Here is a 45,026-nt window from a genome sequence, read left to right as displayed (position 1 = left end):
AAGTGCGTTAACACTGAATCTGGACTACACTATTCCAGCAGCAAAATCATCATCTTCTGATATTTTAGGTAAGCCAGCGGGAACTTATACGCAAACAGTAACTTATACCGCGACTGCTTTATAATAAAAAACACATCAATTTTATAATAAAAAAACACATCTATATATATGCCCTCAGTACCTGAAAAGTACCGAGGGTTTTTCTGTTTATTATGTGAATAAACTGTGTAGTGATTTTACTACATGTACTTCCGTTTTCCACTACAAAGAAACTTTTATGACCGCTGTAGATTTGTAATGTTCAAAAGAGAACAGGTAAACAAGATTAACAATTAAATAATATTATCATGACAAAACAAATTGCAATCACAGCCTTAACTTTTGGAGCGATCATATTAGGAACTAATAATGTTCAGGCTCAAAATACTACTGCAACCACAGTTGTAAAAATTATCCTGAATGATGTCATCTCTATCGACGCAGGAAGTACTGCCATTGGTGGTATAGTTGCCTTTAACTATGCTACTGCAGCAGACTACAACTCTGATCAGACCATTACTAAAGCCAACTCTTTAAAAGTTACTTCCACGAAGAACTTTAATGTAAAGGTAAAAGCAGGGGGACCGAATTTCGTCAATGGTTCAAACTCGATCCCAGTGGATGTTTTGACAATCAAAGCTGCAGAAGCTCCCGGAAGTATGGGCGGAGCAAAAAACGAAGTGGTTTTATCCCCAGGAGAAAGAACCTTAGTATCCAATGCTCCTCTCGGAAGTGCATTAACACTGAATCTGGACTACACCATTCCAGCAGAGAAATCATCATCTTCGGATATTTTAGGTAAGCCAGCGGGAACTTATACGCAAACAGTAACTTATACGGCGACTGCTTTATAATAAAATTTTTAGTTTGTAAAGGCTTATTTTGCTACGTTTTCAGTAGTTTTGAGAATCTTTATTATTAAACTATTTACACCATGAACAAGTTTATTCACCTTTTCATTTTCTTTATTCTTACAGGATCTTCTTCACTTTTGGCACAAAGTATTTCTATGTCGCCTACAAGATTGTTTTTCACAGGTAATCCAGGAGAAAAAGTAACAAAGACAGTCACGCTTCAAAACAGCTCGGATAAAGATTATGTTTTTAATCTCAACTATAAAGATTGGGTTAGAGAAGAAGACGGAAATAAGGTTTATCTTGAAGCAGGCAGTTCAAAAACTTCCAATGCCTCCTGGGTGTCTACCTTAGAAAACACTGTAACAGTTCCTGCGAAAAGTACAAAGGAGATTGTAGTAACCATGCAAATTCCGGTAAACGCATCACAGTCTGTCGTTACAAACAGCATGCTGTTTTTCACACAGCTTCCTCAGCAGGCAGATAAGGCACGTATTCAGAATGGTATTGGTATTATCACCTTATTTGAGGTAGGACTTCACATCTTTTACACTCCACCGGGAAACCATGTGAAAAGTCTGGATATCACCAATATTTCAGAAGTGAAAAATGAGAATGCTGCGAATAGAAAAGTTGCTGTAAGCATCCATAATGATGGAAACACCATCAATGATGCCACCGTTGAGTTTGAACTCACCAATACAGACAGTGGTAAGGAAATAAAATTACCCGCAATTTCCATCTCTATGTTTCCGGATACCAATCAGGTTGTTCAGTTTTCTTTACCAGAGAACATTTCAGGGAACTTCCTTGGCGTGGTTATCGTCAAAATGGCCGAATCTAATGATTTACGTGTAGGAGAAAAAAACTTTAAATTTTAAAATTAAGCTTTGAAACCACAGAATGGAATATCAGTATCAGTACTAAGAAGAACAATCTTATTTTTTATATTTGTTCTTCTGAACTTTTCGTGGGCCTTTGCACAGGAAAAGAAGGATATACAAATCCATTTTGAAAATGACAGTGTAACTGTTGAAAAGGGTTCTACTTTTACTAATTTCCTGATCATTGAGAATAAAAGTTCTGAAGAGATGATGATTCAGAATATCAGCCCTCAGGAACAGTATCCGGGATTGCTTTTCTATCCCAAAACTGACTTTACCCTAGGCCCGGGTCAGTCTAAAAATCTTCCTGTGAAGCTGATCGCCAACGTGGATTTTATGAAGCTGAGATCCAATAAGATCCAATTTCAGGTTTCGTATGCCACTTCAAAGGTCACCAGAACTGAAAACGCCTCATTCTTCGCCGCTAAAGGTGAGAACAAAAACATCGCGATTTATACGGCTACCTACGAAAATTTTATTAACCCTGCTTTGCCCCAATCCTCAATTCTGCTGACAGTAGAAAATCAGGGGTATAGTAAACGTACCGTTAAGATTGATTTGCAGTCAATTCCGGATGGTCTGGAAATTTTGCCAAAACAGCAAACCTTATCTCTGGAAGGTTTAGAAAAACAAACGCTTGAAATTAAAATTGCCGTCAGAAAACAGAATACACTTTACCCGGAGTTTAATATTAATGCAATTGTCACAGATCTGCTTGATAATAAAATTGTGGGAAGCAACACGCTCTACTTGGTAATTTTATCGCACAACAGACAAATTGCCCGTGGAAACGAAGCGGCGAGTGGAAGTAACTTTGCGGAAATGAGCTATAATGAAAACAGTTCAGGGTTCAATTTTCTTCAATTGAGGGGAAACACAGCATTCCGTATGTCTGAGAATTTAAAATCACGCTTCAATATCGGTGCAGATTACTATTTTGAAGACGGCCTTTATAATGTGTATGATACCTGGCTGGAACTGGAGAGAAAATATACGGTTTTACGCTTGGGAAATGTTAATAGCAGCGATTACGACTACCCGGTTTTCGGAAGGGGAGGAAAAGTTTCTACCAGATTTGGTAACAGTAATCAGATTGAAGTTCTTGCGCTGGAAAGTAATTATAATCTGTATGGTACTTATTTCCAGCAAACAGAAGGATCTACCATGGTAGGTGCAAAATATGCTTTTGGAAATGCTAAATCTTTCAATGGAAAAATATCCTATATATTCGACCATGATCCACGCTTTAACGTAGATACACAGGTAGCGAACGCGGTAACATCATTGTTAATTAACGAAAAACATATCATCCGCACGGAGGTGGGAGTGAGCAACGAAAAAGGCCTTTTGAATAAAGACGAAAACACAGGAGCTTCCATGGGAGCCAATTACGAAGGAAAAATAGGGAAATGGGATATACAATCTTTCAATTCCTTTGCCACCAAAAGTTATGCAGGGATTAAACGGGGATCTTTTTTCTCAAATCAGAGGATCGGCCGCCAATTTTCTGCTGCTCAGCGTGCTTTTATACAATATCAGAATTCGCAGGTAGAACCCGAGTTCCTGAGTTTCCAGAGTGAACCTATCCAACCTGGGAATACCTCTAATTTGCGTTATTATTTCAACAGCACGGAAGCTTTGGGACTAGGGTATCAGTTTTCTTTAAAGAAGTGGAATTTCCTACTTTATCCAAAGGTTGAAAAACAAAAAACAGCTAATTTTTACACATCACAGGAACTTTTTTCTTACCGGTTGGAAGCCAATATCAGTACTACATTAGGTGCTCACGGATTGAACCTGACGGCGGAATATTCTTATTCAAAAGAGAATGATAATCCAGAATGGTTCAACAGTTTGAAAACGACTTTATCTTACAGATATAAATCATTCTCCCTCAATGGAACAGCCCAATGGAACGCGATCAGTGTCTTTGATTTAAATTCTTATTATGATGGAAACCATAATTTCGCCAACTATAATGTGTATGCCTCCTATAATTTCCAGATGTTTAATCATAATCTGACCGGATCTTTTTCAGCCGGGACTTTCTATTCGGAACTTTATAAAAATTTAAACAGCAATATCACCGGTAATCTGGAGTATAAGATTTCGCCTTCCTGGTCTACCACAGGGTATTTTAATCTTTCCGGTTATAAATCTACAGCTGAATATGCAACCAGTGGAAGCTATTACCAGTTTAGAGTGGGGATTAAAAAATATTTTACCACAGCAACAACTCTCGGAAATCATAAAGTGGCTTTCCAGTTCTTTGAAGATAAAAATTTTAATGGACTTCTGGAATCCGGCGAATCGGTACTTGCTAATGAAATTGTAAAACTGGACAATTATGTAGCGATAACAGATAAGAATGGAAAAGTAGTTTTTCAGAATGTCCCAGAAGGAACTTATACACTAAAAATGAACGAAAGTGCAGGTGCCCGATTGATGATGGATCCAGTCATTATGGTGCATGCCAATATTAACCGTAAAGTAGGCTTGGTAAAAAACATCAGGGTAAGTGGAAAATTAACAGAGATCAGACAAGCTTATGATGTTCTGGAAACGGATGTAACCGGAATCGTGGTATATGCAAAAAGTGAAGAGGGTATGATCTATACTGCTGTGGTTAACCAAAAAAATGAGTTTGAATTTTTCCTGAAAGATGGAAAATACACGCTCTATATTGAAAATGACAAATACAGCTATACGCAACCCAGCCAAACTATTCAGGTGACAAAAGAAGGTTATTCAAAAACTGTGGTTTTTGAATATAAGAAGAAAGACACCACCATTAAGGTGAAAAAATTTTAAATTTAAAAGTATGAAAAAGATGAGGTCTTTTCTAATAGGAATTTTTACCGTATTGTTCGGGGCTGCGGTTACGAAAGCTCAGGATGTATATCTGTCGGTTCCTGAAAATAATATTTTTAACAGGAGCGAATTTACTTCAGTACCTACAAGAGTAATGACGAACGCCAACAGAACCAACTGGGATTATGCCTTTTTGGGATTACTCCCAACAGCTCCTACATTTACCTCTGTTTCCGGGCCCAATTTTACTCACTCTTCTTCCTCACTTACTTTACCCGGTTCCGCGCTTCTGTGGCAGTTGGAAAGTATGGGAGGACAGATGCCTTCTACTGGATTTTCAGGTTATTTACCAGGTTTTCAGTCTTTCAGTACAAGTGCTGTAAGATGGTTTGAACCACCATCCATCAGTCTGGGAGGAGGATTCAACCGGGGAAATATCAATTTTATCTTTAAAATTCCTGCCTCACAATTTAGTGCCAATGCCTTCCGGGCCGGGAATTACTCCATGGATATCACTCAGAATTATAATGACTTCACACCACGTAATTTTAAAACAATTTTAGTCATTCCTTCAGCTATAAAATGGGTTGCAAACTCTTTAACAAAATACATAGAAATATCTTCTTTGAATGACTACCGCAGTACAAGCACGCGAGTGTGGGATTTGGGGAATACAGAAATTGCAAATACGGTTGATTTTAATTTTTGGGCGAAAGCTGCTGCCACAAACATTCAGTTCACGTCCTCTAAAGGTGTTCCGGGAACCAGAAATATAGCAAACATTAAATTGGGTAGTAACGGATCTTCACTCACAACCAAAGCCTTATCTTCCGATTTTCAGAATTTTTCCGCGGCTAATTTCAGTGTAGTAGCAGGAAACAGAAACAACTTCATTCCACAGCTTTATGTGTCTGCGGAAGATTTTAAAAACTTCTTTTTTGAAGCCGGAACTTATACGTTTGATTTAAACTTCAATGCCAGCAGTACAGATAACTCCATTAACAGTTTGCAAAATACGGCTGTTCAGTTAAAGGTACTTCCTCTGTCGGAGATCACCATCCCCAGTTCTGGACGCAATGTAAACTTCAATTTTAATACCGCTGCCCATTACACCGATGGCCAGACACAAATGATTCCCAACCAAATCATGTTGTCCAATAATGAAAATTTTGAGCTCTATGTAAAATCGGACGAAAATTATTTTAAGAAAGGTGGTTTACAGACCAACATCAATTCAAATATTTTACAAATCGGCATAGATGGGAGTTCTGTAAATGTTCCTTTATCCAAAACTCCTCAGAAAATACTCTTTAACGGAGCTCCGGTTTTAGACCGGGGATTGAACGTAAGATATACCATATCACCTACGAATGCCCAAAGTTTGGTAGGGAAGGAAAATACTACTTACTCTATCAATGTTTATTATAGCTTTACGGCAATTTAACAATACTTTTTGAAATCAATCCTCTTATTTGCTGATGAAAAATTTCTCCATCAGTATAAATAAGGTGTATGTCTTCCAATAATTCGTTTTCTGAGTGCATTTTTTTACAGCATTTTATAGCTGTGGTTTCATCATGCAATTGGCAGAAAATACAAAACTGCCCAAAAATTTTCTGAAGTATCGCTATAGATACGTTTTCTTATTTTGATGATTTTTCTTTCATCAATCCGCTTCAATATCTGTAGATGTATTTTGGTAGTCCGGCTATCAATAATTGTCACTTCAGGATGCCATTTTTTATCTTGCATCATTCAGCTGATTGTGATCAGTAATCTATGATACTGTTCTATATTTCACTTTTCTCTATTTTCGATAATACCGGTAAACAGTCTGCCAGAGTCAAAATTCTCCTGGAATCTGATACAGCCATTTTGTGAGATAAACAGAACCTGTATTATTTCAGGTAAATCCCATTTGATTTTTTTTTAACCAATATGATATTTTTTTTAACTTGCTACCTTCTGGAAGAAAGGTCTGAACTATATGTTTTTAGTTACATTGAAGCAATATAACTCTTTCTGCCTTCTTTCAAAAAAATAACTCAAACAGCTTCTAAAACCATGATACTTAATTTATGAATGATTTAATCAACGAACTCCAATTAAAAATTGAAAGACTGGAAAACGAAATCAATTTCAAGAACGGATTGATCTCGATTTTGTCTCATGACTCAAAAGAACTGTTGGGAACCTTTCTGTGGCTTACAGAAGAGCTGGAGCAAAATACTATCAATGAGGAAGATTTTTTTAAGTTGTTGCCGCAGGTAAAACGAGATGCTCAGAAAAATCTGCAAACTATACAGGACACCATTGCCTGGCTAAAAACACAATACGGGGAATTTAAGATTAAACCCGTTAAAATCATGGTGATAGATCTTTTTCACTATTTGGAAGAAAAATATGCTGCTCGATTAAAAGAAAAAAAGATTAAGTTTTATTTTAAAGGAGATCACAATGCATTTCTTACAGGCGATCGCATGTTGCTCGAATATGTTTTAGACAAAATTTTCAACAACGCGGTAAAATATTCATTGCCAGGTCAAGATATTTATTTACAGGAAGTTACAGAAGGTGGTCAGGTTGAGCTTTCTATAATTGATTCCGGAACAGGCATCAATGAAAAGTATTTACCTGGGATCTATACTTATGGTAATCCTGTATTTCTGGGAACTGCGGGCGAGAAAGGAGTTGGATTAAGTTTGAAAATTGTAAAAAATTTTATATCCTTGCTTAATGGAAACATCCAAATCATTTCCACTGAAAATAAAGGCACCACAGTTTCCCTTTTTTTACGTAAATTTATAGAGTAATGGGTTTAAAAGTAAACATTCGCATTGTTGTAGCAGACGATCATGGTATCGTTCGGATGGGTTTGATACAGACAATTAAACGATTCAGACCCGATGCTATCATTTCAGAAGTAGAGGATTATAAATCGCTGTACAATTTAATTCTGAAAGAAGAATTTGATCTGGCCATTATGGACGTTAATATGCCTAATGGTACTGTTCAGGAAGCAATAGATTACATAAAAATTCACCAACCTGCATTAAAGACTTTGATATTTTCTTCCCAGGATGAAGAATTGTATGGAATGCGTTATCTGAAAATGGGTGCTGGTGGTTATCTAAGCAAGCTAAGCTCCACCGATGTAATTGAGACTGCTTTAACAGCGATGCTTAATAAAGGCCGATATGTCAGTGAGAATATAAAAGAAGCGATTTTTTTAGAATCACTAAACGGCTCTGTAAAAACTTCTCCCTTTGAAGCTCTATCAGACCGCGAATTGCAAATTGCCAATAAGCTTGCAGAAGGTCTTCCCCTCAAAGAAATTTCTAATCAGCTGAATCTCCATTCATCAACGATCAGTACATACAAAATCAGGTTGTTTGAGAAGCTTAAAATACGATCCATACCCGAATTGGTAGAGATTCTCAGGTTGTATAATCAGTAAATATTCTATCACAAAAATCTGATTGTGATTCAATCTCTGCTCCTTTGTACAAAGTTATTTTCAGAAACCCAATAGTTCAGTGGAAAATACAATTGAACAAGATAGGTATAAATCTATTTAACAAAAAAGTAATGAATGAATTTATAATCCTAAAGTCAAGTTGGGGAATAGCTATCTTTTATGAGATAAAAGAAATCATAAATCATAATCAAAATGATGAGAATGTATATGAAATAACTCCTTCTGTTTTTATAAAGTTAAAGAGTGATTTATTGGATATTATTTCGTTAGAATATTTAAAGAAAGGAATACAGAGTATAATACAATTTATCAAAGAATTTCCAGTCTGCTTTTCTATAGAAAAATTGGAATATAATATTTGTGATTATCAACCTGAGGGTATGTATTATATGTTCAGGAAATGGTTTTTTGAAAGTCATAATATGGAGATTCCTCCTATGAATATTTATTATGATAAGGAGACAAATAAATACGTTTTTCCTGATTTAATTGATATTGGAGAATTATCTTAATTCATACATGTTATATGGATTAATTATAACAGAAAATACCGAATTTACTTATTGGGATAATTTTGACTATCAAATAAATGATAGTATACTTGTTTCTAATAATGCTAAAAAGTATAGGTCTTCTGATGAGCTATTGAAAATATGTCGTCCTGTTTTTACTATACATTATAAGAAAGGAATCTTTATGCTCGATTATCTGTTTTGGATAGACAATATTAATATTTGTGATATAGATTATAAAGTAAAAAACAATACATTCCAGGATATAGATTTTGAAAGGTCTGTTAAAACCTATTTTGTAGATCATTTAAGATGTTTTACCTGTGGGAAGGTATATAAAGGTGCTTTATCTGTTGATCCAGCGATGGTATACCCTAATAATTTTGGATTAAGAGATAAGAAATTAAAAATGATTAATGAGGAAGATAAAACTATTCGTTGTCATCAATGTGGAAATAGTTTTACAAGCAAGGTTTTGCACGTATTTTAGAGATTTTCCTACAAATTGAGATAGTGAGAGTAAGCAGTGAAAGCTTAAGAAAATGATTTTCATGAAATGACAATATGAGGAATCCTCAATATAATAGAACTTTAAATAATATGATGAAAATTAAAGATGTATTACAATCAAAACCGGATAGCGAATTTTTATACGAAGAATTAATCGAGTTAAATGAAGGCTGGAGTTTTTACACCTTACTAAAATTGAATTCATCTATTCTCATAGGATGGTTAAAAAATGATGATCTTTTAATTATAAATGGTAATGGTATTTTTTTATATGATATAGAAAATAAAAATATTACTATGGAAGATTATGAGTCAGATTTTAAAAAATATCTTTCCGCAGATAATTTAAAGTATTCGTTAAAAGAAAGAAATGAGATTGTAGATGTTTTTGGATTAAGAGGTGGTGGAGGAAATTTATTAACTTCAGATAATGAATGGAAATTAGAAATAAATAATATCCATAATAATTTCAAGATACCTAGATTAATGAATTATAAAACAAGAAAATCATGTTTTTTTAAGCTTCATGGGATGAGTTACGAAGGATATATGTATTGTGGATTTTCAAAAACACAGAAATATTTTTTAATTATGGGAGATCAGGGAATAAATATTTATAAAAAGGATTTTTAAGAATAAAATTGATTTGATGTTTTGAAACGATAGTATTTGATTTTAGTTATTTACAAAATGAAAATTGTTTTTTATAAATTCTCGTTTCACTATTACCTAAAAATATAATATGAATTACTTATCATGGAATTATAGAGGAATTTCTTTCTTTAAAGAAGAGATTATTCATTGTAAGGGTGAGAATAATAGTGAATTACCATCAATAAAAGACTTTCAACAAAATGGAATCTATCCATCAGAAATTAGAAAGAAATTGTGTGATTATTTAGAGAATTGTCCGGAAATTGTTTCCACTTCTTATAGGCGGTTAAATGCTTATACTCTTGAGCCGATATTTTCTTTAACGTATTTTACAGATGGAGATTTTATTTTCACTAATTTGTTTCGGGAATATATCTATTATAATAATTTTGTTTTACCTCAAAAATGGTATGAATTGATTAAAACCCGAAATTATATCAATGACGATTTTGAATTAAACTATGAAAAAATTTCATCAGGAGAAATTGATGTATTTCGTAATTTTGAAAGAAGTTTTGAAGATAATAGTATTATTAATGATGCAATTTTATAAATAATAAAGATGTAGGCTGGGAATATAAGCCTTCAGAATATATAGCTCATGTCAGTAGACAAAAGATAACACCACTGCAGTTGCGGTGGTGTTATTTTTTATTTAAATATTTCTACATTTTTTATTGGATTTTGAACTGAACGCAATGAAAATAAATTTATAATAATGATGTTTTAGTGTCATGTCTCAGAACCTCAAAGAAGCTAATGTTTGGTACTCTAAAAACAAAATAAAATTCAGTTGGTGCCTTTTGATGAACCAAGATGAGCGTATCTTCAAACACGTTTATTGATGATTGGGTTCGATTGAGTCAGTTAAAATGGAATTCCTAAATCCGTTAATAAGATTTGAAGTACGTTTTATTGAAAAAATTCTGATATCTGATTGATGTCGGAATTCTTATAATCAACATAAATATGATAATGAAATTCATTAAGTTTTTTCAAAATCCTAAGAAATTCATTCTTCTCAACTTTATTAAGCTTTCCGGATAAAATTTTTGAAATTAAGTTGACATTAGAAACAGATGCGTGGAAAATTTCTTCGCCTTTTTTAGTCAAATTTAATCGCTTGCTGCGCTTATCATCTTTATCATTTTTCTCTTCCAAAAATCCTGCTTCCAAAAGTCTTTTGATGATTTGAGTTCCGGTTTGTTTCTCGTGACCGTTTTTTTCGATCAATTGAATTTTCGTTAAAAAAGGTTCGTCTTTTAAGCGGTACAGGTAGGTAAATTCTTCATTCGCTAATTCAGGGAAATCTCCCAACCCTTTTCTGATCAGTAATTTAGAATATCGTCCTAATAAGAGAACCTGTTTGCAAATTTCATTTTCGGTAAATGAAACCTGATGATTCTCATTTTTAAAAAGCTTGGTAGGGCTTTCATCAGCATATTTTTTATCATTCATCCACACGCGGAAATCATCAACGGTGGAGTTGGATTTGCAGGCGTCAGAATGTTCAAATTCTTTCACTTGATGGAGTAGGTCTATGAAAAAGTCGGTTTGCATAATAATTTTGGTAAAGATATTAGTTTTTGGGAATGATTACAATTTGATGTTACTCATTCCTCCGTCAATCCCAATGATCTGTCCCGTGATCCACGCTGAATGATCAGATAGTAGAAACGCAACCATTCTTGCGATTTCGTCGGCTCTTCCGACTCTTTGCAATGGATGTCTTCTTCCTGAAGCTTCCCGTTTTTCAGGTGTTGAAAGAAGTGGTGAAGCTAAATTAGTATCCGTTAAAGAGGGAGCAATGGCATTCACTCTGATTTTCTGAGTAGAAAATTCTGCGGCCATACTTTTCGTCAAACCTTCAACAGCACTTTTACTTGCAGAAATTGAGGAGTGAAAAGGCATTCCCAGCTTTGCCGCCACCGAACTGAACAACACAACAGAAGCAGTTTCCGACTTCTTCAAATTAGGCAACAGTTTCTGAATCGTTTTCACAGCCCCCAAAACATTGATTTCAAAATCATTACTGAAATCCTCAATCGAAAAACGGTTAAATGGTTTTAAATTAATACTTCCCGGTGCATAAACCAAACCATCAATAACTTCAGGGAATATAATTTCATCCAGATTTCCCGAAAGGATATCTATTGGATGAAATTCAATATTTAAATTTTCAATTTCAGGATTTTCGGTTCTTGAAAGACCAATAACGTAATGATTTTCTGATAATATTTTTGCAGCAGCAAATCCAATTCCCTGTCCGCAACCGATAATGACTATGTTTTTCATTTTATTCTGTTTTTATCGTTTCGAAATTTTATTATGACTTATTGTACGCTGTCTTTTACATTTAAACCTGTCAATTTCAGGATTTCTTTTCATCAGATGCTTCTGGCTTACTCCAGAATTCACTCTTTTTCTCCAAAGCCGAAAACTTGATGGTTTCAGTTCTCTTCTCATCAATTCAATCACTCCAGATTCTGAAATTCCAAACTGAAATGCTATCGCTTCAAACGGCGTTCTGTCTTCCCAGGCCATTTCAATGATGCGGTCTGTCTGTATTACATTAAATTCTTTCACCATTATTTTAAATTTTTAATCGTGTGCCTGGCGATTTTAAAGTGTTCAGATTTTTTCTCATCCGTCATTTTATCTATAGTTCGCAACATCATTCCCAATCTCGGATTTGTTTTGAAAAATTCTTTGTTATCATTCACAAAATTCCAAAAGAGGGCATCCCATTTTTCTGTCCAGTCGTCATCAGAGTAATCGCTCATCTTTTTGATGTAATTGCTTCCGCTGATGTAGGGTTTTGTACTCATTTTTCCTCCGTCAGAAAAGCTGCTCATCCCATAAACATTAGGAACCATTACCCAATCGTAAGAATCAATGAACATTTCCATAAACCATTGGTAAACGTCATCTGGATTAAGTTTCAACAGATTCATAAAGTTGGCGAAAATCATTAATCGTTCGATGTGATGTGCATAACCAGTTTCCAGAACCTTCAAAATTGTGCTGTCAATCGGTTTAATTTCAGTCCTTCCTGTATAAAAAGATTCAGGAAGCGGATTTTGATGTTTCCAATAGTTTTTATTTCGCTGATAAGTTCCCTCATAAAGGTAAATCCCTCTCACAAATTCTCTCCAGCCCAAAATCTGCCGCACAAATCCTTCAAGAGAATTGATGGGGATTTTATATTCGTTCGCATATTCAATGGCTTCTCTCAAAACGTTTTCTGCAGTTAAAAGTCCAATGTTTAACAATGGCGAAAGCACGCTGTGATGCAGAAAATGTTCACGCTCTACGATACTGTCTTCATAAACCCCAAAATCGGCAAACCGCAGTTCCAGAAACTGATTCAGCCAATTTTCAGCTTCCTCAAAAGTGACGGGATAGAGTTGATACGACGTTAAATTGCCATAATTTTCATTAAAATTTTTCCGGATATAAATTTTCGCTTCCTCAAAATATGTGTTGTTTTCCGGGAAGTGAATGGATGGAGCTTTTTTGTTCTTTGGATATTTTTTACGGTTTTCTGTATCGAAAGTCCATTTTCCACCGATGGGTTTTCCGGCTTTCATTAGAAGATTTCGGGAAATTCTCTGTTGTTTGTAAAAATCGGTTTGATGATACGATTTTTTATCTTCAAAATAGTCTTTCAAATCTTCCTTAGTATTGATAAACAACGGACTTTCAATAATCTCTAATTCCAATGTAGTTTCCTTAATTCTCTTTTCAAGCCAATTGTCACAAACATCCGTGATGAGAATTTTATCAAAATTTAGTTTTTCTAAATACATCATTAAATTTCGAACATCAGAAAGCGGGGAAGCACTTTCAATATATTCCACCTTGAATTTTTCTTTGGTCAAAAATTCCTCATAAAACTTCATACTCGCCCTATGAAAGGCAATTTTCTGTTTGTGAAATTTATATTGTTTAAAAAACAGAAACTCTTCCACCAGAAAAACAGGGTGATTTTTATCCAGATAATCCGTGTCTTTAAAAAGCTGATGCGGAAATATCAATTGCGCCGTTGAAGATGCTACTTTAGCCATAAATTTCTGAATTTTCGATCCGAATCATACTGTTCAGCCTGTTTTTCAGCATTGAAAGTTCTGCTTCTCGCGTCATTTCCAACGCCGGCGAGATACATCCAGTTTCCATAATTGCTGTGAACATCGTAATCGATGAGCATTTCCTCAAAATAAGCTGCACCCATTTTCCAATCCTGCTTCAGGATTTTGCAGAAATAGGAAGCTGCGTTTTGTCGTCCGCGGTTGCTCATCCAGCCCGTGTTTTTAATTTCCAGCATATTGGCGTTGATAAAATCAGAATCTGTCTCGCCATTGATCCATTGGTTAATTAAATTTTGATCATATTTCCATTCGTATTTTTGTTCTGAAATTCCATTTTGCTGAAATATTGTATCCCGAAACTGCATTGAAGTAAATTTGAAAAAGTCTCGCCAAAGCAATTCGAAAACAAGCCAATATGTCGATTCGTTACTTCCAAATTCTTTCTCATATTTCTTGATTTCGTGGAAAATAGACACTGCAGAAAGACTTCCGTTGGCAAGCCACGCAGAAAATTTGCTGCTGTAGTCTTTATCAATTAAACCATTTCTTGTTTCTTTATAACAACTTAGGTTTTTAGTTTTAAAAAAGTAATGATTCAATCGTTGCAATCCTTCAGTTTCACCACCCGAAAATGGAAAAGCAGAAAATTGATGCATTTCAAAATCGTCAAAACCTAAAGTCTTTAATGTAATATCGTCGCTGTTTATTTTTAAATTTAAAATGGATTTATTGTAAACCAGATGTTCATCATTAAATTCATTTCTGATTTTAAAATCTTCCTCTATTTTTTGTCTGAATGTAGTAAACAGTAAAGGAATTTTATCTAATCGTTCTTTTACGAAATCTGGTTCAAACAAAAGTTGAGAATAAGATTTTACCCATTGTACATCAGGAAAAATGGTTTTGATTTGATTTTCCAATTCAATTTCTTCCTTTGTCCACTCTCTCTGACAGAATATTTTTTCAACCTCAAAATCTTTAGATATCTCCTTAAAAACATCTTCGGTCTTACCCAATTTTTTAAGAAACGGAATCTTCTTTTCTTTTAAATTATTTTCCAAATCCGAAACAGTTTGCAACAAAAATTTAGTCCGAAATTTTCCAATTTTCTTAAAATTAAGTTGTGTCGAATGGAAAAAAGATTTGTCAAAAATATACACTGCAAGAAAAGGTAAATGTTCTTGCATCACGTTGTAAAGTGATTCATTGTCTCTGATTCTTAAATTGTTTCCGAACCAGAGGAGGTTGATTTTTTGTTTTTCCGGCATTTTTCACTGCAATATTTTACTTCGTTCCAGTTTTTCTTCCACTTTTTCCGCCAGTTGAAGGGCAGTCCGCAGACTTCACAAATCTTTGAAGGTAAGTTGGCAGGCATTTATTCGTTAAAATTTTTGTACTGATTGATTACGACATTTTTGGCTTTCAAATCGTGCATCATATTATACAAACCAAAAAATGTACGGTTCAGATAAATAAAATGTTTCGAACCTCTGTTGGTATTCATTCCTTTCATATCGCTTATTTTAGCGTATTTCTGACCCAGATCTGCAATTTCCTGAAAAAACGATTCATCAGAAAAATCAAAAATTTCTGCGTTAAAAGGTCTTGTGAACAATTCCAGTAATTCGTAGAATAATTTGGTGAAAAATTCCTGTTCTTTAGCAGAATCATTAGAACTCAAAATCTCCAGATCGTATAATTTTTCTTTGTAAAATTCAGGATTATTCAGATTCTCAAGTTGAGCCAACTCAAAATAGGGTTTATAAAAGTCATTCGGGATTTCTTTGATACATCCGAAATCAATCACGAGCAGTTTTTTATCTTCTGAAACCAGGAAATTGCCTGGATGTGGGTCTGCGTGAACTTGTTTTAGGACGTGCATTTGGTACATATAGAAATCCCAGAGTGTCTGTCCGATTTTGTTCAAATCTTCCTGAGAATTTTTCAATTTTGTGAATTCCGAGAAATGTTTTCCGTTCATCCAATCCATTGTGATGATTCTTTCGCAAGATAATTCAGGATAATATTTGGGAAAATCTAAATTCGCAAGATGACTGCATTTTCTAGAAATTTCCTGACTTCTTTTCAGTTCAAGATCATAATCTGTTTCCTCAAACAATTTATTTTCTACTTCCTGAAAATAAGATTCTGAACCTTCTTTCTGGATATTAAACATTTTCATCGCAATAGGTTTTACCATTTTCAAATCACTTGAAATGCTTTCTCTCACACCGGGATACTGAATTTTTACAGCAAAATTTTGACCATCTTTTTTCGCTTTATGAACCTGTCCGATACTTGCCGCGTTAACGGATTCATCCGTGAATTCATCAAATAGATCCTCCGGATTTTTTCCGAAATATTTTCTAAAAGTTTTCTTTACCAAAGCTCCCGAAAGCGGCGGAACAGAAAATTGCGACAAAGAAAATTTTTCAACATAAGCCTGCGGAAGAATGTTTTTCTCCATGCTTAACATTTGGGCAACTTTCAAGGCTGAGCCTTTCAGTTCTTTCAGAGAATCGTAAATGTCGGTTGCGTTGTTTTCATTCAAAGCTTTTTTCGCTTCGCCCTCATCTTTATTTTTTGTGATTTTATTTCCGTAATATTTAATGTAATTAACACCGACTTTTGCTCCTGCTTTCAGCAAGCTGCTCGTTCGTTCCAGCTTTCCTGTTGGTATTTTATTGAGTGTTTTCATCTGCTATTTTTTAAATTTTTCTTTAAATAAAAACTTTCCGAGGTCAACTATTTTTCTCAAAGGTTCGTTTTCCATCAGTTCAAATCCTGTGTCAATTGTTTTTTCGATGAAAATATCCGTTTTTTCGAATGATGGAGATGTATCTTTTTTCCAAAATTCGATGGCGGAAACCAAATGAATCCACAACGCTTCTTCACGAGCTTTTTCGTGGAAATTTTTCAAATCATCTTTCGCTTTTTGAATCATTTCCCAATCATTAAAATCAAGAGTTTTGACGAATTGTCGATGCGTTTCCTTAAGCTGATTTGAAATTTTTGCCAAGTGTAATTTGTCATTTCCCAAGATTATCAGAACCAAAGAACGGTTCATCGTCATATTTTCAAAAAAGATAAAATAGACATTCAACAGTTTTTCTTTTGAAGTAATTTCATCAGAATTGTTAATTTCCGAAGCTAACTCTACAGATTTATCAAAAAGATTGACCAACATTGATTTTTCTATCTGTTCAAAGCTTGAGAAGTAATCGTAAAAGTCTTTTTCTTCGAATTCATTGTCTTTTGCGAAACGGTAAATGTTTTTTGGTCTTTCGCCGTGATTCAAAAGGTAGTCACCGTACAATTCAAATATTTTATCTTCCGTAATTATATTTTTTGTTTCCATTATTGATTTTATTTATCAACAAATTTAGTAATTAATTTTACTACTTAAATAAATTAAGTATAAATTTGTACTATAACAATAATTCAAAATATAACTAATGCTTACAATACAGGCTCAATCTAATGTACCGACCGATTTTGGAATGTTTACCGTCTATGCATTTTCTGAAAATGAAAATGACTGGTGTCCACATTTGGTGTGGGTGGCTGAAAAAACAGATTTTAATGAAGTTGTTAATGTTCGTTTCCATTCGGAGTGCATTACCGGAGAAGTTTTCCATTCGAGGAAATGTGAATGCGGACAACAACTGGATGCGGCAATGAAATTTATGTCGGAAAACGGAGGAATGATTATTTATCTCAGACAGGAAGGCAGAAATATTGGAATCATCAATAAATTAAAGGCTTATGCTCTTCAGGAACAAGGTTTTGATACGGTAGAAGCAAATTTGAGATTAGGTTTGCCGGCAGATGGTAGAAGTTTTGATGTTGCAATCGAGATGCTGAAAATGCTGGAAATTTCTAAAGTTAATTTATTGACCAATAATCCTGAAAAATTGAAAGCTTTCAACAACAGCGGGATTTTGCTCAATAAAAGAATTCCTTTGGAAATTGAATCTAATTCAGTCAATGCGTCGTATCTTACAACAAAGAAGGATTATTTTGGGCATCTCTTCGAAAAACTTTAAGTTATATTGAAAATTCAAAGAAAAATTCTTTAACTGATTCAAAATTAATTCTCATGAAAAAGATTTTATTAACGGGAGCAACAGGTTACATTGGTAAAAGGATGATGAGTGTGATTACAGAGCAAGGCTACAAAGTGGTGTGCTGCTGCCGAGATGTCTGCCGATTTTCCAGACCTGCCGGGATCAATGATGATTTGATCGAAGTTATCGAAGTTGATTTCCTGAGAGAGGAAACTTTGAAGAATATTCCGGAGGATATTTCAGGGGCATATTATCTGATGCATTCTATGAGTGCGAATGGTGATTACGAAGAATCGGAGAAAATCTGTGCTCAGAATTTTGTTTCAGCAATTGAAAAAACGGCGTGCAAACATATTATCTATCTGTCAGGATTAGTCAATCAGAAAGAATTATCAAAGCATTTGAATTCAAGATTTAATGTAGAAAAGATTTTAATTGAGTCTAAAATTCCAACAACGGTTTTACGAGCTGGGATCATCATCGGTTCTGGAAGTGCATCATTTGAGATCATTAGAGATTTGGTTGAAAAATTACCGGTCATGATTACGCCAAAATGGCTCAATACGAAATGTCAGCCCATAGGAATTGCAAATGTTTTGGATTTTCTAATTTTTACTTTATTCAAAAAAGAAACTTACCGTAAAAGTTTTGACATCGGTTGTGAAGATGTCTTGACTTACAAAGAAATATTGCTGGGTTTTGCGAAAATCAGAGGTTTGAAAAGAACTATTATCACATTGCCGGTAATGACTCCGAAACTGTCTTCGTATTGGTTATATTTCATCACTTCAACCACTTACAGTCTGGCAAGTTCGCTCGTCGGAAGTATGAAAATTGAGGTGGTTTGTAACAATGAAAGTTTATCAGAGATTAAAAAAATAACTGGAGTTCAACCATTTTCTTACGAGCAGGCTTTGGAGAGAACGATGGCAAAGATTCAGGCCAACGAAATACTTTCCAGTTGGAAAGACAGCTTTATAAGCAGCAGAAATGATTCTTCCCTGAAGGAATTTATTGAAGTTCCGCATTTTGGCTGTTTTAAAGACGTTCGAAGTGAAAAATATGACGACCGTGAAAAATGTCTCGACCGTGTTTTTGGTTTGGGCGGCAAAAATGGATGGTATGGACAAAACCTTTGGAAAATCCGGGGTTATATGGATGTATTGGTTGGCGGTCCGGGGCTCAGAAGAGGAAGAACGCACCCGGTAGAGCTTCACGAAGGAGATGCTCTGGATTTTTGGCGCGTACTTTATGCTGATAGGGAAGAAGGGAAATTGATTCTTATTGCTGAAATGAAACTGCCTGGAGAGGCGTGGCTGATGTTCAAATTATATAAAGGAAAGCTCTGGCAGAAAGCAGTTTTCCGACCAAAAGGATTGTGGGGAAGATTATATTGGTATTCTGTATTGCCTTTTCACGGATTTATTTTTAAAGGAATGGTGATAAAATTGGCTGCTGGCCATTAATGAGTTTAATTCATGAAAAATCTTTTGAACACAGGAAACGTAGCTTTTAGCAAAGTCCTATATGATAGTGTTATTGAAGGTAAATTAACATCCCAAATTAAATAAAGACTTTTAAGAATATCATCTGATTGGTGCAGAAAAGTGTATAGCTCCTATTCTTTAGTTATGATATACTTAAATGAAACGGATTTTATTTTTCTGACCTCATATTACTGCCATTTCTTATTTTCTTAAAATAGATTCACTAAAACAATAAAAATCCTAATCTGGCTTATTTTGGAATAAAAAAATGGCCCAATTTGGATTAAATTGAGCCATTTGGATGTTTGGACCAAGACGAGCGTATCTTCAAACACTTTTATTGATGATTTAGTTCGATTAAGCAAAATTAAAAATGAATTATGTCTCCCCAATTTATCATACAAATTCTATTAGACTTTTGTTTAATGCAATTAAGTTTTCAACACATGTAGAAATTACTGTTGGAATAATAACTGTCTATTTGGCTGTTCGTTCTTGTACCCATAAACGAAGAGATCTCGAAACATTTGGTGGGAAATTTAGAAAGGGCCTATAGAAATCCTTATCGTTTAATAAGTCTTCTTTGTCTATCATAACTATGTAATGGTTAAAAAATAATAAAAAGTTATTTCCGTAAAATTTTTTGAGCTCTAAGGGGCTCAAAATTTTCCAGAGTAACTTTTTAACTTACACAGTTAATGAGACACTACCAAAAAAATAATAGTAATGATAGTATATTGGATTAATTCCATTTATTTCCTTATCTGAATAGGGTTTGATTAGTAATTGTCAAATAACATCATAATCATTCACTCCCAAAACAAAGTAATGTTCAATTATTTTTTGAGCTTTCTTGCACATCGATAAAAGATCATTTACTGATGTGTTGTCGAAACTAAAGTCATCATGCGTTTTCACAATATATTCAGTTACTATTTCAATATTCATTAAATCAATTTCTGTTACATCGGTTTTCAGCCTATTTTCTTCTTTGAAGAAAGGAATTTTACGGAAAATAGAATCGTTAAACCGAAAGAGATGTATTGTTTTCATTATAAACTATTTAATAGGATGGAAAATTTAGGTTGATGCTTTGTCAAGAAAGCTTATCTTTTATTTTTCTGTAGATCCTTTTTTTAGTTAAGGTACGTTCTGATGGTAATGGGTACAAGCCGCCTGAAAGGATATACAATAAGCTGTCCCAAAAATTATTTTTCCTACATAATTCATGACTGTAGTTAGTTAATATTTTTATGTATTCGTGTTCATATTCCTTTGCTTCCTGTAATGTGTAATTTTCTGGAATATCTTTAATAATATCCATAACATTTTGGTTAAAGGTTTTAGGTGAATATTTTTCTATAAAGTCTAATTCAAGCCTGCACATCCCGATAAGTGGAGTAAGTAAAGAAAAAATTTCATCATAAAAATTATAAATATTTACCTTCCAAGATAATCTTTCTTCTTCCGGTAAAATCTGAATAGTCAACAGAATAAGTTTTTTATGGATTACTTCCATTTCATCTGTGTAGAGTTTGTTTTGCTGCCAGAATATGAGTGAATTGATTTTATTTTTTTTAATAATATTTCCCAGTATATATTCAAACTGGATTCTAATATTCTTTATGTTCTCACTCAGGTCTTCTAAAACAGACTGCCACAGGTTATGCTGGCTTAAGCTGCAATATGTGCTAAATATCAATCTTGATTTGTTAATAAGCTGCTGTAATTCTTTTAACATTCTAAGAATTTCTTTAGCGTCTCTTTCTAAGGTGATGTTGGTATTTCGCAGATAGAACAGAGAGGTAAACTGTGAATAATAGGCTCTTCTTGAAATATTTTTTTTATTTCTGAGACCCGATTTGCTCTTTGGATGCTTGATTAACTTTTTCATTAGAATTTTATTGTAGATCATTTTTCTTCATAGTTCCTTTTTCAAAGGATTTTTGTTGTATGATAAGGGAAACAAGATATTGTCTTAAATCTTTTATCGTAATATTTTTTTCTTTCTCAGAAAAAAATAATGGAGTTTCATCTAGAAGTTCATACAGTTCAGGAAATTCTTTTTGGATTTCAACTGTTTTTTTAAATATCTTTTTCGTTAAAATAGATATAGTGTTTAGATTATTCATAGCCGCTTTTTATTATTGTTAATATCATCTTAAAGCGTTTATTTCCTTTTATTGAATGACGTTTATGGGCAGGGATGATAATGCATTCACCTTCTTCCATAAAGTAAGAAGCTCCGTCTATAATGATTTCAGCTTTACCTTCAATGATCTGTGCAACAGTATCGAAAGGAGATATCTTTTCAGATAACCCTTCTTTATCATCAAAAGATAAAACACTGATATTACCGGTCAGTTTTTCAAGTATATTTTTACTGACTACAGAATTTGGAATGTAATCTACAATCTGGCTTGTAATATATACTTTCGATTTTTCAAGTTCTCTATGATTCATCACTGTGGGTTTAAACATAAAAAGAGCAGATGGTATTGTAAATAAAAGGGACAGAACTGTCTAATATTCCATCCCTTTTTCCAGTGAAAGCGTTTGATAAATATATCTTTTCATTGGCTTTAACTGTCCTTGAAAACAATTTATGAAAGATTGATTTCTTTGATAATATTGAGAACTTCTTCACGGTTTTTTCTTAATCTGTTTCCGATTCTTTCCAGCATTTCCTTTTCTTTACCTTCTTCAAGCTTCAGGTCGTGGTCCGTTAATGTTGAAAATTTTTCTTTCAATTGTTTTGATTGCACATCCCAGTCTCCTGGAATTTTGAAAGATTGGTTGCCTTTGTTGTGGTTTGTGTCCATAAGGTAGGTTTTAGTGTAACTTCATTGCTACAATACAAAGTTGGGTATTTATTAATCTATTGTATTATAGATTGTTTCTTTTATGTTGCACATATCACACTTTTACAAAATTCCAGCTTATTTTGAACATCTGAAATGTGGTTGATCATAAAAGCAGTGTTTGATGACTCCTTATAAAGTAATGGAGGTGGTTAAGTCTAGGAAATGATTACAAACTTAAAATACTGCTCGATAATTCCAAATAAGTGATTGATTATTTGTATCTTGCTGAATAATTGCATTGAGCTGACAATCTGGACTCAAAGAACCAGTGTATTCACTTCTTTTTCTTTCATTATTTAATACTTCCGGCATACCTCTCTGTTCCACTTCAAATCATTTATAAAACTGTTTTTGAAAAGGAGAATATAAATCTGCTGATTCTCTCCAAAAGAGAATTCAATGGTAAAAAAATTATTAATGTTTTTATGTATATAAAAAAATATTTAAGGATGTGGACATTTTTGATTCCTATCCTGGCATGGTTCTCTTATGTTGGAAATTCTGTTTTTTCTTCAGGGTATTACTCTGTGATTCTTACTTTATTTTTAATAGGAAGTGTTTTAGCTGCGGTGTACCATTCCGAAGTTATTGCGCATCGTTTGGGGGAACCATTTGGAACTTTGCTTTTGGCATTTGCCATTACGGTCATAGAAGTAGGGCTTATTATTTCCATTATGATGGGAGCAAAAGGGTTGGAAACCATTACTCTTGCCAGAGATACGGTTTTTGCTGCAGTGATGATAATCCTTACGGGAATCATTGGAAGCTGTATTGTGATAGGATCCTTACGATATAGAGAACAGAGCTTTACCTTACAGGGGGTAAGTACGGCACTGATTACACTGACCTCTGTTATTATTTTTGTGCTTATTCTGCCCAATTATACGGTAAGTCACCTCGGAGGCGAATACACGTCCCTCCAACTTCTTTTTATCGCCTTGATTTCTTTAGGGCTTTATCTTGGATTTACCATGATCCAAACTTTTAGACATCGAAGCTTTTTCATTTCTCCACAAAACAAATTATTCGAGAATCTGCCTGTAGAAAGCAATAATAAAATAATTTCCACAAAACAATTGTATATCAATTGTATATTGTTAATTTTATCCCTGGGAATAGTCGTTTTGCTGGCAAAACTTCTTTCAAAGGATGTTGAACATATAGTTGTTTCTGTGGGTGCCCCCAAATCTCTTGTAGGTATCATTATTGCTGGTATTGTTCTGCTTCCGGAAGGTCTGGCTGCATTCAGAGCTGCAAAAAGTGATCAGATCCAAACCTCATTAAATCTGGCTTTTGGTTCAGCTTTAGCGAGTATCGGACTAAGTATTCCTGCGATTGCCATTATATCTGTAATAACCGGTATAAGAATGACATTAGGAATTGATATCAAATCAACAATACTTTTAGGGCTGTCTCTTTTTATTATTACTGTTTCACTGGCAACAGGCAGAACTAATATCATGCAGGGAATTGTACTGATTGCTATTTTTTTAATTTATCTTTTTATTACAATTGTACCATAACTATTTAAGTTATACATTATAGCTTGATATATATTGAAACGGCTAGCTGTAGTTTATATGATATGATGGTTGATATAGAATATATTTCATCATGAATCCAAAAAAACGTTTGAAGGCTAATGATTATAAAGGTATTGCCCAAATATTGAAATATCAAATAAAAACTAATAAGATAACATAGAAACTGGTTCACAACTTGGGTTAAGCCAATACTTTAAAAGTTTGAAAAAGTACTCTGAACAGAAAAATGATTTTGCAAATAAAAATTATTTATTGATATGACTAGTAAAAAATATTACTTCCACGATAAAAGTCAGAATATTATATCAGAAGATCAATTAATTGGAGAAAATATAGATGATATAGAATGTTTTCTGACCGATTATCAGTTACAAAAGCTACATACAATAGAGCGTGTCTATATCTTGAAAAAAACATTTTTAGGAATTTTTAAGACAAGATTGTATTTATATCTTAGTGAAGATACAATATATAATTACGCTATTCAGAAAAAATAACATTACTATACTTTATTATTCCTCCGATCATAGCATAATGTTAGAATTCAAATTTCTTTGGAATATCGATGCTTTGTCTTATTTCGTTTTAATGTTTTCTGAAAGCTATAGTATTTGTTACTCTTACTAAAACGATAACATCTTTAAAGGAGTGGTCAACGGTAGCATGATGATGAAAATTAGAATTTTCACTTTCGGCTTCGCATAGCAATTACAATTTCCCATACAAAAGTCATTACATTTTGCAAAATCGAAAACTGTGTAAATAAAAAATCCCCGCTATTATGAGTAGATTTCTGTAGAGGTATAATCACACTCATATCCTGGAAACACTATATAGTAAATTTTACAGTCCGATTTAATATCCTACAGATATTAACCTTTCTAATGCTTAGGAGGAGAGTATATAACAAAACCCTCCTTTTTAGGGGAGAGTCAATTGTACTAATGAGAATGTACAACTATTATGAGTAGTAAATGTATATCTAAATAAATTACATTAATATGCTGCAAGTCATGTGATTCTATTTATTATTGTCGTATATGGAGTAGAAATAATACATTTATTTTTAACGCTCTTAGGGTATTTTTTAAGCATAACTTTTTAATGCGTCAATTCTGTGGTAATATTTAATTTTCTTTGCAAGAAAGTTATAAATTTATTTTGACTGTAAATTCCAGTTTTCAGGAATTTGAAAGGTTTGTCACCTTTATGATGATTTGTGTTCATGACGTGGAATTTAATATAACTTAATTGCTGCAGTACAAGGTGGTGTTTTTATAACCTATGTATTACAGCTTGTTTTTTATATTGCAGTTATCACACATTGTTAGTATCCGGAGTCTTTTTCTTACTGAGAGATTGATGTTTTATAAAAGGGAAAAAATCTGTGATTATGCCCATAATTGTATAAATTTGGAGCTGGAAAAAGAAGAAATCTTAAAGATAATAAACCTAAGGTCTTATTACAGAGTTGCAGATAAATGACTGATATCAGAGTTTTGATCATAGGGTTGGCTGCTGGTTGAAAAAGTAAACTACTTATTTTGGAAAACAGAGCCTTGCCATGAGATAGCTGACGGTTGATTCCGCTCCCTGATTAAGATTAACATTTTTTTCTTCAAGGCCGTCATAACAGCCACCCGTTGCAGGGTTATAAATGATCTGATGTAAATGATTTTTTCCTAAAAACCAATTAAAAGCACTCCTCATCATCTGTAAGTATTTTTCATCCTTAAAAACTTGATAGAATGTAGATAATGTCAGTATGGTGTAAGCAACATCTATGGGCTGTTCCCCGCCAATTGATTCAGGACTTTTAACCGTTTCTTTCTGCAACCATCCTTTATTGGAAATTACTTTGATTTCCCCCTTAATAAATATTTTAGAAAGCAGAAACCTGAATGATTCATTGGCAATTTGCTTGTACATTTCGTCTTTGGTAGTAATCCATGCGCATAATAAAGCCTCTGGAAGTAAGCTGTTTCCATAGGTCAGATAGCTTTCAAACCAATGCCAGTCTTTGTGTTTTTCATGCTGGTACATTTTCACCAGACGATTGGCCAGCTTTTTCAATAATAGAATATTGATTTCTGAATTTTGATAATGTAATCCTTTGATGATAAAGCCCATTGCTCGGGTAGAATGGATATTCTCAATAGATGAAATACTTTTTTCAATGATTGATTCTGCTTCATCAGAAAACTGCTGCGGTAAGATTGCTTTTATTGAAAGAAGATATCCCAGTGCCCAGATAGCTCTTCCATTGGAATCTTCAAGATTGGTTTCATAATTCTGTTGCACAAATTCCTTGTACTGATTTATATAATTGAGAAAACTTCCATCCGGTTGTTGACAAAACTTAATAAGTTTCAGATAAGTTGAGATTAAATCAAGATCAGATTCATCTCTGCTCAGCTCATAATGTCTGCAGGCTACAATCATAGCCCGGGCATTATCGTCCAAAGTATACCCGGAATTGATATCAGGTTTGTTGATTTTAGAAAACTGGATCATCCCAAAATCCGTTGTCATATTTTTGACATGGCTTAGATTAATGATGGGGAATGTATAATGTAATGTCATTTTATCTTTGCTGTATTGTTGAAATAATAGGGCGTGCGAAATAGAAGAATTTTCCCAGGCTGTGGGAGCCATTTTTTCCAAACTATTTGATCGTAATTTTTCCTGTACAGTTTCATTTTTTAATAATGTATTTACGGCAACAGAAAGCTGCTTCGGAGCTTCAAAATCAATAATGATTCCCAGGTCTTCATTCAGTACTTCCAAAGCATGGGGAATAGGAGTGGAAACCACAGGGCAGCCACAACTGATGGCGTAGGAAAAAGTACCACTTACTGCCTGATTTCTGTCTTTTGAAGTGAAAAGATAAATATTGGTAAGCTGAAGATAATCCAACAACTCATCTAAAGGCAGGTACTGGTTGATAAAGTAAGTATGTTTTTCCAGATGGAGCCTTTTAATAGTATCCTGCAAAAAATCACGATATTTCTCACCTTCATATTTGATGATGCCGGGATGCGTTTTTCCAATAATCAGAAACATTACATCGGGGTTTTTTGTAATAATTTCAGGCAAGGCTTCTAAAGTGGTTTCAATATTTTTCCCCGAACCCAGTAAACCAAAGGTTGAAAGAACTTTTTTATCTTTAAATCCGTATTTCGCTTTCAGTGAAATTTTATCGATAAATGGCAGTAAATGGGTGCCGTGGGGTATCACTTTAATTTTATCAGGAGGTATATCATAATCATTGTTTAGTATATCCGCAGAAATACTGGTCATTACAATAATAGATTTTACAAAACTGCTGATTTCTTTTACCTTTTCTTTTAATTCCCGATCCGGTTTTGGTAGAACGGTGTGAAAAGTAATGATGATATCTTTTTCTGTATTTTGAAGAAAAAGCAGTAATCCGTTGGGGGTTTCGTTGAAAAATCCAAATTCATGCTGGAGCATAACCAGTTGAATATTGTTATTCTTATTGATTTTATCAGCCAGCTCCAGATAAGATACGGCATCGGATGTATTTAAGCGATATTCTGGATCATCTTCATATTGATAATGCTCATCCTCAGTTTCCATTGGGCAGATACTGATGCTAAATGATTCTCTGAATTTTAATTTAAGGGATTGTACCAAGTCCTGACAGTATGTTGCAATACCGCATACCTTGGGAGGAAAAGTGCTTATAAAGATAATTTCAGGTATATGATAAATTATGTTTTTATTACTTTGTAAAGGTTGTCTTTTTGTCTTTTCCTCCACGTCTGATTTTATATTTTTATTCATATTGATATTTATTTTAAACCTGACATTCTGTATAGAATAGTCAATTATGATGTGTACTGTAGTAATTCCTTCAGTAATTCAGGGATGCTTAAAGAAGCAATAGCTATTCTTTTGTCTGCAGCGCCATAGTAAATATGGAGTGTATGTCCTTCTACGATGGCTCCGGTAGGGAAGCAGACATTGTTCACTTCTCCCTTCTGTTCCCATTCTTCATCGGGCTTGAAAAGAGGATAAGGAAGTCTTGAAATTTCTTTTTCAGGAGTATCAAGGTCTAGTAAAGCAGCACATGCGCTGTAAACATATCCTTCAATGGTATCATGTACACCATGGTAGATTAAAAGCCATCCATGTTCAGTTTCTATAGGGGGGCATCCACCGCCAATATAGCTTACTTCATGCTCATATTTGGGAGATAATACAATATTTTCTTTAAAATGAAGGAAGTAGTCTTTCCAGAAATCAGGATTCAGATCTTCAATATTTTCTATCCTTACAATTTGGATATCAGGCCTTATGCGATGTAGAAAATAAAGCTTACCATTAATTCTTCTTGGAAAAAATATCACATTTTTATTCCAAAGGAAGACCTCTTTATCCTTTATATGAGTATGCGGGAGTTTGTTGAAACGTCTGTACTTTTCTCCTATTTCACCTTGAGATTCAGCTAAAAGCTTAAACTTTTTGTATGGAATTTTTGGCACAATGATTCCTAGCTTTTGCCATGATATTAGATCCTTAGATACGGCAAGTGCACCCAATGCATTAACCCCGTCATAACTGGTATAAGTAAGGTAAAATAAGTGATCGATTTTGACAATTCTTGGATCTTCAACACCATGTTTTTCGTATTCAAATTCAGGGATAATAACCGGATTGCTGAGCCGTATTTCAGGAGTCTTATAATCCGATAATATACAGTATCCGATACTCGAGAAGTTATTCCTGGCAAGAGCCCTGTATAATAAATGTATTTTTCCGTTATCCTGAATGACTGCAGGATTTAGAACTCCTTCACTCTCAAAGTCTAATGTTGTTTTTCTGAGTATAATTCCATCTTTTTTCAAGGATACCATTTAGTTGCCGGTATTTCGGGCTTCTTGTTCCCTTTCTCTTCGTTTACTCATTTTATCCTCCCGTTTCTCTTTTGCAGATTTTGCGGGTGGAGTTTTATCTGATTTCTTTTTTCCGTCTTTTTCTTTTGACATTGTGAAATATTTTTTTGTTACCTGTAAATTTCAATCATTAAAAAAGGAAAGCTTTGCAATTGTCTTTTAATTTGTTGTATAAATCATAGATATTTCCGATTTAATAGACTAACTTTGGATAAATGACTGTTAATGAAATAATTGACAGATGTAAACAGTAAGGGAGATGAAGTTGTATGTAAAATATATGGTAAGTTTGCGCTGCAAAATGGTTGTCCATCAGGAACTGGAAAGATTGGGCATTAAAAATGCTGTCGTTGATTTAGGGACAGTAGAATTATTGGATGATATTAGCTCAGAACAAAGACAGATCCTTAAAGAAAATTTACTTAAAACAGGACTTGAAGTATTAGATGATAAAAAAAGTATCCTGATAGAGAAAATAAAGAATGTAGTGATAGAAATGATTCATTATTCAGATGAACTCCCAAAAGAAAATTTCTCAGACTATGTAAGTGAAAAATTAGGCTATGATTATACCTATCTGGCTAATACCTTTTCAGAAGTGAAAGGAATGACACTCCAGCATTTTATTATTATTAATAAAGTAGAAAAGGTAAAAGAACTGCTGTTATATGATGAACTTAATCTTACAGAAATCTCTTATAAACTCAATTACAGCAGCGTGGCCCATCTCTCTAATCAGTTTAAAAAAATTACAGGACTTTCCCCTTCATTTTATAAACAGCTGAAACAAAGACGTCTTGGAAATCTGGAAGACTTATAAATGTGTGATATATGTAAAATTATACCGGATATATATAGCTTAGTATAACACTTAAACGGCCATCTTTGTAGTATAATAATCAGGAATTCACAAAATCCATAAAGCTTATATCACTATAAATAGTGCAATTTTAGATAGGAAATATAGTGAACAGTTGAAAATATTTATCAAACAACAGGCCTTTCTCCCGTATTTGAAAACATTGTAGTAATAAAGAAAGATGTGAAAAAGCGAATATACGACATATAAAATTAGTAGGCTTAAGGATTCTCAATTTTGACAATGAGCATATTAAATCCCGATAAAATAGTAGATCTGTTTTCGAAAGGATTTAATTAATCAAGGATGGAGACCCATGGTTTCTGTCCTTTTCATCCATATTATAGGAATTGATAGATATATAAAAATTTTCATCAACTGAGTCCATAAAACTGTTTGAACATTCATGAGTAAACAACATGTTTAAATACAAAACAGACTTTCTTATTATCACTTTAACGTCAAAAGTCATGAAAACAATACACCTTTTTCAGTTTAAGAATTCCATTACCCGGAAACTTCCTTTTTTTAAGGAAGAATGTAGATTAGATAATTTAAATGATTTAATGGCTTATGATCTGATGAACACCGAAAAAGTGACTGAGTTCATTATTGAAGTTCATGATGATTTTATTTTTGAAGATATGACCAGAGAAGATCTTTTGTCAATGTGCGAAAATGCCAGAGAAATGATTGAGCATTATTTTGTTACAACCATGAATGATTATGACGTTATCTGAATATTGATTTCAGCAGCATAAAAATTTTTTTGATCAACATACATAATAGACCCCATGAAATTTCAGCAAAGTTTACTTGATTATATAAGTACTTCACTCATTACAATGAATGAAACGGTTTCTATAGCAGAAAGCGTAACCTCGGGATTAATACAGCTGGCTTTTTCCCAAATGGCTAATGCAAAACTGTTTTACAAAGGAGGAATAACGACTTTTACATTACCTGAAAAAGTTCAATTTTTAGATATAAATCAAATTGAAGTTAAGGAAAATGGTTTTGAAACCCAAAAAATGGCTGATACAATGGCTGTAAAGGTCGCTGAATCATTTGGAACAGATTGGGGAATTGCTTCTACTGGATATGCTGCATCTGTAAGAAATTCGGGATTTAAAGTGTATTCATTCTGTTCATTCAGTTACAAAGGAGAGATTGTACTTTCCAAACGCATAGAGCTTCATGATAAGACTCAGGCACTGGATGCACAGTTGTATTATACCGAATTTATTTTAGGGTGTTATAAAAGTGCATTGAATCAAATATTAATTTAAACTTGTCATTTATTTTTTGCCTAGCCCCAACTTTTGCACCTGATCCAAATTATTTAGATATAATTTTTTTTAATAATTACAAATTTAATTAATTATTGATAATAATAAAAATAGCGCCAACTGTCTTCAGTTGGCGCCGTTTGGCTTTTGGTGACCTCGACAGGATTCAAACCTGTAACCTTCTGAGCCGTAATCAGATGCGCTATTCAGTTGCGCCACGAGGCCGTTTGTTATCTTGTTGTTTAACGGTTGCAAATATACCACTTTTTTCCGTTCTTTGAAACATGAAAAAGAAAATTTTACTTTTATTTACGGTATTTTCGCTAATTGCCTGTAAAAGAGAATCAAAAATTTCGTCCTCAGATTGGACAAATATCTCAAATCGTACCCAATACAAGGAACAGGACGGAAACCTGGAGTTGAAATCGGGGAATTTTACTTATAATTTTAAGCAGAATCAAACTCCTTTCAAGAAAATAATCCTGCTGAATGCAAGTATGGCAGGGTATATTTCAGAGCTTGGAGCAGAAAATGTAATCATAGGAGTTTCCAGTCCGGAGTATATTTTTTCAGATAAAATTCAAAATCTGATTAAAAAAGGAAAAATCCAGAATGTAGGGAGCGAACAGAAATATGATGTGGAAAAGATCATCGCTATGAAACCGGATGCTATTTTTACCAATCATATCGCAAGTTTTGACAATGCGTATGAGCTTTTAAAGAATAACGGCATTCAGGTAATATTTCTGGATGAATACATGGAGCAGAAACCTTTGGAAAAAACGGCTTATATCAAACTTTTCGGAGAGCTTTTAGGAAAAGAAAAAGAGGCAGAAGCTAAATATCAGGAAGTGGAGAAAAACTACAGTGATCTGAAACAGCTTGCGTCAAAAGCAAAAGAAAAACCTGTGGTGCTTGCTAATGAAATGTATGGAGACGTTTGGTATCTTCCGGGAGGAAATACTTCTGTGGCTCATTATATTTCGGATGCCAATGCGAATTATATCATGAAGGATAATAAAGATGAAAAAGCTTTGACAATGAGCTTTGAGGAAGTATATGCGAAAGCAGGAGGCGTTCAGTACTGGGTAAATGCAGGAAGCCATACTTCGAAAAAAGAAATGCTGGGTATGAATCCTTTCTATGGAAAGCTGGATGTATTCAATAAAGGAAAGATCTATACCATTGCAGGAAAAGAAAAACTGAAAGCGAATGATTTCTTTGAAAGCGGTGTGGTGAGAGCAGATTTGATTCTTAAAGATTATATAAAGATCTTTCATCCTGAACTTTTACCCAATTATCACCTTACTTACATGAAAGAATTGCAGTAACTCATACTATTTGCTTATTTTTGCCTTTCCTTTTTATCAAGTTATGTGGAAAAAAATTAAACAGCTTATCTTCATCATTCTTATTTTGAATGTAGTTTTTATCATCTGGGGTAGATTCTTTAATCCACCCATTACTCTTACCCAGATAGGAGGACTTTTTGAATATGGAAAACTGCATAGGGATTATATTTCCTATGACGAAATGGGAAATAATGTGAAAAAAGCCGTAATTGCTTCTGAAGATCAGAAGTTCTTTGATCACGACGGCTTCGATTATACAGCAATCGAAAAAGCCATGAAATATAATGAGAAAGGCAAAAAAATAAGAGGAGGAAGTACTATTTCCCAGCAAACAGCGAAGAATGTGTTTCTTTGGCAGGGCAGAAGCTGGGTAAGAAAAGGACTGGAAGCAGTGTATACTTTCATCATCGAAAAAGTTTGGACAAAAGATATTATCCTTGAAAGATACCTGAATTCCATAGAAATGGGGCAAGGTGTATTTGGAGTAGAAGCCGCTGCTCAATATTATTTTGGAAAATCATCCAAAGACTTAAGTACCTCAGATGCAGCTTGGATTGCTGCTGTATTGCCTAATCCAAAAAAGTATGATCCTAAAAATCCATCACCCTATTTAAGGAAGAAACATAATTGGATCATGAGACAGATGAGGAATGTGACTTTGAAATAGTATCTTTGTACTAATGAAATTCTTTAATTCCAGCACAAATTTTGAGTCAGTTCTTAAAAAATATTTTTCTTTTAAGAACGAAACTCTTTCTTTAGAACCTTTTGCAGAGTTTTTAGAGACGATAAAAGAGGCCGACTTTACAGATGTGCTCAATTTTTTCAGAAGCAATCCTAATTTTGCTGAGAACTTTAAATATTATATCCACAATATTTTTAGAGGAAGACCTTTCAACCTTTCACTGACGGAAGCGAATATTCTTTCAGAAAATGCCTTCTTTCCGGAGCTTAAAAAAAGAATACTGAACAAGGTTCTGCCACCCGTTGAAAACGAAAATACGGTATGGTACATGATCGATAACGTCAGTATGAGGCCTAAAAAGGATTTAAAATATCTGCATAATCTTCCTGAAAACGAGATCAATGAATTTTTAAATATGATGGGAGCTGCGGATTTTATTATCCGCCCTAACGTTAAAAAAGAACTTATTTTCTCTATGAACATCCTTTCCTGGAGGGTAACAGGAATGGCGATGGAAGTGGAAGTGGTGAGAATGGCCCCTCAATACAGAAATCTGGATAATCCGTTTCTTGCCCTTCAGAATGAGCTGGAAACATTGGCCGATGATTTGGTTAAAGATCCTGAATTACAACTGCATTCAAAAGACAGCAGATATAAGCAGATCAAAATCTACGCAGAACAATGCCAGGAGTTTGTGAATATTGCTTTTAAAAATTCTGCCAAATATGGTATTTCCGGGAAGATTAATCAATCTCTGTTAAAAATCCGTCAACAAACTGAAAGAATATATGAAATCGTTCAGTTATTAGTTATTGATACAGATGAAGATGTTCAGATAAAATCAAAGCAGTTGATTTTTAATATTCTGAATTATAAATCTCACAAAAATAATATTTCAGATCTTATCAACGACAGCACGAGGTTGATCTCACATCTTATTACCAATCACACTGCAGAAACCGGCACGCATTATATAACTTCTACCCGGAAGGAATATATGACCATGTTCTACAAAGCGAGTGGTGGTGGTATTATCGTAGGAGCCCTTTGTGTTCTGAAAATGCTTTATGGATACATCCCGGGAAGTGATTTTTCACATGCATTTCTGTATTCCATGAACTATGCGATGGGATTTGTGATGATTTATCTGATGGGTTTTACACTTGCTACAAAACAGCCGGCTATGACTGCTGCAACGATGACAAAAGTATTATCTGAAGAAGGAAATGCTCAAAGAAATAATACGGAATTTGCCCATTTGGTATCTAAGTTGTTTAGAAGCCAGTTCATTGCCTTTGTAGGGAATGTATTGCTTGCCTTTCCGGTAGCGCTTGCCATTATTTACGGATTGGATGTGTTTTTCTCACAAAATCTTGCTGTAGAGCGCTCTGACAAACTGTTAAAAGACCTTGATCCTTTTAAATCAAAAGCTATTCTGCACGCCAGCATTGCCGGATTCTATCTTTTTATTTCCGGGATTATTTCTGGAAATATCGGGAACAATTCTGTGTTTTATCAGATACCGGAGAGAATTGCCAAAAACCTTTCCATCAGAAGCTTTTTTGGAAAGAAATTTGCGAAAGGACTTTCAAAATATTATGCTAAAAACTGGCCGGGAATCATTTCCAATTTCTGGTTTGGGGTTTTCCTTGGAGCAACTGCTCCGGTCGGAATGTTTTTCGGACTGGATCTGGATATCAGACACATTACTTTTGCAGCCGGAAACTTTGCTTTAGGGTTATATGGAAAAGATTTCTCTGTAGATTCCTATACATTCTGGATGTCTTTTGTAACGGTATTCCTGATTGGTTTCTTCAACTTTCTGGTAAGTTTTAGTTTATCGATGTTCCTGGCATTTAGGTCAAGAAAAATGAATTTCGGACAGGTAAGTGAGATCTATAAAGAGATTTTCAGATACTTTACGAAACATCCGCTGAAATTCTTCCTGCCGCTTAGCTCTGGTCTGGACAAGAAAGCAGACGATTTAATGAGCAGTACGATTTCTAATAAATCAGAAGAACATTAATATCATAAAAAATGCTACCCGAGGGTAGCATTTTTCTATTGTTATAGCTATTAAAGACAAATAGGAAGTAATGGGCATTTTGTCGGCAATGTTGTCCAATAAGCACATTCGTTTTCGTTAGCGCAGCTTACAGCACAGCAGATCTGTCCAACGCCTCCTCCCTGTATTGTTTTTAAAGTTTTTCTTGTCAGTTTTTTTGATGCAATTGATTTTTTCATGGTAAAAATATTAATTAATGTGCATTAAAAATACATATAAAATTGCATAGAATAAAATAATTTTAACGTTGGTGAATTATTTAAATAAATTTGTATTCTACTCCTATAATATCTGAAGATCATTAAATTTCTCTGCCCCAAATTTGTCCTGAAACTTTTTGAGATAAAAGCTTTTTCGCATTTTAAAATCATGTTTCAGCAAAGGAGAATCAATTTTGATTATGATACATTCGTTTTCAATATTCACACTTTTGATTTCATTGAAAAGACTTTCATCAAGATATTCTTCAAGGAAATCTTTAATGTCAAAAGCAACTAGTTTGTGTTCAAAACCATAAATTCTGGCAAAAGATTTTACCAGTTCAGAGGATTGATATTCACGTTTTTTCTTCTTCATAGTTGGGTTTCGGGTTTCGGGATGCGTGATTCGGGTTTTTGGGTTGCGTGGTTTTGGCTTGGGGATTTATTTTTTTACTGTAGATTATTTTTATTCCAATTTTCTATGACCCATTTTTTATAAATGTTGATTTTTCCGCATAATGTGTTGTATTCATTTCTTAATGTCTCAAATTCTAAGGAAAAATTAGGATATAATATCATGATTTTTTCCAGATGGTTGATTGTTTCATCATTACTCGCATGGCTGTAATCAGGAAGCGAATGTAGTCATTCCTATAAGTTGATCTACCATAGCCTTCAACAATATTTGTAATGACTGAGTCTGAAGACTTTCTTAACTGACTGCCTAATTCAAACAGTTCATATTTAGGCAGAAGCAGGGAGGCTTTATGGGTTTTTAAAAATAAGTCGAAAGCTATTTTATAAATATCCAGATTTCTATAACTCATATCATTTATGTTTTAGGATCTTAAGTTAAGACAAAAAACGGTTTGATGATAAAGAATATTAGTCTTTTACTTCATATCTACATCCACACTTATTTACCTGCATTTAATACCTCGTAACTCGCATCCCGAACCTCTTACTAAACTTCAAAAATGATACTTTCTTCATTTATTTTCTTTACCACACTTTCCGTACGCTCTCTATGCGTATCTGTGATAAAAATCTGTCCAAAATTTTCCTTGTTAACCAGTTCAATCAACTGAGAAACTCTGGTATCATCAAGCTTATCGAAAATATCATCAAGCAACAGGATAGGAGTCTTTTTGGTGAGTTCTTTTACAAGACTCATCTGAGCCAGTTTTAAAGAGATCAGGAACGATTTCTGCTGTCCCTGTGATCCGATTTTCTTGATTAATATATAATCCATTTCAAAAAGAAGATCATCCTTATGAATTCCTTTTGATGTGTAAGTAAGCATTCGGTCCCTTTCAAGGCTTTCTTTTAAAAGTTTTTCAAAAGAATCTTCCAGCAAATGAGATTCATAAATTACTGATACGCTTTCTTTTCCACCAGAAATAATCTGATAGAAATTCTGAACAATAGGGTTGAGCTGCTCTACAAATTCTTTTCTTTTCTTAAAGATTTTAGTCCCGAATCTGCTAATAGGCTCATCATAAATTTCCAGAGAATCTTTGTCCCAGGTTCTGTTCTTGGCAAAATATTTCAGTAAAGCATTTCGCTGCTGAATTGTTTTCTGATATTGGATGAGATCAAAAAGATATTCTGAATCCGTCTGAGAGATCATCGCATCCAGAAACTTGCGTCTGCTTTCTCCGGAATCCGAAATAAGATTAGAATCGTAAGGTGATATCATAACACTTGGAAGGTATCCAATATGATCTGCAAGCCTTTCATAGCTTTTATCATTCTTCTTGATCACCTTTTTAGCTTCCTTGGGCTGGGTGATTCTGATGATATCCTCACTGTCTTCATTCTGAATTTCAGCATCAATGGTAAAAAAGTCTTCCTCTTGTTTAATATTGTTGAGGTCCGTATTTCCCAGAAAGCTTTTTCCTACGGATAAATAATGCAAAGCATCCAGAATATTGGTCTTTCCTACGCCATTATTTCCCACAAAACAGTTGATTTGCGGGGAAAATTCAAACTTTTTCTCAGAATGGTTTTTGAAATTGTAGAGGGAAAGCTTCTTGATAATCATTCGTCAAAAATACTCCATTATTACTAAAAATAAAAAAGGAAGTGCCGAACAAGTTTCCACTCCAAATGAGAAATAAGCGTCATCTCTTTTATTTTCAGAGAAATAGATGAGAATATAAGTTAGAATGCTGGCCATAAAAAAAGCAAGCGCATATTCCAAATCAAGATAAAAAGCAGAAATGATACTGCTGATGAAAACAAGTGCATAAGCAATGTACTTGGTATTTTGTACCCCAATCAGCATAGGAAAGGTTTTTACGGTATCGCTGTTCATATCACGGATATCAAAAGGAAGCACAAGCGCGGTGATAAAGAAAAAACTGATCAGAAAAATAGGTATGCTGAATTCAGGAAGGGTAAGCCAGCAGTTGACCAATGCCCAAACCAAACCTACATAAAATACTTTCAATAAAGGAATTTTCCGGATATAAACATCAAGAAAAAAGCTATTATAAAGCAACCCCAGCACGACAATGACAAACCATTTCAGAAGTCTTATTCCATTATGATTATGAATGATTAAAAAAGCACAGATGATTCCTGCAATGGCGTTGATGATCACTATTCTGAAAAAATACCTGGTATATTGATATTTAGTATACAGATAGCCACTGAAATAAGTGATGAAAATAAGTGCAAAAGTAGGGAAACGGAATGTGTTTTGCTCTTTCATGAAAAATACTGCAAAAAGAGTTCCCATAAGAGAGACATAAACCTGGCTGTCTATGACGGTTTTTTTCAGTATTTTTAAGATGTTCATTTATCAAAATTAATATATATGAAAAGATTTTCCAAGATTTTTCTGCTTTTGCTTGTAATGCTGAGCTTTTCAATGGTATCCGCACAGAAATATTACGATACCCAATGGAAAAAAGTAGCTGATAACAGTGTGAAAGGAGCTTATAAATCTAATCTTCCCATTATTTTAGACATACAAAAACAAGCCATGAAAGAAAATAATGCCTTCGAGCTGATCCGTTCTCTGAAAGCGGAATTCAGTATTGTAAACCAAACCGTTGAAGATGATCAGAATGATGCTGCTTCTCAGTTTTTTAAAAAACTTAAAGAGGCAGAAGGAAAAATAAACGGAGAAGGTAAACTGGTGTACAAAGTTCTGCTGAATGGCTTTTTTATGGATTATTACAACCAGAACTCATGGAAAATAAACGGAAGAACCAATATCAACTCTCAGGATGTTTCTCAGATTGAAACCTGGAGTAAACTTGATTTTAAAAATTACCTGACTAAAAATTTTCAGGAGCTTGATCAGGAAAAACCTGAAATGAGAAAGATCTCGTTGGAAAAGTATAAGAATATCTTTTCAGAGACAGGAGACTTTGCCTATTTTCCGACATTGGCGGATTGGTATGCCGTTAAAAAAATAACGTTTCTATCTGAAAATAACATTTTTACCAAAAATGAGCTGACCGCCAACCGTACAGCAATCAATGCAATGTATGATGAACTGATCGAACAGAATACGGGAAATCCAAAGTTGTATTTCATGAAAGAAAAGATAACGGAAAACTGTAATTTCAATCATTGCAAGGATAAACTTCAGCAGCTTCAGAATCTTTTGAAATCTAATATAGAGGGAGATTATAAAGTGTTGATTATGGGAGATGTCATGGATGAACTCACTAATCAGAAGAAACCTAAAGAAGCTCTTGCATTAGCGGCACAAGCTAAAAGTGAATACCCGAAATCTCTTTTTCTGGAGAATATCAAAAGCAAAGAAGCACAGATTGTCAATCCGTATCTGACTTTAAAATATGAAGCACAGACGCAGAATAATCTTCCGATTCACTTTGTAGTACAGTATCAGAATGTATCAGAATTTACTCTGAATATTTATGAAGTAAAAGACGATTTTACTTCGTTAATTCGATATGTTCAGGATTCATATTCAGATACTTTTAGCAAACTAAAGAAGAATCTTGTAAGGAAGGAAACATTCCAGCTTCCGGATCCTAAAGATTATCAGAGTCATAAAACTTCTTTGGAAGTGAAACCCCTTCCTTCAGGAGTGTATGTCGCAGAATTTACAGTTGCAGGAGCAGATATGAAAGATACAGACTCCAGACATAATTTATATTTTCTGGTTTCCGGAAACAAGATTATTTATCAATCCAAAACGGATAGAAGCTCTCTTTCCGACGAGTTGAAATTGGTGAATAGTGAGAACGGTAAGCCTTTGGCTAATGAAGGGCTTCGGTTTTATGAATTTGTTTCCAATAAGACTCTAACTAAAATTGAGGGAACAACCAATGCCAACGGAGTATTTAAGCTTCCTGCTACAGACAGCAAAGAATATTACAGAACATTCCTGATTCAACAACCTAAAACTAATGATTTCCAGATCATGCAGGTGTACGGAAACAGAGGATATGCCGATGATTATAATCCAAATAAACAAACGCGTTCAACGGCTCAGATTTTTATCGACAGAGGGATCTATCGTCCCGGACAGACTGTTTATTTCAAGGTGATCAACACCAGAATGAATAAGGAAGTTGAAGCAGTTCTTTCAGGACTAAAACAAAAAATCACTTTATTAAATACCAATAGTGAAGAAGTTTCTTCACAAGATTTTACCACTAATGAATTCGGTTCTTATCATGGAAGTTTCATCCTTCCAAAAGGAAAACTGAATGGTAATTTTTACTTGAGAATAGAAGGGGAAAGTGCTGGATATAAAAATTTCAGGGTAGAAGAGTATAAAAGACCAAAATTTGAAGTAACCTTTGCTCCTGTTAAAGAGGAATACAAATATGGCCAGACTATAGAACTGAAAGGAAAAGCTGTTATGTTTTCCGGTGTTCCGCTGAGTAATACAGCCGTAAACTATGAAATCAAAAAACAGAATATCCGATGGAGATATTTCAGCTGGTATCCGCAGAATGATGATAATGAAAACTCGATTCTGGGCGAAGCAAAAACCAATGAAAAAGGAGAGTTTACGATTCGTTTGGAACTTAAAAAAGATGAAAAGCTGGAAGGAATACAGATTGATAACTATGCAGTGAGTGCATCTGTTACAGATATCAATGGAGAAACACAGACGGCTGATACCCAATTGAAAGTAGCTTCTGTTTCTCATTACATTCAGGCAGAAAATATCAGCAATACTTTTACAGACGAAAATGTAAAAGTAAAGGTGGAAACCAAAAATTATAACGATCAGAATCTTAAGAAGCCATATCAGGTTAAGCTATCAAAACTGACCGCTCCTGACAGAATTTTCAGAGATAATTTCAAATCTGATGTTCAGAACCTTCCGAAATATTCAAAAGAAGAATTTATCAGCAAATTTCCACATGATCTTTTTGATAAAAATGATGAGATCAAAAACTGGAAAACCGAAAAAGTATTGATTGAAAAACAGCAGCAGCCATCCGCTGATAATTCTCAGGCATCAGCAAGTCTTGATTTAGGAAAACTGGAAGCAGGGGATTATGAACTTGAACTTTTCAATATTGAAGGAAAAGATACCATCAAAACTTCACAGTATTTCAGTGTTTGGGATAAAACCGCTTTAAACCCCACTCAAAAAACTTTTCTTACAGTGATTGCTCCGAAAGAACAATTGCCAAGAGGTGAAAAAGCTAAAGTATATGTGTTCTCGGCAATTCCTGATGCACTGGTGAATGTTTTTGTGCAGGATGGATCCGGAAAAACCGTTTCTGAAGTTCATCAGATGAAAAAGGGAATATTAGAATACACGGCTGAGATTCCTAAAGATAAAAGTGTTTCAGATCTGAACCTTCAGTTCCAGCTGGTAGCATTTAATGATGTGAGTACAGAATCTGTTTCCTTAAAAATAAAAGACACAGAAAAACCTTTAAAAATTGAAACCGTAACTTTCAGAGATAAGCTTGAACCTAACACTAAAGAAAAATGGACGGTAAAAGTAACCGGAAATGACAAGGAAAAGATCAATGCTGAAGTATTGGCCAATATGTATGATATGTCTTTGGATCAGTTTGCTAAAAACACGTACAGCTGGAGAAAATTATATACTCCATTTGTAATGGTGACTTCTTATGGAATCAGAAATTATCTGCAGCAGCAAAACTACCAGAAGAGATTAAAGTATTTTGAAGACAGATATATAACTGTTCCTCAGTTTAACTGGTTTGATGGAAATTATTATTCAATTTCAAGGGAAACTATAGTAGGATTTAGCAATCAGGAAGGAGTGAAAGCTCCGGCGTATGCACCACCTCCGTCACCAATTGCTGGGGCGAAATTTAAAACAGCAAGAGCTGCCGTTGCAGAAGATAGAATTGAGGTGATGCAGAATGTAGTTCCTGAACCTCTAAAAGCTCCAAAAATGGACGCAAGAAAAGCGGCTGCAAACGAAGAGGCACTGGATAAAATAGCTGTTCGTCAAAACCTGAACGAAACGGCCTTCTTCTATCCGGATTTGAAAACCGATTCAGAAGGAAATGTCAACTTCGAGTTCACCTCTCCGGAAGCACTGACCAAATGGAAACTGATGTTCCTTGCCCATACAAAAGATGCAAGAGCAGCTACGTTGGAAAAAGAAGTGGTAACGCAGAAAGAATTCTCAGTAACGCCAAACTATCCTAGATTCCTGAGAGAAGGAGATGAACTGAATCTACAGTCGAAATTATCCAATCTTACCGATAAAAAACTAAATGGTTCTGCCGAATTACAGATTCTGGATGCCTTTACCAATGAAAATATTTCTTCGAAGTTTGGAGTCACTTCCGGAGTACAAAACTTCAGTCTGAACGAAAACGGAAGCAGTGCATTAACATGGAAATTAAAGGTTTCGGATGATGTTTCTTCTGTTATTTTCAAAGTAGTGGCTAAAGCAGGTCGGTATTCTGACGGTGAGCAGCAAGCTATTGCTGTATTGCCTAACAGAATGATTGTGACGGATGCTGTTCCGGTTTTTGTGAAAGAAGGCGAAACCAAAACATTTGTGTTAGACAATCTTAAAAATAATATATCCACAACGGCTTCCAATGTTTCCAATACGCTGGAACTGACGACGAATCCGATCTGGGAAATCATGTTTGCGCTTCCAGGTCTGAAAAATGATCAGAATAATTCTGCAGATGTGATCTTTAATAAATGGTTTGCAGATGTTTTGGCTTCGGAAATTTTCAAAGCCAATCCGAAAATGAAAACAGTTTTTGAAGAATATCAGAACAAAGGATTATTACAGTCAAATCTTGAAAAAAATCAGGAGTTGAAACAGTTATTACTTGAAGAAACTCCTTGGGTATTGGAAAGCAAAAATGAAGGCGAGCAGATGCAAAAGCTGGCATTGCTGTTTGATGTTAACACGATGAAAAACTCCATTAATCAGGATTGGGATGATTTCAAAAAACTACAAAATCCTGACGGTGGATTCTCATGGTATCCCGGCTACCCAAGTTCTTACGGAACGTCATTGTATATCCTTAAAAACTTAGGAAAAATCAATTCATGGTTAAAAGATAATGTGAAAGACTATCAAAGTGCTGATCAGAAAGTTCTGGTAGCAAAATTGATTCAGTATGTAGACAATGAAGTGGCCAAATATTATGATGTGAAAAAAGACAATGTCTGGAACAACTGGGCGATCGATTATCTTGATACCAGAAACTATTGGGAGCAGCAATATCCTTTAAAAGGAAAAGGAGCTACCCTGAAAACGCTGGTAAAGCAAAAAGCCAAGACAGCTAAGATCACAGATTTTACATTCTTCGGACTTCACCGTGCGGCATTATTGATGAACGATTATGGTCTGAAAGAGGTATCGGATAAGTTAATGACTTACCTTAAAGAAACTTCCACAGATACCAAAACACAAGGAGTCTACTGGAAACAAAACCTGAATGATTGGGGATGGTTTGGTTCCAAAGTAGTTAACCATGCCGGAGCACTGGAAGCTTTCAACAAATTGAAAGCTAATGATCAATCTTTTATTGAAGATATGAAGATCTGGCTGGTAACCCAAAAAGAAGTCAACTCATGGGGAAGCTCAAGAGGAACAGCTGAGGTGATCTTTACCATTTTGAATTCAGGAAAATCATGGACGGGTACAGAAAGTGATAAAGCAACGATTGTTTGGGGTGGAAAAGAACTGGCTCCTCAGACACAGGCAACTGGTTATGTAAAATCAACCGTGAAACCGGAAGCTATAGATAAAAATTTAGCCACCGTAACGGTTACAAAACCTGGTCCCGGAATTGTGCAGGGAGGATTGTTCTGGCAGTATTACGAAGATCTCGATAAAATTAAATCTTCTGAAAATTATATTTCTGTAACGAAAGAACTTTATAAAAAAGTGAAAACGGTAAACGGAGAAGAACTTCAGAAAATCTCAGTGGAAACCCCATTGAAAGTGGGAGATAAAGTAACCGTAAGAATGATTCTGAATACAGACAGAGCGATGGAGTTTATTCATATTAAAGATATGCGTGCAGCAGGATTTGAGCCTGTAGATGTATTATCCGGATATCAATGGAAAAATAATCTGGGCTACTATCAGTCGACCAAAGATGCTTCTACCAATTTCTATATTCAATATATGCCGAAAGGAAAATATGTATTTGAATATGATGTATTAGCCAATGCATCCGGAAAATTCTCCAACGGAATTACAACGATGCAGAATTATTACGCACCGCAGATGAATGCCCATACAAAAGGAAGTAATGTAACAATTTCAGAGTAACTGATGAACATAGAAGACTGTAGTAATTTTTTTTACTACAGTTTTTTATTTCTAGATTTTTAATAAAAATAGAATTAAATCGAAAACCAAACAATTGTTTAATTTGGAATGGTTTTTGGAATTAAGATAGTAGCAATTAAAAAAATTATTAAAAGATGAAATTTTCTAAAACTTTAATCACAGGATTAGTATTAATGGCTGGAGTAAATGCTTTCGCACAAAAGAAAGCAGAAAAGTTTGAAAAACTACAGATTGAAATGTTCCCAAAAGCAAAAGAAGGATATAAGCAAGTATATATTCAGCTTCCCGTAGCAAAAAATGAAAACGATTTAAAAGTTGAACTTTTTGTAGGTGCTGAAAAGATGTTAGACTGTAATAACTATTTCTTAATGGGAGAAATGAAAACTCAGGACCTTCAGGGATGGGGATACAACTATTATGAAGTAGAATCTAAAGGGGAAACGGCAGGAACACTGATGGGCTGCCTGGATAAAAAACAGACTAAAAAGTTTGTGACTTTAAAACCTGAAATTGTAAGGTATAACAGTAAACTTCCATTGGTATTCTACGTACCGAAAGACATTGAAGTTCGTTACAGAATTTTACGCCCTGATGCTGCCATGAAAAAAGCAGTTCAAAAATAAATCAGCTTATTATAATGATACAGAAAACTCCTCACAGCGATGTGGGGAGTTTTCGTTTTTTTCAGGGTAAAATAATTCGTCATGTCTTTGCTAAGTGAAACGCCCTTGCGAACGAATTCAAAGCTATCAACAATGCTTTTGCGAAGACTGCGTTGTACTTTAGGTTTCGGCTAAAGCCAATTGAAGTTTTGTTTTTTATTAAACAGGCTAAAGCCCGTTCCTATTAAATATTGTTTTTCACAGATTTTATAGATTAAGAAATTTATTATACAAGCCTATCCATCCAGTTTGTCATTGTGAAGGAATCCAAATTCCAAATTCAGAATGATTTTTTCCAGAGAATGTTCTTTTCTTCCTTTGTTTCCTGAAAAAAGTGTCGTAAAAATAATGCAGAAAAAGTAGAGTTAAAATTTTTTTCAGGTTTTCTAGTATTTAATTAACATTTAAACGACTCCGACAAAACTTTATTTTATAAGGTTTTAAA

Annotated in this window: 42 protein-coding genes, 1 tRNA gene and 1 pseudogene; 22 read left to right on the top strand and 22 right to left on the bottom strand. The window is 34.2% G+C overall.

The features are described from left to right. The 11 genes and pseudogenes from DEU39_RS24685 to DEU39_RS08940 all read left to right on the top strand — a co-directional run. Positions 1-124 (top strand): annotated as a pseudogene (locus DEU39_RS24685) (peptidoglycan-binding protein LysM); the annotation flags it as partial. Between the two features lie 223 nt (positions 125-347). Continuing rightward, the gene (locus DEU39_RS08990) at positions 348-893 is read left to right on the top strand and encodes a hypothetical protein (RefSeq protein WP_062671703.1); all 546 of its coding nucleotides are present in this window, start codon (positions 348-350) and stop codon (positions 891-893) included. A gap of 80 nt (positions 894-973) precedes the next feature. Continuing rightward, positions 974-1,774 (top strand): Fn3-like domain-containing protein, encoded by an 801-nt coding sequence (locus DEU39_RS08985; RefSeq protein WP_228436717.1) that lies wholly within the window; start codon positions 974-976, stop codon positions 1,772-1,774. 9 nt (positions 1,775-1,783) lie between these two features. After that, entirely contained in the window at positions 1,784-4,588 is a 2,805-nt protein-coding gene (locus tag DEU39_RS08980; RefSeq protein WP_228436715.1) for a hypothetical protein, read from the top strand. 10 nt (positions 4,589-4,598) lie between these two features. After that, positions 4,599-6,032, top strand: a complete 1,434-nt coding sequence (locus DEU39_RS08975; protein ID WP_120231682.1) for a hypothetical protein — start codon at positions 4,599-4,601, stop codon at positions 6,030-6,032. A gap of 634 nt (positions 6,033-6,666) precedes the next feature. After that, on the top strand, positions 6,667-7,401 hold the full coding sequence (locus DEU39_RS08965; protein ID WP_120231680.1) for a sensor histidine kinase: 735 nt from the start codon (positions 6,667-6,669) through the stop codon (positions 7,399-7,401). Next, the gene (locus tag DEU39_RS08960; RefSeq protein ID WP_062671712.1) at positions 7,401-8,045 is read left to right on the top strand and encodes a response regulator transcription factor; all 645 of its coding nucleotides are present in this window, start codon (positions 7,401-7,403) and stop codon (positions 8,043-8,045) included. Before DEU39_RS08965 ends, DEU39_RS08960 begins: the two co-directional genes overlap by 1 nt. 131 nt (positions 8,046-8,176) lie before the next feature. Further along, positions 8,177-8,578 (top strand): hypothetical protein, encoded by a 402-nt coding sequence (locus tag DEU39_RS08955; protein WP_147367574.1) that lies wholly within the window; start codon positions 8,177-8,179, stop codon positions 8,576-8,578. Positions 8,579-8,585: 7 nt separating this feature from the next. Further along, entirely contained in the window at positions 8,586-9,068 is a 483-nt protein-coding gene (locus tag DEU39_RS08950) for a hypothetical protein (RefSeq protein WP_147367573.1), read from the top strand. 110 nt (positions 9,069-9,178) lie between these two features. After that, positions 9,179-9,721, top strand: a complete 543-nt coding sequence (locus tag DEU39_RS08945) for a hypothetical protein (protein WP_147367572.1) — start codon at positions 9,179-9,181, stop codon at positions 9,719-9,721. Positions 9,722-9,830: 109 nt separating this feature from the next. Continuing rightward, positions 9,831-10,295, top strand: a complete 465-nt coding sequence (locus DEU39_RS08940; protein WP_120231676.1) for a hypothetical protein — start codon at positions 9,831-9,833, stop codon at positions 10,293-10,295. Positions 10,296-10,654: 359 nt separating this feature from the next. Here DEU39_RS08940 and DEU39_RS08935 read toward each other — a convergent pair whose 3' ends face one another. From DEU39_RS08935 to DEU39_RS08900, 8 genes are read right to left on the bottom strand one after another with little or no spacing between them, the layout of a single operon-like run. Beyond that, positions 10,655-11,302 (bottom strand): MarR family winged helix-turn-helix transcriptional regulator, encoded by a 648-nt coding sequence (locus DEU39_RS08935; RefSeq protein WP_120231675.1) that lies wholly within the window; start codon positions 11,300-11,302, stop codon positions 10,655-10,657. Between the two features lie 36 nt (positions 11,303-11,338). Continuing rightward, positions 11,339-12,037 (bottom strand): SDR family NAD(P)-dependent oxidoreductase, encoded by a 699-nt coding sequence (locus tag DEU39_RS08930; RefSeq protein ID WP_120231674.1) that lies wholly within the window; start codon positions 12,035-12,037, stop codon positions 11,339-11,341. Positions 12,038-12,049: 12 nt separating this feature from the next. Next, positions 12,050-12,331, bottom strand: a complete 282-nt coding sequence (locus DEU39_RS08925) for a TIGR03643 family protein (protein ID WP_120231673.1) — start codon at positions 12,329-12,331, stop codon at positions 12,050-12,052. Then, positions 12,331-13,809, bottom strand: coding sequence for a cryptochrome/photolyase family protein (locus DEU39_RS08920; RefSeq protein ID WP_120231672.1), 1,479 nt, complete (start codon positions 13,807-13,809; stop codon positions 12,331-12,333). The genes DEU39_RS08925 and DEU39_RS08920 overlap by 1 nt, the downstream gene beginning before the upstream one ends. After that, entirely contained in the window at positions 13,797-15,098 is a 1,302-nt protein-coding gene (locus DEU39_RS08915) for a DASH family cryptochrome (RefSeq protein WP_120232226.1), read from the bottom strand. The genes DEU39_RS08920 and DEU39_RS08915 overlap by 13 nt, the downstream gene beginning before the upstream one ends. Continuing rightward, on the bottom strand, positions 15,050-15,205 hold the full coding sequence (locus DEU39_RS08910; RefSeq protein WP_082798729.1) for a DUF2256 domain-containing protein: 156 nt from the start codon (positions 15,203-15,205) through the stop codon (positions 15,050-15,052). The genes DEU39_RS08915 and DEU39_RS08910 overlap by 49 nt, the downstream gene beginning before the upstream one ends. Then, the gene (locus DEU39_RS08905) at positions 15,206-16,528 is read right to left on the bottom strand and encodes an ABC1 kinase family protein (protein WP_120231671.1); all 1,323 of its coding nucleotides are present in this window, start codon (positions 16,526-16,528) and stop codon (positions 15,206-15,208) included. 3 nt (positions 16,529-16,531) lie between these two features. After that, complete coding sequence (locus tag DEU39_RS08900) at positions 16,532-17,188, bottom strand: TetR/AcrR family transcriptional regulator (RefSeq protein WP_120231670.1); 657 nt, start codon at positions 17,186-17,188, stop codon at positions 16,532-16,534. Between the two features lie 97 nt (positions 17,189-17,285). On the opposite strand from DEU39_RS08900, the gene ribA reads away from it, so the two are divergent. Both ribA and DEU39_RS08890 read left to right on the top strand, forming a co-directional pair. Continuing rightward, complete coding sequence (ribA, locus tag DEU39_RS08895; RefSeq protein ID WP_062671730.1) at positions 17,286-17,876, top strand: GTP cyclohydrolase II; 591 nt, start codon at positions 17,286-17,288, stop codon at positions 17,874-17,876. A gap of 53 nt (positions 17,877-17,929) precedes the next feature. Then, positions 17,930-19,363 carry an SDR family oxidoreductase gene (locus DEU39_RS08890; RefSeq protein WP_120231669.1) on the top strand — a complete coding sequence of 478 codons (1,434 nt, stop codon included), beginning with the start codon at positions 17,930-17,932 and terminating at the stop codon, positions 19,361-19,363. A gap of 810 nt (positions 19,364-20,173) precedes the next feature. On the opposite strand, the gene DEU39_RS08885 is transcribed toward DEU39_RS08890, so the two are convergent. From DEU39_RS08885 to DEU39_RS08865, 5 genes are all read right to left on the bottom strand, one after another. Then, positions 20,174-20,437, bottom strand: a complete 264-nt coding sequence (locus DEU39_RS08885) for a heme oxygenase (RefSeq protein ID WP_110010511.1) — start codon at positions 20,435-20,437, stop codon at positions 20,174-20,176. A 43-nt stretch (positions 20,438-20,480) separates the two neighbouring features. Beyond that, complete coding sequence (locus DEU39_RS08880) at positions 20,481-21,278, bottom strand: hypothetical protein (RefSeq protein WP_147367571.1); 798 nt, start codon at positions 21,276-21,278, stop codon at positions 20,481-20,483. Positions 21,279-21,285: 7 nt separating this feature from the next. Continuing rightward, on the bottom strand, positions 21,286-21,516 hold the full coding sequence (locus DEU39_RS08875; protein ID WP_076550606.1) for a hypothetical protein: 231 nt from the start codon (positions 21,514-21,516) through the stop codon (positions 21,286-21,288). Continuing rightward, positions 21,509-21,847, bottom strand: a complete 339-nt coding sequence (locus DEU39_RS08870) for a cupin domain-containing protein (RefSeq protein ID WP_076550874.1) — start codon at positions 21,845-21,847, stop codon at positions 21,509-21,511. The genes DEU39_RS08875 and DEU39_RS08870 overlap by 8 nt, the downstream gene beginning before the upstream one ends. A 140-nt stretch (positions 21,848-21,987) precedes the next feature. Beyond that, on the bottom strand, positions 21,988-22,206 hold the full coding sequence (locus tag DEU39_RS08865; protein WP_047430084.1) for a hypothetical protein: 219 nt from the start codon (positions 22,204-22,206) through the stop codon (positions 21,988-21,990). A gap of 467 nt (positions 22,207-22,673) precedes the next feature. Between DEU39_RS08865 and DEU39_RS08860 the strand changes: the two genes are divergently transcribed. Continuing rightward, positions 22,674-23,771 (top strand): calcium:proton antiporter, encoded by a 1,098-nt coding sequence (locus tag DEU39_RS08860; RefSeq protein WP_120231667.1) that lies wholly within the window; start codon positions 22,674-22,676, stop codon positions 23,769-23,771. A gap of 1,560 nt (positions 23,772-25,331) precedes the next feature. Here the strand turns inward: DEU39_RS08860 and DEU39_RS08850 are convergent. The 3 genes from DEU39_RS08850 to DEU39_RS24770 are packed head-to-tail and all read right to left on the bottom strand — an operon-like array spanning position 25,332 to position 28,804. Then, the gene (locus DEU39_RS08850; RefSeq protein ID WP_120231665.1) at positions 25,332-27,599 is read right to left on the bottom strand and encodes a glycosyltransferase; all 2,268 of its coding nucleotides are present in this window, start codon (positions 27,597-27,599) and stop codon (positions 25,332-25,334) included. 44 nt (positions 27,600-27,643) lie between these two features. Beyond that, positions 27,644-28,672, bottom strand: a complete 1,029-nt coding sequence (locus DEU39_RS08845) for a pesticidal protein Cry7Aa (protein WP_120231664.1) — start codon at positions 28,670-28,672, stop codon at positions 27,644-27,646. Next, positions 28,673-28,804 (bottom strand): hypothetical protein, encoded by a 132-nt coding sequence (locus tag DEU39_RS24770; protein ID WP_262484585.1) that lies wholly within the window; start codon positions 28,802-28,804, stop codon positions 28,673-28,675. It abuts the gene before it with no gap. A 166-nt stretch (positions 28,805-28,970) separates the two neighbouring features. Between DEU39_RS24770 and DEU39_RS08840 the strand changes: the two genes are divergently transcribed. From DEU39_RS08840 to DEU39_RS08830, 3 genes are all read left to right on the top strand, one after another. Further along, positions 28,971-29,531 carry a helix-turn-helix domain-containing protein gene (locus DEU39_RS08840; protein ID WP_226798640.1) on the top strand — a complete coding sequence of 187 codons (561 nt, stop codon included), beginning with the start codon at positions 28,971-28,973 and terminating at the stop codon, positions 29,529-29,531. Between the two features lie 509 nt (positions 29,532-30,040). Then, positions 30,041-30,310: a heme oxygenase gene (locus DEU39_RS08835; protein WP_228436714.1), complete on the top strand. Its 270-nt coding sequence runs from the start codon at positions 30,041-30,043 to the stop codon at positions 30,308-30,310. 54 nt (positions 30,311-30,364) lie between these two features. Then, on the top strand, positions 30,365-30,859 hold the full coding sequence (locus DEU39_RS08830) for a CinA family protein (protein WP_047387970.1): 495 nt from the start codon (positions 30,365-30,367) through the stop codon (positions 30,857-30,859). Between the two features lie 148 nt (positions 30,860-31,007). On the opposite strand, the gene DEU39_RS08825 is transcribed toward DEU39_RS08830, so the two are convergent. After that, a tRNA-Arg gene (locus DEU39_RS08825) sits at positions 31,008-31,084 on the bottom strand. Between the two features lie 59 nt (positions 31,085-31,143). Between DEU39_RS08825 and DEU39_RS08820 the strand changes: the two genes are divergently transcribed. Genes DEU39_RS08820 through DEU39_RS08810 form a run of 3 tightly spaced genes read left to right on the top strand, consistent with a single transcriptional unit; the run spans position 31,144 to position 34,922 of the window. Beyond that, complete coding sequence (locus DEU39_RS08820) at positions 31,144-32,190, top strand: ABC transporter substrate-binding protein (protein ID WP_228436713.1); 1,047 nt, start codon at positions 31,144-31,146, stop codon at positions 32,188-32,190. A 43-nt stretch (positions 32,191-32,233) separates the two neighbouring features. Continuing rightward, the gene (mtgA, locus tag DEU39_RS08815) at positions 32,234-32,878 is read left to right on the top strand and encodes a monofunctional biosynthetic peptidoglycan transglycosylase (protein WP_062671736.1); all 645 of its coding nucleotides are present in this window, start codon (positions 32,234-32,236) and stop codon (positions 32,876-32,878) included. Positions 32,879-32,891: 13 nt separating this feature from the next. Continuing rightward, on the top strand, positions 32,892-34,922 hold the full coding sequence (locus tag DEU39_RS08810; protein ID WP_062671738.1) for a recombinase: 2,031 nt from the start codon (positions 32,892-32,894) through the stop codon (positions 34,920-34,922). A gap of 50 nt (positions 34,923-34,972) precedes the next feature. Here the strand turns inward: DEU39_RS08810 and DEU39_RS24345 are convergent, their stop codons facing one another. The 5 genes from DEU39_RS24345 to DEU39_RS08790 form a co-directional block, all read right to left on the bottom strand. Next, the gene (locus tag DEU39_RS24345) at positions 34,973-35,140 is read right to left on the bottom strand and encodes a hypothetical protein (protein ID WP_157885754.1); all 168 of its coding nucleotides are present in this window, start codon (positions 35,138-35,140) and stop codon (positions 34,973-34,975) included. 103 nt (positions 35,141-35,243) lie between these two features. Further along, positions 35,244-35,537, bottom strand: a complete 294-nt coding sequence (locus DEU39_RS08805; RefSeq protein ID WP_062671740.1) for a hypothetical protein — start codon at positions 35,535-35,537, stop codon at positions 35,244-35,246. Between the two features lie 199 nt (positions 35,538-35,736). Then, complete coding sequence (locus DEU39_RS08800) at positions 35,737-35,988, bottom strand: four helix bundle protein (RefSeq protein ID WP_228436711.1); 252 nt, start codon at positions 35,986-35,988, stop codon at positions 35,737-35,739. A gap of 137 nt (positions 35,989-36,125) precedes the next feature. Next, positions 36,126-37,205, bottom strand: a complete 1,080-nt coding sequence (gene recF / locus DEU39_RS08795; protein ID WP_120231662.1) for a DNA replication/repair protein RecF — start codon at positions 37,203-37,205, stop codon at positions 36,126-36,128. Between the two features lie 3 nt (positions 37,206-37,208). Continuing rightward, positions 37,209-37,964: a hypothetical protein gene (locus DEU39_RS08790; RefSeq protein WP_120231661.1), complete on the bottom strand. Its 756-nt coding sequence runs from the start codon at positions 37,962-37,964 to the stop codon at positions 37,209-37,211. Positions 37,965-37,982: 18 nt separating this feature from the next. Between DEU39_RS08790 and DEU39_RS08785 the strand changes: the two genes are divergently transcribed. Together DEU39_RS08785 and eco are read left to right on the top strand one after the other, a co-directional pair. Then, entirely contained in the window at positions 37,983-43,898 is a 5,916-nt protein-coding gene (locus DEU39_RS08785; RefSeq protein ID WP_120231660.1) for an alpha-2-macroglobulin family protein, read from the top strand. 155 nt (positions 43,899-44,053) lie between these two features. Further along, the gene (gene eco / locus DEU39_RS08780; RefSeq protein WP_034699598.1) at positions 44,054-44,542 is read left to right on the top strand and encodes a serine protease inhibitor ecotin; all 489 of its coding nucleotides are present in this window, start codon (positions 44,054-44,056) and stop codon (positions 44,540-44,542) included. Positions 44,543-45,026 lie beyond the last annotated feature (484 nt).

This window comes from Chryseobacterium sp. AG363, from assembly GCF_003610675.1.
Lineage (GTDB): Bacteria > Bacteroidota > Bacteroidia > Flavobacteriales > Weeksellaceae > Chryseobacterium > Chryseobacterium cucumeris.
The sequence above is the reverse complement of the archived record's forward strand: the minus strand, read 5'-3'. Positions and strand labels throughout refer to the sequence as shown.

Coding starts and splice junctions, on each gene's coding strand:
- DEU39_RS08990 (WP_062671703.1), top strand. CDS start 348: ATGACAAAACAAATTGCAATCACAGCCTTAACTTTTGGAGCGATCATA.
- DEU39_RS08985 (WP_228436717.1), top strand. CDS start 974: ATGAACAAGTTTATTCACCTTTTCATTTTCTTTATTCTTACAGGATCT.
- DEU39_RS08975 (WP_120231682.1), top strand. CDS start 4,599: ATGAAAAAGATGAGGTCTTTTCTAATAGGAATTTTTACCGTATTGTTC.
- DEU39_RS08965 (WP_120231680.1), top strand. CDS start 6,667: ATGAATGATTTAATCAACGAACTCCAATTAAAAATTGAAAGACTGGAA.
- DEU39_RS08960 (WP_062671712.1), top strand. CDS start 7,401: ATGGGTTTAAAAGTAAACATTCGCATTGTTGTAGCAGACGATCATGGT.
- DEU39_RS08955 (WP_147367574.1), top strand. CDS start 8,177: ATGAATGAATTTATAATCCTAAAGTCAAGTTGGGGAATAGCTATCTTT.
- DEU39_RS08950 (WP_147367573.1), top strand. CDS start 8,586: ATGTTATATGGATTAATTATAACAGAAAATACCGAATTTACTTATTGG.
- DEU39_RS08945 (WP_147367572.1), top strand. CDS start 9,179: ATGATGAAAATTAAAGATGTATTACAATCAAAACCGGATAGCGAATTT.
- DEU39_RS08940 (WP_120231676.1), top strand. CDS start 9,831: ATGAATTACTTATCATGGAATTATAGAGGAATTTCTTTCTTTAAAGAA.
- DEU39_RS08935 (WP_120231675.1), bottom strand. CDS start 11,302: ATGCAAACCGACTTTTTCATAGACCTACTCCATCAAGTGAAAGAATTT.
- DEU39_RS08930 (WP_120231674.1), bottom strand. CDS start 12,037: ATGAAAAACATAGTCATTATCGGTTGCGGACAGGGAATTGGATTTGCT.
- DEU39_RS08925 (WP_120231673.1), bottom strand. CDS start 12,331: ATGGTGAAAGAATTTAATGTAATACAGACAGACCGCATCATTGAAATG.
- DEU39_RS08920 (WP_120231672.1), bottom strand. CDS start 13,809: ATGGCTAAAGTAGCATCTTCAACGGCGCAATTGATATTTCCGCATCAG.
- DEU39_RS08915 (WP_120232226.1), bottom strand. CDS start 15,098: ATGCCGGAAAAACAAAAAATCAACCTCCTCTGGTTCGGAAACAATTTA.
- DEU39_RS08910 (WP_082798729.1), bottom strand. CDS start 15,205: ATGCCTGCCAACTTACCTTCAAAGATTTGTGAAGTCTGCGGACTGCCC.
- DEU39_RS08905 (WP_120231671.1), bottom strand. CDS start 16,528: ATGAAAACACTCAATAAAATACCAACAGGAAAGCTGGAACGAACGAGC.
- DEU39_RS08900 (WP_120231670.1), bottom strand. CDS start 17,188: ATGGAAACAAAAAATATAATTACGGAAGATAAAATATTTGAATTGTAC.
- ribA (WP_062671730.1), top strand. CDS start 17,286: ATGCTTACAATACAGGCTCAATCTAATGTACCGACCGATTTTGGAATG.
- DEU39_RS08890 (WP_120231669.1), top strand. CDS start 17,930: ATGAAAAAGATTTTATTAACGGGAGCAACAGGTTACATTGGTAAAAGG.
- DEU39_RS08885 (WP_110010511.1), bottom strand. CDS start 20,437: ATGAAAACAATACATCTCTTTCGGTTTAACGATTCTATTTTCCGTAAA.
- DEU39_RS08880 (WP_147367571.1), bottom strand. CDS start 21,278: ATGAAAAAGTTAATCAAGCATCCAAAGAGCAAATCGGGTCTCAGAAAT.
- DEU39_RS08875 (WP_076550606.1), bottom strand. CDS start 21,516: ATGAATAATCTAAACACTATATCTATTTTAACGAAAAAGATATTTAAA.
- DEU39_RS08870 (WP_076550874.1), bottom strand. CDS start 21,847: ATGAATCATAGAGAACTTGAAAAATCGAAAGTATATATTACAAGCCAG.
- DEU39_RS08865 (WP_047430084.1), bottom strand. CDS start 22,206: ATGGACACAAACCACAACAAAGGCAACCAATCTTTCAAAATTCCAGGA.
- DEU39_RS08860 (WP_120231667.1), top strand. CDS start 22,674: ATGTATATAAAAAAATATTTAAGGATGTGGACATTTTTGATTCCTATC.
- DEU39_RS08850 (WP_120231665.1), bottom strand. CDS start 27,599: ATGAATAAAAATATAAAATCAGACGTGGAGGAAAAGACAAAAAGACAA.
- DEU39_RS08845 (WP_120231664.1), bottom strand. CDS start 28,672: ATGGTATCCTTGAAAAAAGATGGAATTATACTCAGAAAAACAACATTA.
- DEU39_RS24770 (WP_262484585.1), bottom strand. CDS start 28,804: ATGTCAAAAGAAAAAGACGGAAAAAAGAAATCAGATAAAACTCCACCC.
- DEU39_RS08840 (WP_226798640.1), top strand. CDS start 28,971: ATGAAGTTGTATGTAAAATATATGGTAAGTTTGCGCTGCAAAATGGTT.
- DEU39_RS08835 (WP_228436714.1), top strand. CDS start 30,041: ATGAAAACAATACACCTTTTTCAGTTTAAGAATTCCATTACCCGGAAA.
- DEU39_RS08830 (WP_047387970.1), top strand. CDS start 30,365: ATGAAATTTCAGCAAAGTTTACTTGATTATATAAGTACTTCACTCATT.
- DEU39_RS08820 (WP_228436713.1), top strand. CDS start 31,144: ATGAAAAAGAAAATTTTACTTTTATTTACGGTATTTTCGCTAATTGCC.
- mtgA (WP_062671736.1), top strand. CDS start 32,234: ATGTGGAAAAAAATTAAACAGCTTATCTTCATCATTCTTATTTTGAAT.
- DEU39_RS08810 (WP_062671738.1), top strand. CDS start 32,892: ATGAAATTCTTTAATTCCAGCACAAATTTTGAGTCAGTTCTTAAAAAA.
- DEU39_RS24345 (WP_157885754.1), bottom strand. CDS start 35,140: ATGAAAAAATCAATTGCATCAAAAAAACTGACAAGAAAAACTTTAAAA.
- DEU39_RS08805 (WP_062671740.1), bottom strand. CDS start 35,537: ATGAAGAAGAAAAAACGTGAATATCAATCCTCTGAACTGGTAAAATCT.
- DEU39_RS08800 (WP_228436711.1), bottom strand. CDS start 35,988: ATGAGTTATAGAAATCTGGATATTTATAAAATAGCTTTCGACTTATTT.
- recF (WP_120231662.1), bottom strand. CDS start 37,205: ATGATTATCAAGAAGCTTTCCCTCTACAATTTCAAAAACCATTCTGAG.
- DEU39_RS08790 (WP_120231661.1), bottom strand. CDS start 37,964: ATGAACATCTTAAAAATACTGAAAAAAACCGTCATAGACAGCCAGGTT.
- DEU39_RS08785 (WP_120231660.1), top strand. CDS start 37,983: ATGAAAAGATTTTCCAAGATTTTTCTGCTTTTGCTTGTAATGCTGAGC.
- eco (WP_034699598.1), top strand. CDS start 44,054: ATGAAATTTTCTAAAACTTTAATCACAGGATTAGTATTAATGGCTGGA.